The sequence below is a fragment of the Cryobacterium sp. TMT2-42-4 genome, assembly GCF_004402645.1.
Taxonomy (GTDB): Bacteria; Actinomycetota; Actinomycetes; order Actinomycetales; family Microbacteriaceae; genus Cryobacterium; species Cryobacterium sandaracinum.
The window spans coordinates 1-41,850 of the sequence record NZ_SOFT01000034.1 but is presented as its reverse complement, the minus strand read 5'-3'; the positions used below and the strand labels follow the sequence as shown (position 1 = coordinate 41,850).

Annotated in this window: 37 protein-coding genes; 23 read left to right on the top strand and 14 right to left on the bottom strand. The window is 68.0% G+C overall.

Features of this window, described 5'->3' with window-relative positions:
* Positions 1 to 99: 99 nt before the first annotated feature.
* Positions 100 to 306, top strand: a complete 207-nt coding sequence (locus E3O18_RS11695) for a hypothetical protein (RefSeq protein ID WP_134418156.1) — start codon at positions 100 to 102, stop codon at positions 304 to 306.
* A gap of 146 nt (positions 307 to 452) precedes the next feature.
* On the opposite strand, the gene E3O18_RS11690 is transcribed toward E3O18_RS11695, so the two are convergent.
* From E3O18_RS11690 to E3O18_RS11675, 4 genes are all read right to left on the bottom strand, one after another.
* Positions 453 to 1,382 (bottom strand): glycosyltransferase family 2 protein, encoded by a 930-nt coding sequence (locus E3O18_RS11690; protein WP_277870891.1) that lies wholly within the window; start codon positions 1,380 to 1,382, stop codon positions 453 to 455.
* Positions 1,383 to 1,414: 32 nt separating this feature from the next.
* Positions 1,415 to 1,804 (bottom strand): GtrA family protein, encoded by a 390-nt coding sequence (locus tag E3O18_RS11685; protein ID WP_166784920.1) that lies wholly within the window; start codon positions 1,802 to 1,804, stop codon positions 1,415 to 1,417.
* A 64-nt stretch (positions 1,805 to 1,868) separates the two neighbouring features.
* Complete coding sequence (locus tag E3O18_RS11680) at positions 1,869 to 2,831, bottom strand: Gfo/Idh/MocA family oxidoreductase (RefSeq protein ID WP_134415558.1); 963 nt, start codon at positions 2,829 to 2,831, stop codon at positions 1,869 to 1,871.
* Between the two features lie 3 nt (positions 2,832 to 2,834).
* Positions 2,835 to 4,049: a DegT/DnrJ/EryC1/StrS family aminotransferase gene (locus E3O18_RS11675; protein WP_241978179.1), complete on the bottom strand. Its 1,215-nt coding sequence runs from the start codon at positions 4,047 to 4,049 to the stop codon at positions 2,835 to 2,837.
* Between E3O18_RS11675 and E3O18_RS11670 the strand changes: the two genes are divergently transcribed.
* From E3O18_RS11670 to E3O18_RS11660, 3 genes are all read left to right on the top strand, one after another.
* A complete protein-coding gene (locus tag E3O18_RS11670) occupies positions 4,049 to 4,747 on the top strand; it encodes a UDP-N-acetylglucosamine acyltransferase (RefSeq protein ID WP_134415559.1) in 699 nt (232 codons plus the stop codon). The genes E3O18_RS11675 and E3O18_RS11670 overlap by 1 nt on opposite strands.
* Positions 4,747 to 5,751, top strand: a complete 1,005-nt coding sequence (locus E3O18_RS11665; protein ID WP_134415560.1) for a glycosyltransferase family 2 protein — start codon at positions 4,747 to 4,749, stop codon at positions 5,749 to 5,751. The genes E3O18_RS11670 and E3O18_RS11665 overlap by 1 nt, the downstream gene beginning before the upstream one ends.
* A gap of 98 nt (positions 5,752 to 5,849) precedes the next feature.
* Entirely contained in the window at positions 5,850 to 7,883 is a 2,034-nt protein-coding gene (locus tag E3O18_RS11660) for a hypothetical protein (RefSeq protein WP_134418151.1), read from the top strand.
* Here the strand turns inward: E3O18_RS11660 and E3O18_RS11655 are convergent.
* Positions 7,880 to 8,788 (bottom strand): glycosyltransferase, encoded by a 909-nt coding sequence (locus tag E3O18_RS11655; RefSeq protein WP_134418150.1) that lies wholly within the window; start codon positions 8,786 to 8,788, stop codon positions 7,880 to 7,882. The genes E3O18_RS11660 and E3O18_RS11655 overlap by 4 nt on opposite strands.
* Before the next feature lie 70 nt (positions 8,789 to 8,858).
* On the opposite strand from E3O18_RS11655, the gene E3O18_RS11650 reads away from it, so the two are divergent.
* Positions 8,859 to 10,121 carry a hypothetical protein gene (locus E3O18_RS11650; protein ID WP_134418149.1) on the top strand — a complete coding sequence of 421 codons (1,263 nt, stop codon included), beginning with the start codon at positions 8,859 to 8,861 and terminating at the stop codon, positions 10,119 to 10,121.
* Positions 10,122 to 10,181: 60 nt separating this feature from the next.
* Positions 10,182 to 11,372, top strand: a complete 1,191-nt coding sequence (locus tag E3O18_RS11645) for a glycosyltransferase family 2 protein (protein WP_198410921.1) — start codon at positions 10,182 to 10,184, stop codon at positions 11,370 to 11,372.
* A gap of 53 nt (positions 11,373 to 11,425) precedes the next feature.
* On the opposite strand, the gene E3O18_RS11640 is transcribed toward E3O18_RS11645, so the two are convergent.
* The gene (locus E3O18_RS11640) at positions 11,426 to 12,727 is read right to left on the bottom strand and encodes an O-antigen ligase family protein (protein WP_134418148.1); all 1,302 of its coding nucleotides are present in this window, start codon (positions 12,725 to 12,727) and stop codon (positions 11,426 to 11,428) included.
* A 19-nt stretch (positions 12,728 to 12,746) separates the two neighbouring features.
* Positions 12,747 to 14,051 carry an O-antigen ligase family protein gene (locus E3O18_RS11635; protein ID WP_134394075.1) on the bottom strand — a complete coding sequence of 435 codons (1,305 nt, stop codon included), beginning with the start codon at positions 14,049 to 14,051 and terminating at the stop codon, positions 12,747 to 12,749.
* Between the two features lie 80 nt (positions 14,052 to 14,131).
* On the opposite strand from E3O18_RS11635, the gene E3O18_RS11630 reads away from it, so the two are divergent.
* Complete coding sequence (locus tag E3O18_RS11630; RefSeq protein WP_134418146.1) at positions 14,132 to 15,808, top strand: FAD-dependent oxidoreductase; 1,677 nt, start codon at positions 14,132 to 14,134, stop codon at positions 15,806 to 15,808.
* Entirely contained in the window at positions 15,805 to 16,113 is a 309-nt protein-coding gene (locus E3O18_RS11625) for a metal-sensitive transcriptional regulator (RefSeq protein WP_134418145.1), read from the top strand. The genes E3O18_RS11630 and E3O18_RS11625 overlap by 4 nt, the downstream gene beginning before the upstream one ends.
* Before the next feature lie 94 nt (positions 16,114 to 16,207).
* On the opposite strand, the gene E3O18_RS11620 is transcribed toward E3O18_RS11625, so the two are convergent.
* Entirely contained in the window at positions 16,208 to 17,386 is a 1,179-nt protein-coding gene (locus tag E3O18_RS11620; protein WP_134418144.1) for an acyl-CoA dehydrogenase family protein, read from the bottom strand.
* A gap of 134 nt (positions 17,387 to 17,520) precedes the next feature.
* On the opposite strand from E3O18_RS11620, the gene manA reads away from it, so the two are divergent.
* The 8 genes from manA to E3O18_RS11580 all read left to right on the top strand — a co-directional run bounded on the left by manA (position 17,521) and on the right by E3O18_RS11580 (position 28,664).
* A complete protein-coding gene (gene manA / locus E3O18_RS11615; protein WP_134418143.1) occupies positions 17,521 to 18,807 on the top strand; it encodes a mannose-6-phosphate isomerase, class I in 1,287 nt (428 codons plus the stop codon).
* Positions 18,808 to 19,065: 258 nt separating this feature from the next.
* Complete coding sequence (locus tag E3O18_RS11610; RefSeq protein ID WP_134418142.1) at positions 19,066 to 20,022, top strand: hypothetical protein; 957 nt, start codon at positions 19,066 to 19,068, stop codon at positions 20,020 to 20,022.
* 407 nt (positions 20,023 to 20,429) lie between these two features.
* A complete protein-coding gene (gene galE / locus E3O18_RS11605) occupies positions 20,430 to 21,404 on the top strand; it encodes a UDP-glucose 4-epimerase GalE (RefSeq protein ID WP_134394070.1) in 975 nt (324 codons plus the stop codon).
* A 158-nt stretch (positions 21,405 to 21,562) separates the two neighbouring features.
* Complete coding sequence (locus E3O18_RS11600) at positions 21,563 to 21,883, top strand: WhiB family transcriptional regulator (RefSeq protein WP_104100299.1); 321 nt, start codon at positions 21,563 to 21,565, stop codon at positions 21,881 to 21,883.
* Between the two features lie 144 nt (positions 21,884 to 22,027).
* A complete protein-coding gene (locus tag E3O18_RS11595; RefSeq protein ID WP_134394069.1) occupies positions 22,028 to 25,141 on the top strand; it encodes a glycosyltransferase in 3,114 nt (1,037 codons plus the stop codon).
* Positions 25,131 to 26,588 (top strand): DUF5719 family protein, encoded by a 1,458-nt coding sequence (locus E3O18_RS11590; RefSeq protein WP_134394068.1) that lies wholly within the window; start codon positions 25,131 to 25,133, stop codon positions 26,586 to 26,588. The genes E3O18_RS11595 and E3O18_RS11590 overlap by 11 nt, the downstream gene beginning before the upstream one ends.
* A 25-nt stretch (positions 26,589 to 26,613) precedes the next feature.
* Positions 26,614 to 27,603, top strand: coding sequence for an MTAP family purine nucleoside phosphorylase (locus E3O18_RS11585; RefSeq protein ID WP_241978178.1), 990 nt, complete (start codon positions 26,614 to 26,616; stop codon positions 27,601 to 27,603).
* A complete protein-coding gene (locus tag E3O18_RS11580; protein WP_134394067.1) occupies positions 27,600 to 28,664 on the top strand; it encodes an NAD-dependent epimerase/dehydratase family protein in 1,065 nt (354 codons plus the stop codon). The genes E3O18_RS11585 and E3O18_RS11580 overlap by 4 nt, the downstream gene beginning before the upstream one ends.
* 113 nt (positions 28,665 to 28,777) lie before the next feature.
* Here E3O18_RS11580 and E3O18_RS11575 read toward each other — a convergent pair whose 3' ends face one another.
* Together E3O18_RS11575 and E3O18_RS11570 are read right to left on the bottom strand one after the other, a co-directional pair.
* On the bottom strand, positions 28,778 to 29,944 hold the full coding sequence (locus E3O18_RS11575) for a HAMP domain-containing sensor histidine kinase (RefSeq protein ID WP_134394066.1): 1,167 nt from the start codon (positions 29,942 to 29,944) through the stop codon (positions 28,778 to 28,780).
* A complete protein-coding gene (locus tag E3O18_RS11570; RefSeq protein ID WP_241973349.1) occupies positions 29,941 to 30,693 on the bottom strand; it encodes a response regulator transcription factor in 753 nt (250 codons plus the stop codon). Before E3O18_RS11570 ends, E3O18_RS11575 begins: the two co-directional genes overlap by 4 nt.
* A gap of 120 nt (positions 30,694 to 30,813) precedes the next feature.
* On the opposite strand from E3O18_RS11570, the gene E3O18_RS11565 reads away from it, so the two are divergent.
* From E3O18_RS11565 to E3O18_RS11555, 3 genes are read left to right on the top strand one after another with little or no spacing between them, the layout of a single operon-like run.
* Positions 30,814 to 31,482 (top strand): glycosyltransferase family 2 protein, encoded by a 669-nt coding sequence (locus E3O18_RS11565; protein WP_134394065.1) that lies wholly within the window; start codon positions 30,814 to 30,816, stop codon positions 31,480 to 31,482.
* Positions 31,479 to 32,120 (top strand): DUF2064 domain-containing protein, encoded by a 642-nt coding sequence (locus E3O18_RS11560; RefSeq protein ID WP_134394064.1) that lies wholly within the window; start codon positions 31,479 to 31,481, stop codon positions 32,118 to 32,120. Before E3O18_RS11565 ends, E3O18_RS11560 begins: the two co-directional genes overlap by 4 nt.
* Entirely contained in the window at positions 32,117 to 32,809 is a 693-nt protein-coding gene (locus E3O18_RS11555; protein ID WP_134394063.1) for a class I SAM-dependent methyltransferase, read from the top strand. The genes E3O18_RS11560 and E3O18_RS11555 overlap by 4 nt, the downstream gene beginning before the upstream one ends.
* On the opposite strand, the gene E3O18_RS11550 is transcribed toward E3O18_RS11555, so the two are convergent.
* Together E3O18_RS11550 and E3O18_RS11545 are read right to left on the bottom strand one after the other, a co-directional pair.
* A complete protein-coding gene (locus E3O18_RS11550; RefSeq protein WP_134394062.1) occupies positions 32,758 to 33,258 on the bottom strand; it encodes a hypothetical protein in 501 nt (166 codons plus the stop codon). The genes E3O18_RS11555 and E3O18_RS11550 overlap by 52 nt on opposite strands.
* An 11-nt stretch (positions 33,259 to 33,269) precedes the next feature.
* Positions 33,270 to 34,559, bottom strand: a complete 1,290-nt coding sequence (locus tag E3O18_RS11545) for a molybdopterin-dependent oxidoreductase (RefSeq protein ID WP_134418141.1) — start codon at positions 34,557 to 34,559, stop codon at positions 33,270 to 33,272.
* Positions 34,560 to 34,670: 111 nt separating this feature from the next.
* Between E3O18_RS11545 and E3O18_RS11540 the strand changes: the two genes are divergently transcribed.
* The gene (locus E3O18_RS11540; protein WP_166784919.1) at positions 34,671 to 36,161 is read left to right on the top strand and encodes a glycosyltransferase family 87 protein; all 1,491 of its coding nucleotides are present in this window, start codon (positions 34,671 to 34,673) and stop codon (positions 36,159 to 36,161) included.
* 730 nt (positions 36,162 to 36,891) lie between these two features.
* Here E3O18_RS11540 and E3O18_RS11535 read toward each other — a convergent pair.
* Complete coding sequence (locus E3O18_RS11535) at positions 36,892 to 37,572, bottom strand: hypothetical protein (protein ID WP_134418138.1); 681 nt, start codon at positions 37,570 to 37,572, stop codon at positions 36,892 to 36,894.
* A gap of 199 nt (positions 37,573 to 37,771) precedes the next feature.
* Positions 37,772 to 38,107, bottom strand: coding sequence for a metallopeptidase family protein (locus E3O18_RS11530; protein WP_347232347.1), 336 nt, complete (start codon positions 38,105 to 38,107; stop codon positions 37,772 to 37,774).
* Between the two features lie 161 nt (positions 38,108 to 38,268).
* Between E3O18_RS11530 and E3O18_RS11525 the strand changes: the two genes are divergently transcribed.
* The 3 genes from E3O18_RS11525 to E3O18_RS11515 all read left to right on the top strand — a co-directional run bounded on the left by E3O18_RS11525 (position 38,269) and on the right by E3O18_RS11515 (position 41,684).
* On the top strand, positions 38,269 to 38,547 hold the full coding sequence (locus E3O18_RS11525; protein WP_134394057.1) for a DUF3499 family protein: 279 nt from the start codon (positions 38,269 to 38,271) through the stop codon (positions 38,545 to 38,547).
* Positions 38,544 to 40,049, top strand: a complete 1,506-nt coding sequence (gene manB, locus E3O18_RS11520) for a phosphomannomutase/phosphoglucomutase (RefSeq protein WP_134418137.1) — start codon at positions 38,544 to 38,546, stop codon at positions 40,047 to 40,049. The genes E3O18_RS11525 and manB overlap by 4 nt, the downstream gene beginning before the upstream one ends.
* Positions 40,050 to 40,190: 141 nt before the next feature.
* Entirely contained in the window at positions 40,191 to 41,684 is a 1,494-nt protein-coding gene (locus E3O18_RS11515) for an amino acid permease (protein WP_134418136.1), read from the top strand.
* Positions 41,685 to 41,850 lie beyond the last annotated feature (166 nt).

The window sequence follows — 41,850 nt, the reverse complement described above, 5'->3', positions numbered from 1 at the left end:
CTGTCGCGATCAAGATCAACAACAGGCCCCGGAAGCGACTCGGTTGGACAACACCAGCCCAGCTCCTCGCCGACGCACTGCGATCCAGCTAACCAATCAGTGTTGCGACGACCGCTGGAATTCGCCCTAGAACTCGCCTGGCAGAAGTGGCCCTGTTTTCAGTCGGCGTTAACAGGCACCACCGAAATACCGGGGGAGCACTCACTGACGCTGGAGGAATTCGCGATCGTCGGCATGGTGCCGGAGGCTGTGGGATTGGTCGACGCCGATCGTGCCGCCGCATACCTGACCATCCTGGCCACCTAAACGCGAATTCCCCCCGACGCGTTGAATCGCTGGCTCGCCGAGGTGTGCATGCCCGTGGTTACGGCTGGGCTCGCGCTGGCACCCGAGGCGCCGCAGGTCCGGCAGTTGTCCGAATGGCTGTCCCGGGCGAGCTGACCGGGAGGCCGCTATTTTTGAAAAGGACTGAAAGTCGGCTCCGACGGACTTGCCTGGATATCCAGTTGAAGTGCGCTGACTAGGAGTTGGGTACCGATCATTAGAGGCAGAGCGGCCAACATCACCGTCGCCGCCGTCGCGATCACGGAACTGGCGACCTGGAAGCAGACCCAGATCGCGATTACGGCCCCGATACTGAACAGCCCGAGCCCCAGCACCAGCAGGAGTGCGATGGGGGAGAAGGACCAAAGAACGTAGCGATACCAGATGCGACGCCAGAAGCCCCGCACAAGCAGATTCAGCAGTTCCGGTACGACCTTGCTGAGTCGGATCGAAGAAACCTCGTCGGCGTAGACCGCAGGGATGGGAACATCGACGGCACCCACCTGAAGGATATTGAGGTGGATGAGCAGATCGTTCTCAAAACTGTAGCGACGTGACACCCGGTCGAGGGGGACACGCTTCAGGACCTCTGTGCGAACGGCCGTATAGCCGTTTTGCGGATCAAACAGGTTCCAATAGCCGGAGGCGAGCTTGGTCATGAAAGACAGAACGATGTTGCCGAAAACCCGGTAATTCGGCATCCCCTCGAAGGACTCGGGTGCGAAGAAGCGATTCGCCTTGGCGAAACCGTAACCGTCACGGGTGACGCGGTCCAGGAGATCCGGAAGGTGATTCGGGTCCATCTGGGCATCGCCGGCCATGATGACATTGACGTCAGCCCCGAGAGCCATGGCGGCCTTGTGCCCGGTGACGATGGCACCGCCGACCCCCTGGTTGACCTCATGGCGGATCAGCGTCACCCGGTCATCGCCCAGTCGCGCAACGACACCGCTTGTGTCGTCGGGACTACAATCATCGACGATCACGATGTGATCAACGTAATCGGGCATGGTTTCGATGACCGTCGCGATCATCCGTTCCTCTTTGTACGCAGGCACGACGGCCGCGATACAGGCTCCTTGGTACACGTCTAGTCCTTCTTGCTGGGGCGGGTGTCGGCGAACACCCAATAACGATAGGCGAAGTAGTTCCACACCGTTGACAGGCCAGTGGCGATGACCTTGCCCCCGAGCCAGCCGAGTGGTGAGGGATTGATCAACGTCACGATGAAGACAACGGCGATGGTGTTGAAGCCGACGAGCGCCGCGTACTTGAGTAGTGCGACGCCGTGTGCTGCACTCGATTCAAACGAAAAGTACCGTTGGATTGAGTAGGTGAAGAAGAAGCTGAGGAGGAAGGCGACGCCGGTCGCGAGCCAGAGCGGCCAGGCCAGCACCTCCCTGAGCAGAGCAAGAATGCCGATGTCGACCAAGAATGCCAAGCCTCCGGCGACAAGGTAACGCACGGCGGAATGGCGCACGATTCGACCGAATGCCGATTGTCTCGCTACGTCGTCGCCGAGGGGGTCTCCGGAGGCCAGCACCTCAGAGCAGCAGTTTCCGGGAAATAACTTGGTCGATCACGGCGTGGGACGGCACGATCGTCGCGCGTTCAGCAGCCGCGTCGACAAGACCGTCGATGGTGTCGAGGAATCTCGTGAACTGGGTCGTGAGCGGTTCCTGCGACGTCACCAATTCGGGAATCTCGATGACCGTCTGCTGGCGGTAACCGCGACCGTCGTCCACTGAATTCTCGGATACGTGACGGTAAATCGTCACGTCGCGCCGAAGCAGGTCGATTTCGATGAGCCGATCAAGTTCATACACGGAGAGCTGTCGGATCTTCCGCTGGCCCACACGGCTCGCAGAAACGCGGGCGATGGCGCCGTTCGAGAATCCGAGGGTCGTCTCAGCGACGTCCTCTGCGAGCGGAGCGGAGTCCCGGTGGAAAAAGCCGAGAGTCGCATCGACACTTGTGGGTGCCGAGCCGATGATGTTGATCGCGAGGTCCACGTCATGCACGAGCAGGTCCCAGGCAACGCCGGTGCGGATGCGCGGCGCGTACGGGGAGTGGCGCGTGGCGATGACGTGCACCGGGTTCTCAAGGAGGGACCGAGCCGTCAGAACTGCCGGGTTGTAACGCTCCAGCAGACCGCACATGAGCGGAAGGTCCCGCTGCTCAGCCCGGTCCAGGACCTCCCGGGTGCGGAGAAGGCTGTCAGCAACCGGTTTTTCGATCAAAAGCGGCCGGTCCTGGGCTAACACCTGCATGGCAAGGTCGTAGTGAGCCTCGGTGGCAGCGGCAACTACGACCGCATCCAGATCGGACAGGTCCGGGAGCTCAGGAGCCCAGGTTGCCCCATACCGATCGGCGACCTGACGGCCGATCTCTTCACGCGGGTCCACCAAGACGGCGAGCTCAGCGCGATCGGACTGGGAGATCACTCTGGCATGGTGGCTGCCCATATTGCCGGCGCCGACCAGGACTACACGCTTGCGAGCCGACATGACTCAGGCCCCCGCAATGGCGCGAACGGCCGTGATGATTTCGCTGAGGTCAGCATCCGTCAGGGTCGTGTTCACAGGAAGCGAGACGACCTCGGAAACGATCTTCTCGGCCACGGGAACGTCGGACGTGATCACTCGCGGGTGTGTGCGATAGGCGTCGTAGTCGAACACCAGTTTGGGATAGTAAATTCCGCTGCCGACGCCGCGCGCGGCAAGCGCTGCGACGAACTCGTCGCGATTCAGGCGGGCTTCCGGCGTGACCCGAACGGTGAACTGGTGCCAGACATGGCCGCGGCCCTCAAGCTGGCGTGGCACGACGATGCCGGGCACGTCCGCCAGCCCCTCGATCAGTCTGTCCGCATTCCGGCGGCGAGTGCTGACGGTCTGCTCGTAGCGTTCCAACTGTGGAAGGCCGAGGGCCGCTTGGAGGTCTGTCAGGCGATAGTTATGCCCGGCCATCTCGTAGACATAGCGTGACCGCATGCCCTGGTTCCGCAAAACGCGGAGCCGGTCGGCGAGTTCGTCGTCATCGGTCGTGATAAGTCCGCCTTCGCCCGTCGTGATGTTCTTCGTCGCGTACAGGGAGAAGGTGCCCAGGCCGTAGCTTCCCGCATAGCGGCCCTTGTAGCTGGCGCCGTGGGACTGAGCCGCGTCTTCAAGGATTCGAAGACTGCGATCGGTGGCAAGCGCCTGGATCGGATCCATGTCAGCCATCTGGCCGTAGAGGTGAACGGGAAGGATGACCTTGGTTTTGTCCGTGATTCGCTCGGCGAGTGAGGTCGGATCGATGTTGAAGTCATCTGCACGGATGTCGGCGAAAGTCGCCGTGGCTCCGGCTTCGAGAATGGCGTTCAGGGTGGCCGCGAACGTAAAAGGTGTCGTAATCACTTCATCGCCGGGTTTGAGATTCAGAATCTGAAGTGAGGCGACCAGGGCCGTCGTGCCGTTGTTCACGGCGATGGCGTGAGGGATCCCGAAGAGTTCTGCGAATCGATTCTCGAGCTTGGCAACCATTGGGCCCTGAGCCACGGCGCCTGATCGCAAGACCTCCATAACGAGCGCTTGTTCTTCTTCGCCAAACTGGACAGTGGTAATGGGAATCATTGTGCCTCGTAAGTTAGATTTTGTGAATCGAATCTCGACGTCGCGTTCTTTCCACAGTACCGGACCCTTCGCGGACCGCTTCCACCCGTACGCTCTGTCAGAGTTAGGCCACAATGAATTCCATCCATCCCACCGCACAGCTGATCGGTGAGGTCTCGCTCGGATCCGGCAATCTGATCGGGCCACTTGTCGTGATCATCGGCCCTGTGACCATCGGTGACGGTAACTGGATTGGGACCGGAGCGATCATCGGTGCTCCGCCAGAGGTTAGGAGCTGGCAGCATCCGATGGATGCGGCAGAGCTCGACACCGGTAGGGGAATCGTGATCGGTGACAGGAATGTCATTCGTGAGTACGTGCAGATACACCAGGGGTGGCACGACATCACGCGTGTCGGCAGCGATGTGTTCTTGATGAACCAGAGCTACATCGCGCATGACTGCACTGTCGGGGACCGAGCCACCCTGGCGTCCAGCGTTCTGCTCGCCGGTCACGTTCGCGTGGGGGAAGGTGCAAACCTCGGGTTGGGATCGAGTGTCCATCAGCGTTGCTATATCGCAGAAGGGGCCATGGTGGGGATGGGCTCTGTGGTGACGCGCAATGTGCCGCCCTTCGCGAAGGCCTACGGCAATCCAGCGAGAGTCCATGGGGCGAATGTCGTCGGAATGGAACGAGCTGAGATCCCGGCACCGACCATCAGCGCCGCGGTGACGACCTATGCGCTGCCATTCGACAATGCTCTGGAGAGCCTGGTGGGTGCGATCGGAATTGAGCGTGCTCTGGCCGGCTGGTTTCGTCACGGCACGGAGTGATGGAAACCGCCCGGCAGCCCACCGTGTCAGTGGCCTTGTGCACCTTCAATGGTGCCGCCTACATCGCGCAACAACTCCGAAGCATCCTGAGCCAGACCACACCGCCGAGCGAGATCATCGTCTCGGACGACGCGTCCACGGATGGCACCCTCGGCATACTCGAGCGGGTGCGTGCTGAGTGGCTGGCAGACGGTGGTGACGCTGCTGTGGACTTCCGGGTGATCCGAAATGCGGTGCCGCTCGGAGTCGCAGCCAACTTCGAGCAGGCCCTGTCAGAGTGCTCGGGCGAGTTGCTGGCACTGAGCGATCAGGATGACGTCTGGGCCCCCGGCCGCGTCCAGATAATGATCGGTGAGTTCATGCGACGGCCGAAGTTGCAGCTGCTGCACTCGGATGCCCTTCTCGTCGGCGGTGATGGGAACTTCCTGGGTAGGACACTCTTCACGACGCTCGGCATCACCGAGACCGAGAAGAGGGACGTGCATCAGGGGCGCGCATTCGACGTGCTCTTACGGCGCAACATTGTCACCGGCGCCACCGTGATGCTGCGCCGCGACCTCGTCGACCGGGCCCGCCCATTCCCGGAGGCGTGGGTGCACGACGAATGGCTGGCGATGGTTGCCGCGGCGACGGGGACCGTGGATTTCCTGGGCGACACCCTGGTCGACTACCGGCAACACGGCGGCAACCAGATCGGCGTCACGAGCCTGGATGCGGCCGGCCGGCTGTCCAGGCTGCAGGCGCCACGCACACAGCGCAACGCGCGTCTGCTGGCCAGGGCCGAGGCGCTTGATGACCGTGCGCCGGGCCTGGTTCCGGTTCCGTCCGACGCGTACCTTCGCCTGATTGCGGCGAAGGCAGCGCACGAGCGCGCCCGTAGCGCCCTGCCGAGCGCCCGGCTCCGCCGCGTGCTCCCCGTTCTGCGCCAGTGGCGCACCGGTGGGTACGCACGGTTCGGTCTGGGCCCCCAGGACGTTCTGCGAGACCTGGTTCAGCCGCTCTAGGGTCGGCGATCCTCTACTCTGAGAAAACAAGTCCGAGACGTGGCAGGGGTCGGACTTCGACGTGGGGGCGTCCCGCACAGGGATCTGAAAGGTTCGTGGTGAACAACTCTCGAATGCGTGCCGGCGGTTGGGGCTCCAGATTCAGGGCAGAGCGGGATGGCTACAGTCGCGCCGTCGAACCAGATCCCCACGGCCTGCCGCGGCTGCGACTCCTGCTGGCGTTCCCCGCTCTGCTGCTGATTCTCGGCATCGTGCTCGTGGCGCTCGGCATCAACGGTTCGTCCTCCGGCGTGTTCTTCAGCCAGGTGTCGTACGGCGCCGACCCGGACCTGATCGCCGGCCAGCCGCAGGTCACGCGCTCCGATGAGTGGAACGTGCAGACGGTCTGGGCCATCGCCCAGGTCGAACAGGGCCTGCCGCTCACCAACGAGACCTTCCCGGGCGGCATGGACGCGACCCTGCCGCAGGACCTCCCGCGCGTGGATTGGTCTGTCGCCTTCAGGCCTCACCTCTGGGGCTTCATGCTGATGGACGTCGACCATGCTATCGCCTTCAAGTGGTGGCTGCCCGGGCTTGCTCTCGCAGCCGCGGCGTACGCGTTCCTGGTCACCGTCATCCCGCGTCGGCCCGGGGTGTCGGCGATGCTCGCGGTCGGGTTCTTCTTCAGCCCGTTGTTCCAGTGGTGGTTCCTCTCGACCACACTGTGGCCGGCCGTCTGGGCGCTGGTCACGATGACGGCTCTGGTCTGGGCGTTCCAGAGTCCGTCCCGACGGTCCCGCTGGGCTTTCTCCGCCCTCGTGGCCTACCTGACCGTCGTGATGGCGATGGGAATCTACGTCCCGTTCATCGTGCCGGCCGCCGTCGTGGTGCTGTTCTACGGGATTGCCCTGATGATCGAGCAGCTGCGCCGGGGCACGGGGTGGCGGGCGACGCTCGCCCGCCTCGTGCCGGTTGTGGTTGCCGGTGCGGCGGCATCCGTCGTGGCGGTGGTGTGGCTGGCCACCAAGCTGTCAACCGTTCAGGCTTTTCTGGGCACCGCGTATCCGGGGAACCGGTCAACTCCGACGGGCGGCAACGGGCCGTTGAGCTTCGCCTCCGCTGTTGGTTCCTCGTTCACCCAGGCCTTGAATGAGCAGCGGGCTGGTTTCCTCGGTGGCAATTCGTCCGAGGCCGCGACCTTTTTTTATCTGGGCGTCTTCCTGATTCCTGTCGTGGTCTGGATCGTCGCCAGGGAGGCGAGGATGCACAAAACCCTTCCGTGGGCGATGATCGGCCTCGCCACTGCCGTGGCGGTGCTGCTGGCGTATCTCTACCTGCCCGGCTGGGATGCGATCGCTCGGTTGCTCCTGCTCGACAAGACCACGCCGAATCGGGTCCGACTCGGGATGGGGCTGGCCTCCATCGCCCTGGTCGCCTACGTCATCGCCTACCTGGACCTGAACCGGGCGCGGGCCGGTAAGTGGCTCGCCGGAGCCGCTGCGGCCGCCTTTCTGCTGTCCCAGCTTGCCATCGGCGCCCTGGCGTGGCGACGGCTGCCGGGCATGCTGGAGCCGGTGCAGCTGTGGTGGCTCTGGGCGCTGCTCTCCGCCGCGGCCATCTACTTCGTCGCTCGGCGCCGTCCGCACCTCGCCGCGACCGCGTTCCTGATCGTGACCGTCGCCGGCTCCGGACTGACCAATCCGATCTACCGCGGCGTCTTCGACCTGCGGGAAACCGCCGTGTCCCAGGCTGTCGCCGCCCTGGACGAGGCGGCTCCGAAAACCTGGGTTGGCGTCGGCGGCGGGTTGACCACGGCCATGCTGCTCGAGTCCGGGGTGCGGGCCTTCAACGGGTTTCAGGGCGCGCCCTCTGCCGGAATGTGGGGCGCGATCGATCCAGCCGGTGTGTACACGCTGCAGTGGAACCGGCTGGCGGGGGTGAGCTGGGTGGCCGGGCCGGGCGAACCGGTCGTTGCCAATCCCGCGGCCGATCAGATCAGCGTGACCTTCGATGCTTGTTCCGCCTTCGCCCAGGCAGAGGTGGGCTACGTGCTCGCCGACGACAAGCGCCTCGATCTGGCCTGCCTGTCCCCAGTTCGTACCTTTGACCTGCCGAAGTCCAGTCTGTCGATCTATCGGGTCGCTGCGCCCTAGCCTCTGGGCGTCGCGACGACGGTGAGTCCGAGGGCGTGACGCACCAGAATCCGGATGCCGTCGCTGCGGCGGGCCCGGACGGCGTCCGGGATTCGGGTCAGTGCGTTCACCCGCGACGACAAGTGCAGGCGTGCGGCTCGCGCCGCACGGGGCCAGCCGTGGCCGTTGAACTCGACCGCGAGGCCGCGGAAGAAGCCCTGTTCCTCGGCGAAGCGGCTGCCGTCGGCCGCCCGCCAGGACGAGACGCTGGACGCGTGGCGACGGTACTCGAAGACGACCTGGTCGTCGAGCAGCAGGCTCCCGCCACGCACGGCGAGGTCGAGGGCCAGCCCGAGATCCTGCACAATGCTGAAATCCGGCCGGAAGCCGACCGCCGTGACCGCGGAGCGGTTCCAGGCGATCGCCGGAAAGTTCATCCAGTTGCCCCGCGTGATGCTCACCGCGAGCGGCTCCCCGGCGAGTTCGAGTGACCCGTGGAGCCGGGGCCGGTACAGGGACTTGACCCGGTCGACAAGGGGTGTGGTGACCTGCCCGTGCTCGTCGATGACGCGTGTGCCGGGGTGGATGAAGGCCACCGTCGGATGCTCCTGGATCAGCTGGGTGATCCGGCCGACATAGTCGGGGAGCATCACGTCGTCGCAGCCGAAGATTGTCAGCCACTCGTTCTCGGCCAGGTCGATCGATGCCTGGAAGTTCGCGTTGATGCCCAGATTGACCGGATTACGACGGTAGATGATTCTGGGGTCCGCCAGCCCCCGCAGCCACCGGCCGGCCGTTTCGTCGGGGTCGTGGTCGTCGATCACCACAAGCCGCCAGTCCGGGTCGACCTGCGCGAGCACGCTGCGCACCGCGGCCTGAAAATGGTCGACACGACCGTAGAACGGCATCATGATGTCGAGTGTCACCGGGATCTCCTTCGTGGCCGACGAGGGTCGGAGTGGGCGGATCACCGTGATGGCCGGATAGCATTCACGAGTGAAACCATCCTCGCTCATGTCCCAGGCGGCTCTCTCCACAGTAGGCGTCCTGGCTCAGGGGCTGTCCCGTTTCGCGTACACGGTGCTCATCGGTCGGTTCATGGGGCCGAGCGAGCTTGCAGAGGTGTCAGCGTGGATCGCGCTGTCGCTCATCCTCTCCCTGCTCTGGCCGACCGGGGCAGGCAACGCGGCCTCCCATTTCCTTTCCCATGCCCGGGCGCTCGGATACTCCCCGGTGCACGCCCTGCGCCTGATTCAACGCTCTTTTTGGATTTCCTGCCTGGTCATTCTCGCCATCGGCATCCCGGTCAGCATCTTCGTGCTGGGGGCGGACCCGGCGGATGCGGCCGCGATCGCCGCCCTGATCGTCGCGTATTCCGGCTACATTCTCGCGCGTGGCATCGAGGTCGGTCTGGGGCGAATCACCTCGGCAGCCGTGTGGGATGTCATCTCCTCCGCACTGACCATGGTTCTGCTGATCGTGGTCCTGGCCGCGCAACTGCCGTGGGCCCTGCTCTGGCCGCTCGCCATCGGGTACGCCCTGTTCGGCTTGCATTCCCTGCGCGGCGCGCACCGAGGGCACGAAAGCCTGCAGCAGGAGAGCGTCACCGCACCGGCCAGCATCTGGAAGCTCATCTCCTGGAACTCGCTCGGGCTCCTGGCCTCGAACGGCTTGATTCAGTTTGCGATGGTCTATGTCTTCATCGTCGAGTCCCCGGCGCGGGCCGGGCTGTTCGCGGCGGCGATGGCGCTCGCCACACCGGCGTCGATGCTGAGCCAGGCGGTGACCCAGGTTCTGATTCCGCGGTTCTCAGAGTGGGCGGCCGTCGACCCGGCGGCAGCACGGAAAAATTATCTGGGCGTCTTCGGGGTGATGTTCGTCGGTCTGGGGATCGTGTTCGGGGCCGTCGCGCTGGCCAGCCCCCTCATCGTGAGCATCGTCTTCGGAGCCGGCTACCGGTCCGCGGGGCCGATCATGGCGCTCCTCCTGATCGGCGTGTTCGCGTTCTCGATCGGCCTCGTCGCCACCGCCTTCCTGCTCACGACGGATCGAACCATGGTGGCGACGGCCGCCTCCATCGCCGGGCTGGTGACAGGACTCGTCGTCATGCTCGTCGGCACTCCCGCCTGGAGCGGGTCGGGCGCCGCCGCGGCCGGCGTGATCGCGGGATATTCGGTGACCACCTGCTGCGTGGTTATCGCCTCGTTCCGACGGTCCCGGTCTCCGTCGCCGCAGTCGGTGGCGGTCACGCTCCGTTAGGCTGCAATCGCTTCACCCGTTTCACACCATCTCCACAGTTCTCCCTCGCAAAAGGACATCATGACCGACTCCACCGCTGTCGAATCCGCAGTCGTCGCTATCGAACTCTCGATCGTCATGCCTTGCCTTAATGAGGCGGAGACCCTTGCCATCTGCATCGACAAGGCCCAGGCCTACCTCTCCGGCGCGGGGATTGTGGGCGAGGTCGTCATCGCCGACAATGGCAGCACCGACGGATCCCAGCAGATTGCCCTCGACCACGGCGCCCGGGTCGTACCCGTTGCGGCGAAGGGTTACGGCAACGCACTGATGGGGGGGATCGTCGGCGCGCGGGGTACCTATGTCATCATGGGCGACGCGGATGACAGCTATGACTTCAGCGCCCTGGACCCCTTTGTGGCACGGCTCCGGGCCGGCGATGAACTCGTGATGGGGAACCGGTTCCGCGGCGGGATCGAACCCGGGGCCATGCCGCCCCTGCACAAATACCTCGGAAACCCGGTTCTGTCGACGATCGGGCGGATGTTGTTCCGCTCCGAGATCCGCGACTTCCACTGCGGCCTGCGCGGCTTCAACCGCGAATCGATCCTCGGCCTCGGGCTGATCACCACCGGCATGGAGTTCGCCAGTGAGATCGTCGTGAAATCCACCCTCGACGGGTTACGCGTCAGCGAAGTACCGACCACCCTGTCCAGAGACGGCCGGAGCCGTCCGCCGCATTTGCGGAGCTGGCACGACGGATGGCGTCACCTGCGGTTCCTGCTGTTGTTCAACCCCCGCTGGTTATTCCTGATCCCGGGGTCGGTGGCGTTCGCAGTCGGTCTGCTCGCTACCGTCGCCCTGGTGTTCGGGCCACTGGAGATCGGCCGGGTCGGACTGGACGTATCCAGCCAGGTGTATCTGGCCGCGCTGACGGTCGTCGGGTACCAGGCGGTGTTGTTCGCCCTGTTGACCAAGCTCTACGCCCGGCACGAGGGGTTCCATCTCCCGCGGAGCCAGGCGTTCGAGCGGTTCGCCGAGCGAGCGAGCCTGGAAAGCGGAGCGGTCGTCGGGCTCACTCTCTTCATGGCCGGCCTGGGTGTCGCGATCGTTCAGTTGGCCACGTGGGGCGCATCGGGCTTCGGCCCTCAGGACCCGGTTGACACGATGCGCCTGGCGGTGCCGGCGGCACTGTTCATGATGCTGGGCTTCCAGACGGCGATGTCGGGAATGTTCCTCGGCATCCTCTCGGTCGACATCCGCCGGACCTAGATTTCGTTGTCGGCGCGGGCTCGGCCCTTGCTCGGGTCGGCTCCCGGCGACCTTTACTCCGGCTGCCGGTGCGGCGTGGGCTGCAGCAGGCTGCGCCAGCTCTTGCCCTGCGCGGCCTTCACGGCGCAGATCAGCAGCAGCAGCCAGCCGAAGTCGACCAGCACGGTGCTTTCGGCCGCCGAGGTGACCAGCAGGGTCACCAGCACCAGCGGCGACCAGACGTAGACCATCGAGCGCTTGTCCGAGGCGAGCAGCCACGACCGCCAGAAGGCGAGCATCACGAGCGCGAGGAACGAGAGGAGGCCGACCAGGCCGACCTGGAAGTAGACGTCGAGGAACGCGTTCAGCGCGGAGGCCTGCGGGCGCCCGGTGACGAAGCTGAGCCAGCCGTAGGGCGTGACGTCGACGGGCCAGAGACCGGCCCAGCCCCAGCCCTCGAGCGGGTTCAGCATGGCCAGACGCCAGATTTCGCTCCAGAGTGTGGTGCGGGCCTCGAACTCGCTGCCCGCGTTCAGCTGGTCGGTGATGCGCGCGCGGGCCGCAACCGCGATGATGCCGGCCACGACGGTGCCGCCGAGCAGCCCGATCTGCAGCAGCCACCGGTTCGCGACGGGCGTGGCGCGCAGCCAGATCAAGGCCAGCGCGGCGAGGCCCACGAACAGGGCCACCACGAGGATGACGGGGGAGCGGGTGAGTAGCAGGCCGAACACGGCCAGGGCGATGGAGCCGATGCCGAGCCCGCGCCGCACCGACCGGGACCGCAGCTCGACCGCGAAAGTGACCGCCGCGATCAGCGAGACCAACCCGAACACGTTGCGAGAGCCGAAGAGGCCCTGCACGGGCCCGAAAGAGTCGATGTTGCCCTGGATGCCGAGGAAGACGAAGGGCGTGTCGAGCAGCAGGCCGGAGAGCACTTCCAGAGCCAGGGACACTCCGAGCAACACCCGCAGCACGTCGCCAGTGGCGCGCACGACCTGGATGGTGTCGCGGGCCAGGGCGATGTAGATGGCCAAAAAGGTGAAGGCGAGCTGGTAAAGCGAGGCGCTGAGGGTGTGCAGCGGGTAGCTGGACCACAGCACCGACAGGGCACACCAGCCCACGAAGACCATGATCGAGATCGGCAGGAGCCCGTGCCAGTCGACGCCGGCCCAGCGGGCGGTGAGCGAGAACGCGGCCAGCACGACGAGGCCCACGAGAATGCCGACGACGCCGGGCGGGCCGATCACGGCGCGCAGGGCAGTGGTCGAAAAGGCGAAGCCGATGATGACCAACGCCAGCGAGGAGGCGAACTTGGGGGAGGCGAACAGCCGTGTGAACTGGTCCGGCACGGCGGGGGGATACGCGCGGTAGGTCATGACGTTCCCACGCTACCGCCTACGGCATCCGTTGATTGGTTGCCTGCTGTCGCTTCGTGATCACGGCGAGCACGACCAGCAACAGCCAGCCGGACTCGATCAGGATGCGGCTTTCGGCCAGGCTCTGGGCGATCAGGGCTACCAGGAGCAGCAGCGGGAGCAGGGCGGAGGCCGCGTAGGGTTCCGTGTCGGCGAGGGCGCGCCTGGGTCGGTCGACCGCGAGGAACCAGCAGCGCCACAGCGTGGAGAAAACGGCGGCGGCGAAGACGATCAGCCCGAGGACGCCCAGCTGAAGCCAGACGTCGAGCCAGGCGTTGTGCGCCTGAAGGTAGACGACGCCGCGGCGCACGGCGAGACCCTCGAAGGGTTCGACCCAGGGGGCCCAGTAGCTCACCCAGCCCCAGCCGAACACCGGGCGCTCGGCGGCCAGCCCGGCCACGCTGCGCCAGATGTCGAGGCGGCCGGTGAGGTCGGCGGATTTGCCGAGCAGGGCGAGGAGCTGCGGCGTGAGGGCCACCAGGCCGACACCGCCGACGACCACGGATGCCGCGGCCACCAGGTACACCGGCCGGCGCCCCTCGGGGGGCCGGCGGCGGGCCCAGAGGGCGAAAAGCAGTGCCAGGGCGACGGCGGCGGCGGCAAGCGTCACGGTCGCGGACCGGGTCAGCAGCAGCATGAGCACCGCGAGGCCCAGCCACGCCAGGCCCCAGTTGCGGCTCACGGTGCCGGCGGCCAGCTGCACGGCGAAGACGATCACGGCGATCAGCGCCACGAATCCGAGCAGGTTGCGGTTGGCGACGATGCCCTCGATCGGGCCGCCCTGGAACAGGATGCCGCGGGTCCAGTAGTACGACTCCGGCACGTTGCGGGTGCCGTAGTCGACCCAGAAAGGGAGCAGGGCCTGCCGCACGAACAGGGCGACGATGAGCTCGAAGGCGAGGGACAGGGCGAGGATCCAGCGCAGTGCGGCGGCGAGCGTGCGCAGCAGCTCGGCCCAACTCAGGCACAGGGCGAGGAACAGCGCGGCCAGCGTGGTTGCCCACTGCAGGGTGACCCCGATCAGGGAGGCGCCGAGGTAGAACGACCAGGCCAGCGACAGGGTGGCCAGACCGAGGAAGGCGATGAGCGATTTCGGGAACCGCGACCACATCCAGTCCGGGTTCAACTTCACGAGGGCGACGACGCTGCTCACGACGACGATCAGCGCGATCGCGCCGTAGCCCCACCAGCCGAACACACTGCGCCAGAACTGGCCGGCCAGGACGGAGAAAAAGACGAGCGTCGCGAAGGTTCGAACGACGAATCGGCTCTGGACGGCGGGCATGTGTCTAAGGCTAGAGTGTGCCGGGGCGGTCACCGATCATTTTCTATACCCCCTGGGGTATACTTATCCCGGAGGTTCGAATGAAAACGATCATTGTTGGTGGAGTTGCGGGCGGAATGTCGGCGGCGACGCGGTTGCGTCGGCTGGACGAGACGGCAGACATCATCATATTTGAACGCGGCCACTATGTCTCGTTCGCAAACTGCGGACTTCCCTATTACGTGGGCGGCGTGATCACGGACCGCAGCAACCTCCTGCTCCAGACCCCGGCATCCCTCGGGGCCCGCTTCCGCCTCGACGTGCGCGTCGACCACGAGGTCACGGCGATCGACCGGGAAGCGAAGACGGTCTCCGTGCGCCAAACACAGACCGGCGCCGAGACCACCGAGACGTACGACCGCCTCATCCTGGCTGCCGGGGCGACGCCCCGAACCGGGATCACCCCGGCCGGCCTCGCCACTCGCACCCTGCGCACGGTCGACGACGTCGACCACATCACCGCTCTGCTGGCCGGTATCACGGGTCAGGCCTCCGCCGTCGTCATCGGCGCCGGGTTCATCGGCCTGGAGGCCGTCGAAAACCTCGTTCGCCGCGGTGTGCACGTGACCCTGGTCGAGTTCGGCTCCCAGGTCTTCGGGCCCTTCGACGCCGAGATGGCCGCGCCGATCTTCGACGAGCTGCTGCTGCGGGGCGTTGACGTACGCCTGAACACGACCGTCGCCGCCGCCGTCGACGCGGGAGTCAAGCTCAGCGACGGATCCGTCGTTCCGGCCGACCTCGTCATCGACTCCGTCGGGGTGCTCCCCGACACCTCGCTCGCCGCCCGAGCGGGCATCACGATCGGCGCGAGCGGCGGCATCGCCGTCGATGGCAGTCAGAGGACCAACGACCCGTCGATCTACGCGGTCGGCGACGGCGTCGAGAAGATCGACGCCGTCGACAAGAGCGGCATCCTGATCACCATGGCCGGCCTCGCCAACCGGCACGGCCGGGCGGCCGCCGACAGCATTGCCGGCGAGCCCGCGTCGGCCTCCCCGGTGCTCGGAACCGCCATCCTCGGCATCTTCGGCCTGACGGTGGCCATGGTCGGCTGGAGCGAGAAGCGTCTCGTGCAGCGCGGCCGCGCGCACCGGGTCGTGCACACCCACCCGGCGTCGCACGCCACTTACTACCCCGGCGCCGAGGGCATGTCGATAAAGCTCCTGATCGACCCGGCGACGGATGCCATCCTCGGCGCCCAGATCGTCGGCGGCAGCGGCGTCGACAAGCGCATCGACATCCTGGCGACGGCGATGACCGGCGGACTGACGGCATCCGCTCTCACCCGCCTCGAGCTGGCATACGCGCCGCAGTACGCGTCGGCGAAGGACCCGATCAACCAGCTCGGCTATGTCGCCGACAACCTTGCCGCGGGAACGACGCGTGCGCTGCAGTGGCACGAGCTGGCCGCCGCCCGGGCCGCGGGCGCGGTGCTCGTGGATGTGCGCTCGGTGGCGGAGTTCGCCGCCGGGAACATTCCCGGCGCGATCAACGTTCCGGTGGACGAACTGCGGGACCGCCTGGCCGAGCTGCCCGACGCACCTGTGATCGTGCACTGCCAGGTGGGCCAGCGCGGGCACACGGCCGCACGCATCCTGAGCCAGAACGGGTTGGACGTGCAGAACCTCGACGGCGGCTACCGCACCTGGATCGCCGGCGAAACCGCTCTCGGCCTGATGCCCGTCATCGCCGCCAAGTCTGAAAGGATTCCGGCATGACCGAAATCACCGCTACCGCTACCGCTACCGCTACCGCTGCCGACGTCGCTGGGGAACAGAACCAGAAGAAGATCCTCAACCGGTTGCGCCGGGCCCAGGGCCAGCTCGCGGCGGTCATCACCGCCGTCGAGGCCGGCGGCAGCTGCAAGGATGTCGTCACCCAGCTCGCCGCCGTGTCCAGCGCCCTCGACAAGGCCGGTTTCGTCATCGTCTCCACGGCGATGCGCGAGTGCCTCGACAACCCGCAGGGGGAGAACTCCCTCACCGTCGAGGAGTTGGAGAAGCTCTTCCTGACGCTGGCGTAGCCGCCCGACGCAGGTTGTGGAAGTGGGCGCACGGTAGAACGTGCGCCGCGCTCCACAACCTGCGCCGAGGCATCCGTCGCAGTCGCTGGCTCGCCTAGACGAAGGCCGCCTGGCCGGTGATGCTGCGCCCCACGATCAGGGTGTTCATCTCCCGGGTGCCCTCATAGGAGTAGACGGCCTCGGCGTCGGAGAAGAAGCGCGCCACATCGTACGAGAGCACGATGCCGTTGCCGCCGAATAGTTCGCGGCACCAGGCGACCGTTTCGCGCATCCGGGCGGTGGTGAAGAGCTTTGCCAGGGCGGCGTGCTCGTCGCGCTGGCTGCCCTCGTCGAGCATCTGCGACACCCGCACGACCATGCCCAGGCTGGCAGTGATGTTGCCGAGCGACTTCACCAGCAGGTCCTGCACCAGCTGATGGCCGCCGATCTCCTTGCCGAACTGCGTGCGCTCCTTCGCGTACGCGACGGCCGCCTCGTAGGCGCCGATCGACGTTCCCACGGCTGCCCAGGCCACCTCGGCGCGGGTCAGGCGCAGAACCTTCGCGGTGTCCTTGAACGAGTTCGCGTTCTGCAGCCGGTTCTTTTCGGGCACGACCACGTTCTCGAGCACGATGTCGGCGTTCTGCACCGAGCGCAGGCTGATCTTGCCCTCGATCCGGGTGGCACTGTAGCCGGGGGTGTCGGTGGTCACGATGAAACCCTTGACCATGCCGTCGGCGGTGTCTTTCGCCCAGATGATGGTGATGTCGGAGAAGGTGGCGTTGCCGATCCAGCGTTTGGCGCCGTTCAGAAGCCACGTGTCGCCGGTGCGGGTGGCCGTCGTGCGCAGTCCCTGCGCCGCGTCCGAGCCGGAGAGCGGCTCGGTCAGCCCGAATGCCCCCACGAGCTCCCCGCTCGCCAGGCGCGGCAGCCACTCGTCGCGTTGCTCCGGCGAGCCGGTCGCCGAGATGGTTCCGCAGGCGAGGCCGTTCTGCACCCCGACGAACGTGGCGACGGATGCGTCCACGCGCGCCGTCTCCAGGGCCACGAAGCCGCGGAACACCGCGGAGTTCGGGAAGGGCCGGGTCTCGGGCCAGCTGAAGGAGTAGGCCCCGAGCGCCGCCAGCGGCCGGATGACCTCGGCCGGGAACTCGGCGCGCTCCCAGCATCCGTTCACGATGGGCCGAACGTCCGACTCGAGGTAGGCGCGCAGATTGGCGAGCGCGGTCTTCTCTTGATCGGTCAGCAGATTCTCGTAGCCGTAGAAGTCGCTGGACAGTAGCTCGAAGGTCATCAGGTGCTCCATTGCAGGGGGTGGCGACGGCCGGCGTGCGGCGGTCGGCGGATGTTCGCAGCCTACGGTCGCGGAACCGGCACGCCGCAGGCGGTTGGTAGTTTGGTCTAAACCGAAGAGTGCAGGAGAGCGCCATGTTTGTGGGCATCACCAATTCGCCGCGGCACTATGCCTGGGGTTCGACCACCGCCATCGCGGGTCTGCTCGGTTACGATCCGTCGGGCACAGCCGAGGCCGAACTCTGGCTGGGCGCACACCCGGGATCGCCGAGCGTCATCATTGACCCCGAGCAGGTCGGCGGCCACCACACCCTCCTGGACTGGATCCACGCAGCCCCGGAGGAGGCCCTCGGCGCCGCGCTCGCCGCGCCCGCTGCTCCGCGGTTGCCGTATCTCCTGAAGATCCTCGCCGCCGCGGGGCCGCTCTCGCTGCAGGCGCACCCGACCGCGGAGCGGGCACGGATCGGCTTCGGCCTGGAGAACGCGGCCGGTATTCCGCAGGATGCGGCGGACCGCAACTACCGCGACCCGTTCCATAAGCCCGAGGTGATCTTCGCCCTGAGCGACACCTTCGAGGCCCTCTGCGGGTTCCGCGAGCCGCCCGAGATCCGCGGCATCCTGGGCGAGCTGCGCGCCCTCGACGTGGCCTCGGACGACCCGCAGCCCGGCGCGCTCGATGCGCTCGAGCGGCACCTGCTCGGCGACGACGCCCTGCGCGACTGCGTCGACTGGCTGTTGCGCGACGGCCGCGGCGGCGATTCCGGCGAGGTGGCCTGGCTGGTCGAGCGGGTGGTTGCCCTCGCCGTCAGCGCGGCCGACCTGGCCGAGAGCGGCGCGATCCTCGACTACCCGCTCGAGCTCGCCACCGTGCGGGACCTCGCCCGCGCCTACCCGGGAGACCCCGGCATCGTGATCTCGCTGCTGACGAACCGGGTGTCGCTGAAGCGCGGCGAGGTGCTCTACCTGCCGGCCGGGAACATCCACGCGTACCTGTCCGGCCTCGGTGTGGAGCTGATGGCCGCCTCGGACAACGTGCTGCGCGGCGGGCTGAGCCCCAAGCACATTGACGTCGACGAACTGCTCGAGGTGCTCGATTTCACACCGCTGCCCGTGCCGTACCTTCCGCCCGTGCTGTCGTCTCCGGGCGTCTCGGAGTACCGACCCGACGTCGACGACTTCGTGCTCGTGCACATCGCGGCGGAAGCCGCGGATGCGGGTGCGGGTTCTCGCACGGGAGTGCCGATGCGGCAGTTCACGCTGACGGGGCCCGCGATCGCCATCTGCACGGCCGGGGGATTTCTGGTGGCCGGCGCGGGGGCATCCGTCGCCCTCAAGCGCGGCGAGTCCGTCTACATCACGCCCGATGAAGGCACGCTCACGTTTGCCGGCGTCGGCGAGGTTTTTCTGGCCACGACCCCCTAGCCCTGGCTCCCCACCAATTCGACGGAGATTTTGCGCTCGAACCCGCTATTTGCAGGTTTGTGCGCTGTTCGGAGCAAAATCTCCGTCGAATTCGTTCGCGGTCGCCCTTCCGCGCAGCAGCGCGGAGGTGCTGGGGCGGTCTGATCGGGAGCGTCCGGGCGGGAAACGGTGCCCCCCCCACCCGGTGGGGGCGGCGCGTTATCCCCAAGGTGACGGATGCCGCGGCGCGTGTTCGACTCCGCTGCAAGGCTGCGGGCCATGCGCTCACTAACCAGGGACATCCTCGACCACGGACTCTTCGTCAAGCGCGCCGCACTCCGCGCCCGAGGCTGGAGCGATGGGCACCTCCGCGGCGAGGTCAACCGGGGAACGGTCGTGCGAGTGCGCAAGGGCTGGTACTCGGTTCCGTCGGCGCCGCCGTCGGCCGTCGAGGCGTTCCGGATCGGAGGCCGGCTGGCCGGATTGAGCTGCCTGAAGTCCTACGGGATCTGGACCCCAACCACCGGCAGGCTCCACGTCAGCGTCCCCAGCGCCGCGCGCGGGTTGCGGCGCCCGACGGACATGCGCGCACGGCTGGATGTGCTCGACGGTGTGCGGTGTCGCGTGACGTGGAGCGACGACGCGATCGGCGGACGGGGCGACTGCGTGTGGCGTACCAGCGTGCACGAGGCCCTGGTGCACATTCTGAACAACCACGACCGGGTCACCGCAATCGTGTGTCTGGATGCCGCGTTGCACAGCGCCCAGGAAAACGGCGTCGGGATTATTCTCGACGACCTGGGCTGGATCTTCGCCCGCGCGCCGCTGCGGGTTCAGTCCTGGCGCGACGAGGTCGACGGACGCGCCGCCGCGGGTGGGGAAACGGAATTCCGGCTCAACGCCCTGGCCGCGGGCATCCCCTTCGTTCCGCAACCGTTCGTCAGCGGGGTCGGGCATCTCGATGGCCAGATCGGGCCGTCGACCTTCGTCGAGATCGATGGGAAGGACTGGCATGACGATCCGATCGCCTTCGAGGTCGACCGGGAACGTGATCTGCTTGTTGCAAGCCAGAACGGGCGCACCCTGAGGTTCAGCTACGCGCTCCTTCGCAAACAGTGGGGGTTGTGTGTGCGGGCGATGGTCACGGCGCTGGAGTACGACTACCTCCGCGAGCCGTCGGCTGCGTTTCCGCCGTTCCACGAGCGGATGATGCGGGCTCGCCGCCGTCTCGGTTAGGGCCCGGGTCGGTTCCCGGCCCCCGCATCAGTTGTCGCCCCTGCGCCGCGGCGCGCACCCGCCCAGCTCGCGGTCGAGCCGCCTGGCGCACCCGCGCGCGTCGCAATCACGGCCCCATCCGTTGCCCGACCCTGCCCGCCCCCCGCGTCCGCCACCCTGCGGGCCGAACGAATTCGACGGAGATTTTGCGAATTTAGGCTTGAAAACTCCAGTTATGGGGGTGGTGAGGCAAAATCTCCGTCGAATTCGTCCGGGAACTCGCGCCGGGCAGCGGCGAGCCGCGCCGGGCACCCGGGCGACCCGCCCCGACGAGCTGCCGCGCTGATCGACCAGCAGCAGCCTCCGCCACCGAGGCTAGGCTTGCAGAGCGGCAGTGCTCGATTGCCGTCAGATCTTGCGAGGTTCAGATGGCGTGGCTTGTCACCGGAGGTGCCGGATACATCGGTTCCCACATCGTTCGTGCGTTCCTGAAGGAGGGCATCGAGGTGGTCGTCATCGACGACCTCTCCAGCGGGCACGCTGAATTCGTGCCTGCCGACGTGCCGTTTGTGCGCGGCACCCTCCTCGACCGAGAGCTGCTGATGCGCACCTTCGCCGAGCACGCCGTGACCGGCGTCGTGCACGTCGCGGGCTACAAGTATGCCGGGGTCTCGGTGCAGCGCCCGCTGCACACCTACGAGCAGAATGTCACGGCCATGGCCACCCTGCTGTCGGTCATGCAGGCGTGCGAGGTCGAACGGATGGTGTTCTCCTCGAGCGCGGCCGTCTACGGCACCCCGCACACCGACCTGGTCACCGAGGACACCCCGAAGAACCCCGAATCTCCCTACGGTGAGTCCAAACTGATCGGCGAATGGTTGCTGCGCGATCAGGCCGTCGCTGCCGGGCTGCGCTACACGGCGCTGCGCTACTTCAACGTGGTCGGGTCCGGAGCGCTCGACCTGCGCGATACCAGCCCGCACAACCTCTTCCCCCTCGTCTTCGACGCGCTGATGGAGGGCCGCATCCCGAGCATCAACGGCGACGACTACGCCACCGCCGACGGAACGTGCGTGCGGGACTACATCCACGTGGCAGACCTGGCCCTCTCGCACGTGGCTGCGGCCCGCCACCTGGACGCCGGCGAGCCGGTGCTTCCCGTCTACAACCTCGGCAGCGGCGACGGAGTGTCGGTGGGGCAGATCATGTCCACCGTGGCGGCCGTCACCGGCATCGACTTCACGCCCGTGATCGGTCCGCGCCGTGCGGGGGACCCCGACCGGATCGTCGCCTCCGGCGAACTCGCGGCGCGCGATCTGGACTGGGCCATGCGCCACAGCCTGGAGCAAATGGTGCAGAGCGCCTGGGAATCGCGGCAGGCGGCATCCGTCTCAGCGTTGTGACCAATCAAATCCCACCGATTTTCGCTCTTGGGCGAGTCGAAACCCTCCAGCAAATATCGAGGGTTTAGTATCAGCGACTTGACGGCGAGGAATTACACGGCTGTAATTAGTCCTGACGCGTAATTTTGGGCACATTTTGCAGTGGGGTGGATGACGATATGGCGCTATCAGAGTCTCGTGCCGGGGTACCGGAGGACTGGTTCATTGACCCGGTCCGTCTGGGAGTTCCCGGTGTTCGCAAGGAAGCGGGCGACGGCGATCTTCTGTCGTGGCAATCGGACTCGCTCTGCGCGCAGACCGATCCGGAGGCGTTCTTCCCCGAAAAGGGTGGGTCGACCCGCGATGCCAAGAAGATCTGCTCCTCGTGCGAGGTGAAAACCCAGTGCCTCCAATACGCGCTCGCCAACGACGAGCGGTTCGGAATCTGGGGCGGCCTGTCCGAGCGGGAACGGCGCAAACTGCGCAAGCGGGCCAGCTAGGCCTCAGACGGGCCGTAAAACGACCCACGGCATGCGGATCCGGACCCGACGCCGGCTGCGACACCGGAGGCGAGACAGTGTTTTTCAGGCTCGCCCCTCCCATTGCTCCTCATCGGGCCCGATCCGACCTAGGCTGATCTCCATATGCATGCCAGAGTCACCGCCATCCTCGTTGCCCGTAACGGCGCCAAGCACCTCGAACGCACTCTCGAGGCGCTGAGTCGCCAGACACGTCAACCCGACGTTGTGATCACGGTCGACTGCGGATCGACCGACACGACGGCGGCGCTTCTGGCTGCCTACGCACCGACTCACTTCATCTCAGCGGATGCCGGACTCAGCTTCGGCGAGGCCATCGCCACGGCCGAGAGGGTCATCGCCCCCGCCGAGTCCGACAGCGAAATGCTGTGGCTCCTCGCCCAGGACAGTGCTCCGGAACCCGGCGCGCTGGCGGCCCTGCTCGGCGAACTGGAGATTGCGCCATCCGTTGCCGTGGCCGGTCCCAAGGTCATGGACTGGGACGCCGGCGACTACATTCACGAATTCGGGCAGTCCCTGACGCCCGGCGGTGCGACCGTCACCCTGGTGGAGAGCGAACTCGACCAGGGCCAGCACGACGGCATGGGGGACGTGCTCGGTGTGAGCGCCGGCGGCATGCTGGTGCGCCACCTTGTCTGGCAGCAGCTCGGCGGCTTCGACCCGGCCCTGCCGTCCGCGGACGACTCCCTCGATTTCTGTGTGCGCGTGCGGATGGCCGGCTACCGTGTCTCCGGCGTCGCCGCGGCTCAGGTGGCCTCAGCCGGAGACGGCGTTGCCGGCACCAGCGGCTCCTCCCGCGGCCGCGCGCGCCGCAAGCGCCTCCGTGCCATGCGCGCCGCGCAGCTGCATCGCCGGCTTGTCTACTCCCCGCGCTGGATGATCCCTCTGCACTGGCTGGCCCTGGTTCCCCTCGCGGTGCTGCGCTCGTTCGGGCAGCTGCTGCAGAAGGAACCCGGGGCGATTCTGGGTGAGTACTCTGCCGCGTTTGCCGCGGCTTTCAGCGGTCTGCGGGTAAGTGCTGCCCGGCGCCGCTTCGGCGCCACCCGCGCCCTGGGCTGGGCATCGATCGCCTCGCTGCGTGTGCCCACCGTCGAGGTGCGTCGCCGCCAAGCGCTCCGCCGTGAGGCCAGCCTCACCAGTGTGAACGGCGAGGTGCCCGAAATCCGCTTCATCTCCGGCGGCGGCGCGTGGACCGTGTTGGCCGCCCTGGTGGCCGGCCTCATCGTCCTGGGCCCGCTGATCGGCGCCCGCACCCTCATCGGCGGCGGGCTGCTGCCACTGGCGGACACCCCCGCCGAACTCTGGGGGAGCATCGGCTACGGCTGGCGTGACATCGGCCTGGGCTTTGTCGGCGGCGCCGACCCATTCGCCACGGTGTTAGCGGTGCTGGGCTCGCTCACCTTCTGGGCGCCGTCCTTCTCGCTCGTCCTGCTCCACTTCCTCGCCCTGCCGCTGGCCGCCCTCGGCGCCTGGCTTGCCGCAACCCGCCTCTCCGAGCGCGCGTCCATTCGCGCCATCGCCGCCGTGCTCTGGATGCTGTCGCCCACCTTCCTCAGCGCCCTCGCTGCCGGGCGTCCGGCTGCGATCCTCGTGCACCTGCTGCTGCCGTGGCTGTTCTTCGCCGGGTTCATGGCCGCCCGCTCGTGGTCGGCGTCCGGCTCCGCGGCCCTGCTGTTCGCCGCCATCGTGGCTGCGGCTCCGTCGCTCGCGCCCGCGCTCCTGGTGGTCTGGCTGATCGCCATGCTGCTCAGTGGGCGCAGCGGTATGCGGTTCATCGGCATCCCTCTGGCGGCGCTCGCCCTCGCGGCACCTCTGATCTGGAATCAGGGACTGCGCGGCAACTGGCTGGCCCTGCTGGCGGACCCGGGCCTGCCTCTGCCCGCCACCGACGTCTCGGTGTGGCAGCTGTTGCTCGGCTTCCCGTCCGGTGAGCTCGGCGGGTGGACCCCGCTGCTCGAGACGCTCGGGCTGCCCGGTGTCGACGCGTTCGTGCTCGTGCCGGTGCTCCTGGTCCCGCTGGCCGCACTCGGCGCCCTTGCCCTCTTCCTGCCTGGGGCCCGCGGCGCGAGCTTCGCGCTGCTGACCGCCCTGCTCGGCGCGGGCACGGCCGTCGCCGCCAGCCAGCTCTCCCTCTCCTCGGTCGGCGGCCAGTCGGTCGGTATCTGGGCCGGCGCCGGGCTCAGCCTGTACTGGCTCGGACTGGTCGGCGCGGTCGTCTTCGCCCTGCGCGGCATGCGCCGCTTCGCCATCGCACCGGCGGTCACCGTGGTCGCCCTGCTCGTGATCGTGGTGGCGCCGCTGGTCGCGGCCCTGCCCCTCGGCACCAGTGTCGTGGCCGAGGGCATCGACCGCACCCAACCCGCGTTCGTCAGCGCCGAGGCGCAGACGGATGCCCGGGTCGGCACCCTGCAGATCGTGCCGCAACCCGACGGCGGCATCCTCGCGACCATCGTGCGCGGTCCCGGCGCCACCCTGAACACCCAGTCCACCCTCAGCAGCACCGACGTGACTCTCAGTCCGCGGGAGGAGGAGCTGGCCACTTTGGCCGGAAACCTCGCCTCCCGCAGCGGGCTCGATGCCGCGGCCGGCCTGGCCGACTTCGGCATTCGTTTTGTGCTGCTTCGACCGGCCGCCGTCGCACCGACCGGTCCCGGAAACACGGCGCCGGTCACCCCCGCGGCGGAAGAGACCGCCGGCCGCACCACGACCGCCCTCGACGGCAACGCCGCCCTGGCGCCGGTGGGAGACACGGTCTTCGGCCGGCTCTGGCAGCACGAGGTGACGGATGCCCCGGTCCCCACCGCGGCCAACGGCGCCATCCCGGCCAACGCCGGCGGCACCCTCGGTCTGGTGTTCCTCGTCATCGCCGCGCTCGTGGTCGGCGCCACCGTGCTTTTGTCCATCCCCACCGGCGCGGGGCCGGAGGCGGTGCGCCAGGCCAGCCGGGACGCCATCCGCAACACGGCGAAGGCCCGCACCAGGGAAAACAAGCGCATCGCCAAGGCGGCGGCCCGCAGGAAGCCCGCGCCCGGCTTCCGGCCCTCCGCCGAGCGCGCCGTCACGCCCGCGGCGGCGGGCGCCCCCGCCACAGCCGCACCGGTCACGTCGACTGAAGCCGTCCCAGGAACGTCACCGGACGTCGATTCCGGTACCGGACCCGATTCCGGACCTGACACGGAAATCGGCGCCCGTTCGGAGGAACACGACCATGCCCAGTAAACGCGGAATCGTCCTGTTCGGGGCGCGGGCGGTGGCCGGATTGGTCGGTCTCGGCGTCGTCGTCGCATCCGTCGGCGCGGCAACCCTCGTCACCTGGCCCACGTTTGAGAAGGGGCCGTCGTCCATCATCGTGTCGCCGAATCCGAGCGAGCAGCAACGAGTCTGCCCGGGGCCTCTCCTCGTGCTGGCCGAGGATTCCAGCCAGGCACAGGCCACCAGTTCCGTCGGAAGCGCTGCAGCCGTCTTCGGCGCCCATGCGGCGTCGGGCGAGCCGGGGTGGATCGAACCGGAGGTTACAGCCATCGCGGCCCCGGACAACGCGAACACCGAATCGTTCGGCGCACCGCAGTTGCTGCGCGTTCCGACCCCGCCCGGGTCGGGGGCGGCACCGCTGGTCACGGGCAGCCAGTCCCAGATCGCGGGCGGCGAATCACTCGGTGGCCTGGCCGTCGCGGGCTGCGGGGAGGCGGCCGGTGATAGCTGGCTCGTCGGCGGTTCCACCGACATCGGCCGCACCAGCCTCGTGCTGCTCAGCAACCCCACCACGGTCGTCGCCACCGTCGACCTGGCCGTGTTCGGCGAGACCGGGCAGGTGGATGCCCCCGGCTCCACCGGAATCCTCGTGCAGCCGGGCACCCAGCGGGTCGTTTCCCTCGCCGGACTGGCCCCCAACCTCCGCTCACCCGTGCTGCACGTGCAATCCAAGGGCGGCCAGGTGGCGGCCACGCTGCAGCAGAGCATCGTGCGCGGGCTGGAACCCGGCGGCGTCGACCTCCTCGGTCCCTCCAACGGCCCTGCCGAGGCCGTGGCCATCGCCGGCGTGATCGTCTCCAACGCGGCCGGATCGGATGCCCCCGACGAGGTCGGCGGCCTCAGTGACGACGTCACCTCGGTGCGGGTGCTTGTGCCCGGAACGGAGGCGGCGACGGTCCAGGTCGGTGTGACCGGTGCGACCGGCCAGGCGGCCGGGGCCTCAGTCCAGGTCGACATCCAGCCGGGGGTTGCCACCGAGGTGCCCCTGACCGGGCTCGTTCCCGGAACCTACTCGCTGGAACTGACCGCCAGCGAGCCGATTGTGGCCGCGGCGCAGAGTTCCGCGGCGGGTTCCGCAGGCCGCGACTTCGCCTGGTTCGCATCGTCCGACGCCCTCGCCGACGAGTTCCTGGTGGCCGTCGCCGACGGCCCGTCCCCGCAACTCAACCTGGTCAACACGGGCACCGTCGACGCCACCTACACGGCCACCCCCGACAATGGCGCATCCAGCACAGTGACGGTGCCGGCCGGCGGCTCGGCCACGATGCCGTTGGAGCAGTCGCAGCGCTACCTCGTGTCCGGCGGCACCTCGAGCGTGGCTTCGGTGGCCTACGCGGGCGACGGGCTGCTCGCGGCATTCCCACTGAGCCAGGCCGGGCCACTGGCGGCCCCGATCCGGGTCTACCCCCGCTAACCGTCTTCCAACCTCTGGAGATCCCGTGATCGAGACCACCAGCACCACCACCAGCACCACCGACGAGGGCGTTGCCGTGAGCGTCGCCGTCATCGGCGGGTCCGGACTGTACCGGCTCTTCGACGCCGGCACCGAGACATCCGTCGACATCATCACGCCCTATGGTCCTCCCTCGGCGTCGATCACCATCGGACTGCGGGCCGGCCGGCGGGTCGCCTTCCTGACCCGGCACGGCGGCGACCATTCGGTGGCGCCGCACCTGATCAACTATCGGGCCAACATCTGGGCGCTCGCGTCGCTGGGCGTGAAGGCCATCATCTCTTCCTCGGCCGTCGGCGGCGTCAGCCCCGCATACCCGCCGGGGATGCTGGTGGTGACCGACCAGTTCATCGACCGCACCTCGGGCCGTGCCGACACCTTCTACGACCAGGGCACGGTCGCGCACCTGGCCGCAGCCGACCCGTTCGATCCGGAGTTGCGCCGCCTCGCGATCGGCGCGCTCGCGGCGCTGCAGGAGAACTTCGCACCCACCGGCACCTGCGTCGTGATTCAGGGCCCGCGGTTCTCCACCCGGGCGGAATCGCTCTGGTTCCGCGCCGCGGGAGCGCACACCGTCAACATGACGCAGTACCCGGAGGTCGTCCTGGCCGCCGAACTCAACATGGGCACGGTCAATCTCTCCTTCGTCACCGATGCCGACGCAGGCCTGGCCCCGGTGCCCACCGTTCAGACCGACACCGCTCAGATCGACACACCTCGGGCCGAGGCCGACCCGGATACCGTTTCCGCCAGCCTGGTCTTCACGCGTCTCCGGGCCGCCCAGCCGCGGATCCTGGCCGCGATCGACGGTATCCTGCGTGCCCTGCCCGAGAATTTCGCCCCGCGCGAGCTGATCGCCCCCGGGCAGGTCGGCGTGGTGCTCGATCGTCGACCTGCACCTGCCCGTGCCCCAGCCCCAGCCCCAGCCCCAGCCCCAGCCCCAGCCCCAGCCGCGCCGGCCGGAGCCGACGCGTGACCCGGCGCCTGCTCGTCACGGGTGGTGCCGGTTTCATCGGCGGCGCGATCGTCCGGGACGCGCTCGCCCGCGGCTGGCAGGTACGGGTGCTCGACTCCCTTCGCAGTGACGTGCACGGTGGACTCCCGGTGCTTCCGGACGGTGTTGACGTGCTCGTCGGCGACGTGACCGACGCATCCGTCGTCGCGCTCGCTCTCCGCGACACGGATGCCGTCTGTCACCAGGCCGCGAAGGTCGGCCTCGGCGTGGACTTCGCCGACGCCCCCGACTATGTGCACAGCAACGAGGTCGGCACGGCCGTTCTGCTCGCGGCGATGACCGAGGCCGGGATCAACCGGTTCGTGCTGGCCTCCTCAATGGTGGTCTACGGGGAGGGAAGCTACCGCGGCCCGGAGGGTTTCACGCGTCCGGGACCGCGCCGCGAGGCCGATCTGCTGCGAGGCGTGTTCGACCCCGTCGATGAGGCAACCGGTGAGGCCCTCGAGCCGCAGCTCATCTCCGAGGACGACCCGCTCGACCCGCGCAACGTCTACGCGAGCACCAAGCTGGGACAGGAATACCTCGCGTCGGCGTGGGCGCGCGCCACCGGCGGCCGGGCCGCGGCGCTCCGCTACCACAACGTCTACGGGCCGGGGATGCCGCAGAACACGCCCTACGCGGGTGTCGCGTCGCTGTTCCGCTCGGCGCTGGAACGCGGCGAGGCCCCACGGGTCTACGAAGACGGCGGCCAGCGTCGCGATTTCGTGCACGTCGCCGACGTCGCTTCGGCCAACCTCGCCGCGCTCGACTGGACCGCCGGCATCGAGCCGTCCACTTTCCGCCCCTTCAACGTGGGCAGCGGCGTCGTGCACACCATCGGCGAGATGGCCGCGGCCCTCAGCGTGGCCACCGACGGACCGACCCCCGTCGTCACCGGGCAATTCCGGCTCGGCGATGTGCGCCACATCACGGCCTCCTCGGGGCGACTCCGCCGCGAACTGGACTGGGCACCCAGCATTTCATTCGAGGAGGGCATGCGCGCTTTCGCGAACGCGCCCCTGCGCGCCGCCGTCACCCGGTAGCCCCGGTATGAACCAATTCGACGGAGATTTTGCCAAAAAGAGTCGGTTTGAGGCCGAAAACAGGGTTTATGGGCAAAATCTCCGTCGAATTCGTTCGGGGCGTCCGGCGCGGATCAGCCCGTAGCGATCGGATGCCGCGGCAACAGCACCTCGAACCGGCACCCGCCGGGCACGTTCCGCACCCGCACTTCGCCGTGGTGCGCCCGCACGATCCCCTGCACGATGGCCAGGCCGAGGCCAGCGCCGCCGGTGCCCAACGGTTCGGCCGCCGGGGTGCGCGGACCGCTCGCCCGCCAGCCGGCTTCGAAGACCCGGCTGAGGTCCTGCTCGGGGATGCCGCCAGCGGCATCCGTCACCGAGATCTCGGCATGGTCGGTGGCACCGGCACCCGATCCGGTGCTGGCCGTGACCGAGACCACGATCGAGCTGCCGGCCGGCGAATGCTGGATGGCGTTCATGACGAGGTTGCCGACCACCCGGGACAGTTCGCGCGGGTCCGCGAGAATGGTCAGCCCCGTCTCTCCGGCGAATCGCAGGTCGATCGACTTGCCCTGGGCGATCGGCCAGAGTCCGGCGACGGTGTCGCTGATCAGGTCGTAGAGCGAGACCGGCTGCAGCCTCAGGCGCAGGGTGCCGGAGTGGATCTTCGACAGCTCGAAGAGGTCGTCGACCATACCCGTGAGCCGGTCCACCTGCCCGCGCATCTGCGTGTAGTACCGTTCCGGGTCCTCGACCATGCCGTCTTCGAGGGCTTCGGCCATGGCACGGATGCCCGCGAGCGGCGTGCGCAGGTCATGGGAGATCCAGGCGATCAGCTCGCGCCGTGACTCCTCGATCTGATTCTCGCGGACGCGGGATTCGGCGAGGCGTTCCCCGGTCGCAGCCAGCTCCCCGGCCAGCGTCGTGAACTCGTTGTTGCTATGCCGGTCGGTCGCCGCGACCCGTTCGCCGCGCCCGATGCTGGCCGCGGCCGAGCGCAGGGAGCGGCTGTCCCGGGCGAGCTGACGGCCGAGCACCGCGGCCATGGCCAGCGACACCAGGCCGGCGACACTGGCCACGGAGTAGAAGACCGAGAGGTCGTGCCGGGAGACGTACATCTGCGAGGCGACCGCCGCCATCCCGCCGACGACCGACACCACCGTGGCGAGGGCGATCACCATCAGCTGCAGTACGAGGGAGGTGCGGGAGAGCAGGCGCAGGGTGAGCAGGCCGGCGCCGCCGACGACCACCGCGCAGGCCAGCGTGAATACGGAGACGGTGAGCAGCACCTCCGGTGTCATGATTGCCGCCCCGTGAGAGCCAGCGGGACCGGGTCGAACCGGTAACCGACCCCCCAGACCGTGTTCAGCAGCCGGGGCTGCGCCGGGTCAGCCTCGATCTTCTCCCGCAGCCGGCGTACGTGCACCGTCACCGTGGACAGGTCGCCGAACTCCCAGCCCCAGACCGAACGAAGCAGGTCCTCCCGGCTGAGCACGGTGTGCGGACGCCCGATCAGGTAGGCCAGCAGGTCGAATTCCCGCGCGGTGAGCACCAGCGGCTCGCCGCGCAGCCGCACCTCGTGCGCCTGCGCGTCCAAGGCGAAGTCGCCGGCCGAGACCAGCCCGGCCGGCACGGCGGGCGCCGTGCTCCGGCGCAGCACCGACTGCACCCGCAGCACGAGCTCGCGCGGGGAGAACGGTTTGGTCAGGTAGTCGTCGGCGCCGGCCTCGAGGCCGTCGATGCGGTCCTCCTCCTGGTTGAGGGCGGTCAACATGATCACCGGGATCTCCCAGTCCCCGCGGATGCGCCGGCACACCTCGATTCCGTCCAGGAGTGGCAGCATCCGGTCGAGCACGACCAGGTCCGGCCGCAGCTGTTCGGCTTTCGTGAGCCCGTCCAGCCCGTCCGCGGCCTCGTCGACCACGAACCCGGACGCCCGCAGGTACCGGCAGACGATCTCGGACACCGTCGGGTCGTCGTCGACGACGAGGATGCGGCGCTCGAGGGGCGGTAGCGGGCGCAAATCGCCCGGGGGCAGGGAAAGTGGCACGAGTTCAGGATAGAGCGGCGGGCACCGGGTGTGCCGGGCCGGCGCAGGCGACACCGTTTCTTCCTCACTCCGTAATCTCTTTGGCCGTTTCGGCGGGGCCGGCCCCCTTAGTGTCGACCCATGACTGTGATCCAGGTGGACCTCGTGCTGCCATGCCTGAACGAAGCCGGCGCCCTGTCCTGGGTGCTGTCGCGCCTCCCGGAGGGGTATCGGGCCATCGTCGTCGACAACGGCTCGACCGACGGATCGGCCGAGATCGCCGCCACGGCAGGCGCCCTGGTGGTGCACGAGGCCCGCCGCGGCTTCGGCGCCGCCGCTCACGCGGGCCTCCTGGCGGCCACCGCGCCGATCGTCGCCTTCTGCGATGCCGACGCGTCGATGGACCCGGCCGAACTGCCGCTTTTGGTGGACCCCGTGCGGGCCGGATCCGCCGACCTGGTGCTCGGCCGCCGCCGGCCCGCGACCGCTAAATCCTGGCCGCTGCACGCGCGCCTCGCCAATTCCAGTCTGTCCTGGCGTCTGCGCCGAATAACAGGGGTGAACATCCATGACCTCGGCCCCATGCGCGCCGCGCGCCGCGAATCCGTGCTGAACCTCAATCTCCAGGATCGCCGCAGCGGGTATCCGCTGGAGATGTTCCTGAAAGCGGCGTCGGCGAACTGGCGCATCCTCGAGGTCGACACGACGTATTCGCCCCGGGTCGGCCGCAGCAAGGTGACCGGAACCGTGCGCGGCACCCTGACCGCGGTCAACGACATGTCCGCCCTCCTCCGGGAGACGCGCCGATGACGACCATCGTCGTGATCGCCAAGGAATGCCTACCCGGTCGGGTGAAAACCCGGCTGCACCCGCCGCTGAGCCTCGAGCAGGCCGCCGAGCTGGCGGCGGCCAGCCTCGACGACACTCTCGCCGCGGTCGCCGCCCTGCCCGCGACCCGCCGCATCCTGGCCTTCGACGGCGTGGTTGCGCCGAACGCAGCCGCCGGCTACGAGATCCTGCCGCAGGTGGAGGGCACCCTCGACTTGCGGCTCGCGGCCGTGTTCGACGCCTGCGAGGGTCCCATGCTGCTGGTCGGCATGGACACCCCGCAGATCACCTCCGCCCTGCTCGAACCCGTCTTCACCGACTGGACCGACGACGTGGATGCCTGGTTCGGCTTCGCGAACGACGGCGGCTTCTGGGCACTCGCCCTGAACGACCCGACCGGCGATCTGATCCGCGGCGTACCGATGTCCCGGGACGACACTGGCGCCGTGCAGTTGAAACGACTGACGGATGCCGGGCTGCGCGTGAATTTGCTGCCTACCCTCACCGACGTGGACACCATCGACGACGCCCACCGGGTGGCGGGGATCGCGCCCACCGGCAGATTCGCCGCGGCCCTGGCCGCCCTGATGCCGCCGAGCCCGACGGACAATCTCCGATGACGCTGCTGGCCGCACAACTCGAGGGCGAGTGGGCCGAACCCACCACCTTCGGTGCCGGCGGCGCGGAGCCCTATGCCGCCGCGCTGCGCAACGCCGACAACGTGCTCTACCTGCGCCGGGCGTCCTCCGGCGAGCACGCCACCATCGACGCCGGCCGGTGGAGCGCCGACGCCGACGACACCGACCTGTGCCTGCTCGACGGGATCACCGGCCCGGTGCTCGACATCGGCTGCGGTCCCGGCCGCATGGTGCGGGCGGCCATGGGGCTGGGGATGACCGCGCTCGGCCTCGACGTGTCGGCGACAGCCGTGCGCATGGCCGCCGACGCCGGCCTCGACGTGTTGCAGGGCAGCGTCTTCGACCCTCTGCCGCTGGAGGGTGCCTGGGCGGCCGCCCTACTCGTCGACGGCAACATCGGAATCGGTGGCGACGCATCCGCTCTGCTCACGCGCTGCACCGAACTGCTGGCGCCGGACGGCGTGCTCCTGGTCGAACTCAGCCACGACCCGGCCCGGGACGACAGCTACCTCGGCACCATCGAGGATTCAACCGGGAGCCGCAGTGCCGTGTTCCCCTGGGCGGAAATCGGCATTGACGGCCTCCGCGACCGTGCCGGAGCGGCCGGCCTGGTCGTGACTCAGGACTGGCGGCTGGACGGCCGCTGGTTCGCGCGCCTGCTGCGCGCGTAGAGCACGACCGACCAAACCGTCGCGACCAGGGCGACGGCCACCCAGAACAGAGCGAGGTTCCGCCCGTAGTCGAGCGGAAGGATGCTCGGATTGTTCGAGGTGAGCGACCGGGCGACGATCGCGGGCACCACGATCAGCGTCATGATCGAGCCGACCACGATGGCGGCCTGCACGACCAGCACGATCGTGCCCGTGACGCGGCGCCCCGCGCGGCGCAGCAGAAGGCCGCAGAAGAAGACCAGGGGCGCCAGCACGGCGTCGTGCAGTACGATCGCCGCGCCGATCCAAAGCGCCACCCCGGGCAGTCGGGTGATCCGCACTGTGTCGAATAGAACGTAGAGGCCGAAGAGGAGCCCGGACGTGCCGATCAGGATCAGCGTGGTGCGGGCTGCGCGCATCCGTCGGTCGCCGGCGTGGGGGAGCGCGGTGGTCGCGCGTGCTGTTGTCATACCTGCGGTGTTCATGCGGTGATCGCCTCGATCCGGCTCAGCCATTTGGTTTGCAGCACTCCGGGCCGTCCCGGGGCGATCATGCGCGCCGGGTAACCGTGCTGCAGGTCGAGCGTCTCGCCGTTCAGCTCGAGTGCCACCAGGGTCAGCGGATCCCGCACGTATTCCGGTCCCATTTCGGTCTTCTTGAAGCTGCCGCGCTCCTCGAGACTGATCAGACGAAAGGATGCGCCGGTGTCGGCCCCGACCAGGTCGGCCAGTTCCGACAGGCGAACCCCGCGCCAGACCGCCAGTTGGCTCCAGCCCTCGACGCAGGCGATCGGCAGCTCCACCGCGGTCTGCGGCAGGGCCTCGAGCTCGGCCCGACTGAAGCTGCGCTCCACGCCACCGGCAGCGAGGGTGAGCACCCAGCCGGCGGCGACGGCCGACGCGGTGACCTTCGCCTCTTCGGCCGTGCGGTTCACCGGGAGGCCCTGAGGGCCGACGCCCTTCTTGCGCGGACCGAACACGTTCACCGCGTCCAGAGGCGCAAAGGTCTGGCCGGCGGTCAGCCCCACCACGGCGGCGCAGGCGATTCCGACCGTGGTGAGAAAGCCCCGGCGACTCACGGTCGTCGTCTCGTTCACGGTCGTCGTCTCGTTCACGAGCGACGGCGTGGAATCGATCCAGGCGATCAACCGGCCCGTTATACCGGACGGACGTCCGCTGCCCCAGAGCCGCACCGCCTCGACGTCGGCCGGTGACTCAACGTCGCTCGCGGCATCCGTTGCCTCGTGCTCGGCAGCGGCGCGCCCGTTCCAGAACCGTGTGATGATCGGCAGCTTGATGCCGATGTGCAGCACCAGCAGTCCCACCAACACCCAGCCGAGGGCGTAGTGCACCTCGCGGAAGGGAAAGGGCCACGGGTACCACTGGTAGGTGTTGATCAGGCCGATGGTGATCTGCACCAGGGATGCGCCCACGAAGAGGGCGATCGACGCGCGTTCGAGCAGGTGCAGGAACGATTTCACCGGCGGCGACTGGAACAGGCCGGGGAAGACGATGTAGAGCTTGGCGAGCAGCAGCGGGAAGCACGCGATGCCGGCCACGATGTGCGTGCCCTGGGTGATCTGGTAGAGCGACGCGGGCCGGGTCGGGAACCGCATCCACGGCAGCGGCTCCTGCAGGAAATGGCTGTATAGGCCGGTGCCGAAGCAGACGATGAACGCGGCGCCGAGCAGCCGGCCGATCACGACCGCCAGCCGGGGATTGCGCACCGGGGAGGCCAGCGCGCGCTGGGCCTCGTACATCATTCGTCTCATGGTTCCATTGCATCATCCGGGGTGCCCGGAGAGGCGGCGCAATCCTTACGGTCCGGTGACGCGCACCGGGACGGTTGGGCCCGAATGCCCGGGTTCCGTCAGGATGGCAGGGTGCGTATCGCCGTCGTCTCCCTCCTCCTTGCCGCCAGTGCGGCCCTGACCGCCTTCAGCGTGCTCGCGTACGACCTGTTCAAGCCGGGACGCGACACGGTGCCTCTGGTCATCTGCACCACCGGGCTGTGGCTGCTTTTCGCGCTCGCCGTGATCTCGCTGCGCGAGGTGCGGGGCCGGGCCGTGGTCGTGCTGATCCTGGCGGGATCGATCGGGATCGGGGCCGCGGCCATGGTCGGGCCGCCGAACACGAGCACGGACTCCGCGCGCTACGCCTGGGACGGCATCGTCGCCACCGAGGGCATTTCGCCGTATGCCTACACACCGGCCGACGATCGGCTCGACGCCCTGCGCCCCGACTGGCTGTTCCCGGCTCCGGAGCTGACCGCGGCCGGCGATCTCGCGTGCGTCGGCGAACGCATCCAGACGGCGCTGAAAAGCGAGTCCGGCGAGATTCTGTGTTCGGCACTGAACCGCACCGGAGTGCCCACGATCTATCCGCCGGCCGCCGAGATCTTCTTCGCGGGCGTCCGGGCGGTCACCGGGCCGGATGCGGAGTACTGGCCCCTGCAACTGACGGGCCTCCTGCTCAGCGTCGGCACCACGGTGATGCTGCTGGTCGGGATGCGCCGCCGTGGCATCGACCAGCGGTTCGCCGCGCTTTGGGCCTGGTGTCCGCTCGTGGCTACGGAAGCGGTCACGAATTCCCACATCGACATGCTCGGCGTCGTCTTCACGTTGAGCGCGGTGTTCCTGGTCACCGGCCGGCGCTATTGGAGCGGTGGGATCGCGCTCGGCGCGGCGATCGCGACCAAACTGATTCCCGTGCTCGCGGCCCCGGCCATGCTGCGGCGCCAGGGGTGGAAGGTCGCCGTGGCCGCCGTGGTCACCTTCCTGCTCCTGTACGTGCCGTATGTGTTGACCACCGGTATCGGGGTGCTCGGCTATCTGCCCGGCTACCTCTCCGAGGAAGGGTACGAGGACGGCACCCGCTTCGCCCTGCTCTCGCTGGTCGCCCCGGGCGGCTCGGCCGTCATCGTTGCCGGCGTGCTGCTTTTCGTTATTGCCGTGCTTGTGATCTGGAAGACGGACCCCGACCAGCCCTGGCTGGGCCAACTTGTCATGATCGGCAGTGCGCTGCTCATTCTGAGCCCGCGGTACTCCTGGTATGCCCTGCTGCTGCTGCCGTTCATCGCCCTCAGCGGCCGCTGGGAATGGCTCCTGGTGCCGATGGCCCTCACCCTCCGTTTGCTGGTCCCGTCGATTCCGCTTACCCGGGTGGCCATCGCCACGGCTATCGTCGTCATTGTTGTCATGTCGGTCCACCGCGCCCGCCCCGAGGTGGCACGACGCCTGTTCCGCCCGATCAGAACGGCGCCGGTACGTCCGAATCCGGCTGCCGCGACTTCTTCACCTTCTACTCCGGCTTCTCCTTCTTCTTCTCCTACTCCTTCTTCTCCTCCTCAGCCGGATGCCTCGCCGGGCGGATGATCGTGGCCGGTTTGCTGCGGAGAGTCCGCCCGGTCGGTCACGTCTCCTTCAGCGCCCCGTCGGGCAGGTGCACGGAGCTCCCCCGAGTCGCGTTCCGGGCCGTGGTCTCTGAACACCGGTGGGCTCCATCGACCTGCGCGGCGAATCGGGCCCCGACTCGGGCGGACTCCGTCCGCGTCGCCTGAATCGCCTCGAAGTGTCGCCACGGGCCTCGAACTTCTCGCTATAAGTGGGCTTCATGAGGGCGACGTTACGGGTACCCACTGACATTCCATGCCCCAGGTCGGCACCAGTCATCCCTCTGTGGATGACCCGATGAGACCCATATTGTGGAGGAGGAGAGGGGCCACGGCGCAATCCGTTGAGCTGTCCGCCGCGGGCAACGGTCACACGGCCCTCACCTCGCATCCGCCGTGTGACGTAGACGCGGAGATTAGCGCGAAATGCCGGTTGTGGCGCCTGGGTGAGCGGCGTGTTGCGAAAATCTCCGAAGTTAGCGATCGCGGCCGCCCCGGATGATCCGGGCGGGCAGATGACCCGGGCGGGCGGCAGAACCGGGCGGGCGGCAGAACCGGGCGGGCGGCAGAACCGGGCGGCAGACCCGGTCGGCAGACCCGGGCCGCCGGGTCATCATGCAACCGGGCGCCGGGTCAGCGTCACGACCACCGCGAGCAACACAAGGAAGGGCCCGCTGCGCAGCTGCGCAGCGGGCCCTTCCTGACAAGCGGTGTTACTTGGTGGCGACCGTAATCTTCGCGATGCCGACCAGGAGCTGGTCAGCGACAGCATCCGTCATGAACGTGTCGTTGAGCAGGCCGGCAGCCTCAGCCGAGATGTGCACGGTGGTGCCCTCGAGGATGGCGTTGTCGCCGTCCATCTGGAGCGGCTTCAGGGTCCCGCCGTAGAGGTTGAAGAGGAGGACCTGGGTGGCGGCTGACTCTCCGTTGACGCTCACGTCACCGAACAGCTTGCTGGTGCCCGGGTCGATCGTGAAGTTGGTCAATTCGACCGTGGTCTCGCCGGCGGTCAGTGAGAAGCCGGAGCCCTCGTGTTCGATGGAGCCCTGGACGAAGGGCCGGTAGTCCTCTTCGGGGTCGTAGTAGTCCACGTTTCCACCGGTGATCGGGAAGTGCAGGCTGCCGTCGGTCAGGGTGGCGGTGCCTACGGTGCCGGGGGTGAGACCGAGGCTGGTCAGCGCCGCAGCGAAGTCGGCGTCGAGGAGAACGGACGTGTCGACGCCCGACAGCGCGGGGATCGAAGCGAGAGCCTTGGGGGTTGCTTCCTCGAAGGAAGAGGAGGAGGAATTCTCGGCCGGGGCGGTCGCATCGGCGGTGGTCGAGCAGGCGGAGAGGCCGGCGATGAGGAGGCCCGCGGTGGCGAGGCTGAGCGTGGTCTTGGTGAATGAGCGCATGAGGAAATCCTTAGGGTCTGTGGTTGGGATTCAGCGGTTCTTGGTGCTGAATGAGGTTCGGTCCCCTCCGTCAAACGGTTTGGAATTAGTTCAAATTGGTGCAAACTTCGGCCACAAGCCCCGTCATTACGGGGATCCGGGCACAAAAAAGTGGCCAAGCGCACCCCGGCCGCCGCCAGCACAGGACGCGAGCGGAAGCCTAGAAGTGCCGGAACCGATCCGGCGCCAGGTCCCACGGGTCCTTGCCGAGCAGCTCGGCGATCGCGCGGAACACGCAGCTCTCGATCACCATCCGCCGGTGCAGGTCGTCGTTCCGGTGCAGCCGCGTCAGGCGCTGGATCGGCAAACGGTAGAAGACCACGCGACGTTCCGCGGCGTTCACGGCCCAGCGCTCCACTCCGACGCCCGGCAGCACCGAGGCAGGACCGGCCGCAACCACGAATCTCACATCACCCAGCTGCTCCGGCCAGACTGAGCGGAGGTAGTCGACGGTTGACGCCACGATCGTATCGAAGGTGTCGATGCGCGTCTGCAAAGGCGGCAAATAAGGTCCGGTCGCCGAGCTGCGGATGCCCCGGCCGTGCCGGTCCCGACCTCGCCCGCGCTGAACGGGGGCCGGCGTCGACACGGCAGAACGGCGAACTCGAGACATGCCCTCATCCTAGTTCGACCCGTTGAACGGGTAACCTGTAGCCAATGTCATTCCGGCCCTGCTCCCGTGTCGCCTGCCCGGAGGAATCCGCCGCGACTCTCACTTTCGACTATGCCGACGCGATGGCCGTCCTCGGTCCGCTCGCAGTGCAGCGCGAGCCGCACACCTTCGACCTCTGTGCCCGGCACGCCCGGCTGACCGCAGCTCCGCAGGGCTGGCAGCTGGTGCGCCTCCGCACCGACGGGCCGGCGACCGAACCGGCCGATGGGCAGGGCGCACAGCCGGCCGCCGGGCCGGCCGCCGAGTCGGGATCCGCGAAATGACGGACGAGACGGATGCCGCCGCCCGCCTGGGCGCCGCGGTCGGCCCGGACGAGGTGACCGGCACGACTGCCGTACCGTTGACCGCGCAGATGGTGGCTGCCCTTGCCGCTGCCTTCGTCGACGAAGTCGGTGCGCAGAGCCGCGAGGTACTCCTCGGTCACGACCGAGGCGCGGCGGGCGAGCTCGTGGCCGCCTTCACCCGGGGTGCGGAGGCCCGAGGGGCCACCGTCGTCGACCTCGACGTGTGCTCCACCGACGAAATTCGATTCGGCTCGGGAGCCCGAAACGCCCCGGCCGCCCGGATCACGGCCACCTCACTCACCATGCTTCGGGCGGGTGCCTTAGAGATCGGGCACGACCACGGTCTCGGCGCCATCCGTGACCGCGCCGTCGGCTATCTGGCCGCCGGGCCGACCCCGGTGGCGATACCCGGTCGCCGCCGCGAGTACGACCTGCTGCCCGACTACGCGGCCGGGCTGCGCGCGCTCGTCGGGCTCACCGGCATCCGCCCGCTCACCGTCGTGGTCGACGCCGGCCGCGGCGCCGCCGCCGTCACGGTGCCTTACGTTCTCGGCGACGATACCGGCAAAGCTGCCGGAGGCCCGGCCGGCGGCGCCTCCGCGGCGGCCGACCCTGCCGAACCACCGCGCCCAGCACCCCTCACCATCGTCCCGCTCTTCTTCGATCAGGACCCGGACCTCCCGCCGCACACCATCGACCCTGCCGACCCGACCACCCTCACCGATCTGCGGAATGCCGTGATTCGGCACGAGGCCGACCTCGGGCTCGGCTTCGACGCGGACGGCGGCCGCTGCGTGGTGGTCGACGAGACCGGGTGCGTCGTGCCCCCGTCCGCGATCGGCGCGGTGCTCGCCCGGCGCGCCATCGCGAGCGCGCGGATCGAGGACCCTGACCGGAATGTGGTGGTTCTGCACGACCTCAATGTCTCCCGCTTCGTTGCGGAGACGATCGAGGCGGCCGGCGCGGCCGCGGTCCCCACCTCGGTCGACGGATCCCGGATGCGGGCCGAGTTGCGGGCCACCGGGGCAGTGTTCGGGTTGGGGTACACCGGCGACTACTACTTCCCGCAGTTCTGGTGCGCCGACAGCGGTCTGCTCGCGGCCCTGCACGTTCTGGCGGAGCTCGGATTCCAGCCCCGCCCGTTGTCGGCGCTGGCGACGGATGCCATGCCCTACGCCCATTCCGGCGAGATCAGCATGGCCGTCGACGACCTGCCCGGGGTCTACGCGCGCGTCGTCGACGCCTACACGGGTTCCGCCGACTTCGAGGAGATCGACGGCCTCACGGTGATCGGCCACACGAGCGTCGACGAACCGTTCTGGTGGTTCAACGTGCGCCCATCGCGCACCGAGCCGGAGCGAGCGCCGCAGCAGCGACAGAAGCAGGTGCAGCCCCGGCTGCGACTCACCGTGGAGGCCGGGACCCCTGAGGTGATGGTGCGCATCCGCGACGAAGTCCTCGCACTCATGCCCGCCGATTAATCGCACGTTACAAGCACGTTTCCACCCGCGGGTTGATTTCGGCGCCGGTAATCGCCGGTCATACGCTGACTCACGAAGCACCAATGGATAGCAGTCGGCCCCACCGTCGGGGTGGCAGCATCCCACTGAAACTGGAGTGACATGGCCAACCAGACGGACACAGACCGCACTGCCGAAAAAAAGGGCGGGGGAGGGCAGCAGCTGTCCAAGTCCCTGAAACCGCGACACCTTTCGATGATCGCGATCGCCGGCGTGATCGGAGCCGGCCTTTTCGTCGGGTCCGGAGCTGCCATCCAGCAGGCCGGGCCGGGCATCCTCGTGGCCTACTCGGCCGCGGGACTGCTCGTTATCCTGGTCATGCGGATGCTGGGCGAAATGGCGGCGGCGCATCCAGAAACCGGTTCGTTCTCTACCTACGCCGACAAAGCCCTCGGTCGCTGGGCTGGGCTGAGCATCGGCTGGCTGTACGCCTGGTTCTGGATCATCGTCCTCGGCATCGAGGCCACGGCCGGCGCCGCCATCGTGCACCGCTGGGTGCCCGAGGTCGACCAGTGGGTCTGGGCTCTTATCCTGATGGTTCTCCTCACGGGCACCAATGTCGCCTCAGTGAAAATGTTCGGTGAATTCGAGTTCTGGTTCGCGTCGATCAAGGTGGCGGCCATCGCCGTCTTCCTTCTGCTCGGCGTCGTGGCCATTCTCGGGTTGATGCCCGGGGTCGCGGCCCCCGGCCTGACCAACCTCACCGGCAACGGCGGGTTCTTCCCCAGTGGCAGCGGAGCCGTCCTCGGCGGCGTGCTCGTGGTCGTCTTCTCGTTCTTCGGCGCCGAAATCGCCACGATCGCTGCCGGCGAGTCCGAGAACCCGGTCGACGCGGTCAAGAAGGCAGTCAAATCCACCGTATGGCGCATCCTCGTCTTCTACATCGGATCCATCGCCGTCGTCGTCACGCTGCTTCCGTGGAACAGCGCTTCCGTGGCCAAGAGTCCCTATGTCGCGGTGATCGAGCTCTACGGAATCCCCGGGGCCGGCACGATCATGGACATCATCGTGCTGACCAGCGTGCTCTCCTGCCTGAACTCGGGTCTCTACACCGCGAGCCGCATGCTGTTCTCCCTGTCGGAACGCGGGGACGCACCCCCGGCGTGGTCGAAAATCTCCGTCCGCGGCGTGCCGCGCGCCGCCGTCTTGTCTTCCACCGTCGTCGGGTTCATCACGGTGGGTCTGAACTACATCGCGCCCGACACGGTCTTCCTCCTCCTCGTCAACACCTCTGGAGCGATCGCGCTTCTCGTCTGGCTCGTCATCGCCGTGTCGCAGCTGATCCTGCGACGGCGCATGGGCACGGATGCCGCCAGTCGCCTGAGCCTGAAGATGTGGGCCTTCCCCTACCTGACCTGGCTGGCCATCGGCGCCATCGTTGCGCTGCTCGCGGGCATGGCCATTCTCGAGCGCACCCGCATGGAACTCCTGATGTCCCTGCTGCTCGCGGGCGTCGTGGTCGGCATCGGCCTATGGAAGTACCGTGGGGACAGGGGCGCCGCCCACCCCGGTGCGGATGACTCTGTTTCCGCCGAAGTGAAGGACGACGAGGCCGAGACTCTCGCCCCGAGCGGCAGAGCCGCTGTGCTGAAATAGGGTGCCGTCGCGGTGGCACGGAAGCTGCGTTTCCGCCCCGTTGGGGCGTGACACGCCCGGGCGGTTGCTGGTTTTGACGGCCCGGTGTGACGGCCGTAATGTATTCAAACGTACCCCACAGGTGCGGAAAGCCGCAGAGCTTCCCGGCCTCATGTGGAACCACAGT

Coding starts and splice junctions, on each gene's coding strand:
- E3O18_RS11665 (WP_134415560.1), top strand. CDS start 4,747: ATGGAAACCGCCCGGCAGCCCACCGTGTCAGTGGCCTTGTGCACCTTC.
- E3O18_RS11625 (WP_134418145.1), top strand. CDS start 15,805: ATGACCGAAATCACCGCTACCGCTACCGCTACCGCTACCGCTGCCGAC.
- E3O18_RS11560 (WP_134394064.1), top strand. CDS start 31,479: ATGACGACCATCGTCGTGATCGCCAAGGAATGCCTACCCGGTCGGGTG.
- E3O18_RS11595 (WP_134394069.1), top strand. CDS start 22,028: ATGCATGCCAGAGTCACCGCCATCCTCGTTGCCCGTAACGGCGCCAAG.
- E3O18_RS11640 (WP_134418148.1), bottom strand. CDS start 12,727: ATGACCTACCGCGCGTATCCCCCCGCCGTGCCGGACCAGTTCACACGG.
- E3O18_RS11630 (WP_134418146.1), top strand. CDS start 14,132: ATGAAAACGATCATTGTTGGTGGAGTTGCGGGCGGAATGTCGGCGGCG.
- E3O18_RS11610 (WP_134418142.1), top strand. CDS start 19,066: ATGCGCTCACTAACCAGGGACATCCTCGACCACGGACTCTTCGTCAAG.
- manA (WP_134418143.1), top strand. CDS start 17,521: ATGTTTGTGGGCATCACCAATTCGCCGCGGCACTATGCCTGGGGTTCG.
- E3O18_RS11680 (WP_134415558.1), bottom strand. CDS start 2,831: ATGTCGGCTCGCAAGCGTGTAGTCCTGGTCGGCGCCGGCAATATGGGC.
- E3O18_RS11635 (WP_134394075.1), bottom strand. CDS start 14,051: ATGCCCGCCGTCCAGAGCCGATTCGTCGTTCGAACCTTCGCGACGCTC.
- E3O18_RS11545 (WP_134418141.1), bottom strand. CDS start 34,559: ATGAGACGAATGATGTACGAGGCCCAGCGCGCGCTGGCCTCCCCGGTG.
- E3O18_RS11565 (WP_134394065.1), top strand. CDS start 30,814: ATGACTGTGATCCAGGTGGACCTCGTGCTGCCATGCCTGAACGAAGCC.
- E3O18_RS11620 (WP_134418144.1), bottom strand. CDS start 17,386: ATGACCTTCGAGCTACTGTCCAGCGACTTCTACGGCTACGAGAATCTG.
- E3O18_RS11515 (WP_134418136.1), top strand. CDS start 40,191: ATGGCCAACCAGACGGACACAGACCGCACTGCCGAAAAAAAGGGCGGG.
- E3O18_RS11550 (WP_134394062.1), bottom strand. CDS start 33,258: ATGACAACAGCACGCGCGACCACCGCGCTCCCCCACGCCGGCGACCGA.
- E3O18_RS11535 (WP_134418138.1), bottom strand. CDS start 37,572: ATGCGCTCATTCACCAAGACCACGCTCAGCCTCGCCACCGCGGGCCTC.
- E3O18_RS11555 (WP_134394063.1), top strand. CDS start 32,117: ATGACGCTGCTGGCCGCACAACTCGAGGGCGAGTGGGCCGAACCCACC.
- E3O18_RS11590 (WP_134394068.1), top strand. CDS start 25,131: ATGCCCAGTAAACGCGGAATCGTCCTGTTCGGGGCGCGGGCGGTGGCC.
- E3O18_RS11645 (WP_198410921.1), top strand. CDS start 10,182: ATGACCGACTCCACCGCTGTCGAATCCGCAGTCGTCGCTATCGAACTC.
- E3O18_RS11600 (WP_104100299.1), top strand. CDS start 21,563: ATGGCGCTATCAGAGTCTCGTGCCGGGGTACCGGAGGACTGGTTCATT.
- E3O18_RS11575 (WP_134394066.1), bottom strand. CDS start 29,944: ATGACACCGGAGGTGCTGCTCACCGTCTCCGTATTCACGCTGGCCTGC.
- galE (WP_134394070.1), top strand. CDS start 20,430: ATGGCGTGGCTTGTCACCGGAGGTGCCGGATACATCGGTTCCCACATC.
- E3O18_RS11670 (WP_134415559.1), top strand. CDS start 4,049: ATGAATTCCATCCATCCCACCGCACAGCTGATCGGTGAGGTCTCGCTC.
- manB (WP_134418137.1), top strand. CDS start 38,544: ATGACGGACGAGACGGATGCCGCCGCCCGCCTGGGCGCCGCGGTCGGC.
- E3O18_RS11525 (WP_134394057.1), top strand. CDS start 38,269: ATGTCATTCCGGCCCTGCTCCCGTGTCGCCTGCCCGGAGGAATCCGCC.